This window comes from Roseovarius dicentrarchi (assembly GCF_003316635.1).
Classification (GTDB): Bacteria; Pseudomonadota; Alphaproteobacteria; order Rhodobacterales; family Rhodobacteraceae; genus Roseovarius; species Roseovarius dicentrarchi.
Window position 1 is genome coordinate 1 of the sequence record NZ_QNQP01000017.1, and the last position, 57,671, is coordinate 57,671.

General features: G+C 66.0%; 51 protein-coding genes (1 of these 51 running past the window's edge). 23 read left to right on the forward strand and 28 right to left on the reverse strand.

The window, feature by feature from the left end; genetic code table 11:
* From DQ230_RS12215 to DQ230_RS12255, 9 genes are all read right to left on the reverse strand, one after another.
* The coding region (locus DQ230_RS12215; RefSeq protein ID WP_113912911.1) for an MFS transporter at window positions 1-1,189 on the reverse strand (1,189 nt) is incomplete at its 3' end.
* 89 nt (window positions 1,190-1,278) lie between these two features.
* Window positions 1,279-1,668 carry a cytochrome C-552 gene (locus tag DQ230_RS12220; protein WP_238987515.1) on the reverse strand — a complete coding sequence of 130 codons (390 nt, stop codon included), beginning with the start codon at window positions 1,666-1,668 and terminating at the stop codon, window positions 1,279-1,281.
* A 60-nt stretch (window positions 1,669-1,728) separates the two neighbouring features.
* Window positions 1,729-2,994 carry a sulfite oxidase gene (locus DQ230_RS12225; protein WP_113912912.1) on the reverse strand — a complete coding sequence of 422 codons (1,266 nt, stop codon included), beginning with the start codon at window positions 2,992-2,994 and terminating at the stop codon, window positions 1,729-1,731.
* A gap of 104 nt (window positions 2,995-3,098) precedes the next feature.
* Entirely contained in the window at window positions 3,099-3,674 is a 576-nt protein-coding gene (locus tag DQ230_RS12230; RefSeq protein ID WP_113912913.1) for a HupE/UreJ family protein, read from the reverse strand.
* 115 nt (window positions 3,675-3,789) lie between these two features.
* On the reverse strand, window positions 3,790-4,512 hold the full coding sequence (gene ureG, locus DQ230_RS12235) for an urease accessory protein UreG (protein ID WP_113912914.1): 723 nt from the start codon (window positions 4,510-4,512) through the stop codon (window positions 3,790-3,792).
* The gene (locus tag DQ230_RS12240) at window positions 4,509-5,363 is read right to left on the reverse strand and encodes an urease accessory protein UreD (RefSeq protein ID WP_162497437.1); all 855 of its coding nucleotides are present in this window, start codon (window positions 5,361-5,363) and stop codon (window positions 4,509-4,511) included. Before DQ230_RS12240 ends, ureG begins: the two co-directional genes overlap by 4 nt.
* Window positions 5,341-6,027, reverse strand: coding sequence for an urease accessory protein UreF (locus DQ230_RS12245; RefSeq protein WP_113912916.1), 687 nt, complete (start codon window positions 6,025-6,027; stop codon window positions 5,341-5,343). Before DQ230_RS12245 ends, DQ230_RS12240 begins: the two co-directional genes overlap by 23 nt.
* Complete coding sequence (locus tag DQ230_RS12250; RefSeq protein WP_238987517.1) at window positions 6,028-7,740, reverse strand: urease subunit alpha; 1,713 nt, start codon at window positions 7,738-7,740, stop codon at window positions 6,028-6,030. It lies immediately after the preceding gene.
* Window positions 7,724-8,044 (reverse strand): urease subunit beta, encoded by a 321-nt coding sequence (locus DQ230_RS12255; protein WP_113912918.1) that lies wholly within the window; start codon window positions 8,042-8,044, stop codon window positions 7,724-7,726. Before DQ230_RS12255 ends, DQ230_RS12250 begins: the two co-directional genes overlap by 17 nt.
* On the opposite strand from DQ230_RS12255, the gene DQ230_RS12260 reads away from it, so the two are divergent.
* Window positions 8,001-8,189 (forward strand): hypothetical protein, encoded by a 189-nt coding sequence (locus tag DQ230_RS12260; protein WP_113912919.1) that lies wholly within the window; start codon window positions 8,001-8,003, stop codon window positions 8,187-8,189. The genes DQ230_RS12255 and DQ230_RS12260 overlap by 44 nt on opposite strands.
* A gap of 89 nt (window positions 8,190-8,278) precedes the next feature.
* Here DQ230_RS12260 and DQ230_RS12265 read toward each other — a convergent pair whose 3' ends face one another.
* Window positions 8,279-8,581, reverse strand: a complete 303-nt coding sequence (locus tag DQ230_RS12265) for an urease subunit gamma (protein ID WP_113912920.1) — start codon at window positions 8,579-8,581, stop codon at window positions 8,279-8,281.
* 139 nt (window positions 8,582-8,720) lie between these two features.
* A complete protein-coding gene (locus DQ230_RS12270; RefSeq protein ID WP_203228065.1) occupies window positions 8,721-9,458 on the reverse strand; it encodes an SDR family NAD(P)-dependent oxidoreductase in 738 nt (245 codons plus the stop codon).
* Between the two features lie 182 nt (window positions 9,459-9,640).
* Between DQ230_RS12270 and DQ230_RS12275 the strand changes: the two genes are divergently transcribed.
* Genes DQ230_RS12275 through DQ230_RS12285 form a run of 3 tightly spaced genes read left to right on the forward strand, consistent with a single transcriptional unit; the run spans window position 9,641 to window position 14,590 of the window.
* Window positions 9,641-10,726 (forward strand): HlyD family secretion protein, encoded by a 1,086-nt coding sequence (locus DQ230_RS12275; protein ID WP_238987516.1) that lies wholly within the window; start codon window positions 9,641-9,643, stop codon window positions 10,724-10,726.
* Window positions 10,723-13,473, forward strand: a complete 2,751-nt coding sequence (gene rbbA, locus DQ230_RS12280; RefSeq protein WP_113912921.1) for a ribosome-associated ATPase/putative transporter RbbA — start codon at window positions 10,723-10,725, stop codon at window positions 13,471-13,473. Before DQ230_RS12275 ends, rbbA begins: the two co-directional genes overlap by 4 nt.
* A 4-nt stretch (window positions 13,474-13,477) precedes the next feature.
* A complete protein-coding gene (locus tag DQ230_RS12285; RefSeq protein ID WP_113912922.1) occupies window positions 13,478-14,590 on the forward strand; it encodes an ABC transporter permease in 1,113 nt (370 codons plus the stop codon).
* Window positions 14,591-14,598: 8 nt separating this feature from the next.
* Here DQ230_RS12285 and gltS read toward each other — a convergent pair whose 3' ends face one another.
* The 11 genes from gltS to DQ230_RS12340 all read right to left on the reverse strand — a co-directional run bounded on the left by gltS (window position 14,599) and on the right by DQ230_RS12340 (window position 28,444).
* Entirely contained in the window at window positions 14,599-15,825 is a 1,227-nt protein-coding gene (gltS, locus tag DQ230_RS12290; protein WP_113912923.1) for a sodium/glutamate symporter, read from the reverse strand.
* 106 nt (window positions 15,826-15,931) lie between these two features.
* On the reverse strand, window positions 15,932-16,645 hold the full coding sequence (locus DQ230_RS12295) for a L,D-transpeptidase (protein WP_113912924.1): 714 nt from the start codon (window positions 16,643-16,645) through the stop codon (window positions 15,932-15,934).
* Between the two features lie 38 nt (window positions 16,646-16,683).
* Window positions 16,684-17,316 carry a DsbA family protein gene (locus DQ230_RS12300; RefSeq protein ID WP_113912925.1) on the reverse strand — a complete coding sequence of 211 codons (633 nt, stop codon included), beginning with the start codon at window positions 17,314-17,316 and terminating at the stop codon, window positions 16,684-16,686.
* A gap of 32 nt (window positions 17,317-17,348) precedes the next feature.
* Window positions 17,349-19,142, reverse strand: a complete 1,794-nt coding sequence (dsbD, locus tag DQ230_RS12305) for a protein-disulfide reductase DsbD (RefSeq protein WP_113912969.1) — start codon at window positions 19,140-19,142, stop codon at window positions 17,349-17,351.
* A 58-nt stretch (window positions 19,143-19,200) separates the two neighbouring features.
* A complete protein-coding gene (locus DQ230_RS12310) occupies window positions 19,201-19,716 on the reverse strand; it encodes a DUF421 domain-containing protein (protein WP_113912926.1) in 516 nt (171 codons plus the stop codon).
* 93 nt (window positions 19,717-19,809) lie between these two features.
* Window positions 19,810-22,908, reverse strand: coding sequence for an efflux RND transporter permease subunit (locus DQ230_RS12315; RefSeq protein ID WP_113912927.1), 3,099 nt, complete (start codon window positions 22,906-22,908; stop codon window positions 19,810-19,812).
* On the reverse strand, window positions 22,905-24,026 hold the full coding sequence (locus tag DQ230_RS12320) for an efflux RND transporter periplasmic adaptor subunit (protein ID WP_113912928.1): 1,122 nt from the start codon (window positions 24,024-24,026) through the stop codon (window positions 22,905-22,907). The genes DQ230_RS12315 and DQ230_RS12320 overlap by 4 nt, the downstream gene beginning before the upstream one ends.
* A 207-nt stretch (window positions 24,027-24,233) precedes the next feature.
* On the reverse strand, window positions 24,234-24,812 hold the full coding sequence (gene scpB / locus DQ230_RS12325) for an SMC-Scp complex subunit ScpB (RefSeq protein ID WP_113912929.1): 579 nt from the start codon (window positions 24,810-24,812) through the stop codon (window positions 24,234-24,236).
* Window positions 24,813-24,818: 6 nt separating this feature from the next.
* Window positions 24,819-25,757 (reverse strand): DUF1403 family protein, encoded by a 939-nt coding sequence (locus tag DQ230_RS12330; protein WP_113912930.1) that lies wholly within the window; start codon window positions 25,755-25,757, stop codon window positions 24,819-24,821.
* Between the two features lie 187 nt (window positions 25,758-25,944).
* Window positions 25,945-27,060, reverse strand: a complete 1,116-nt coding sequence (locus DQ230_RS12335; protein WP_113912931.1) for a ParB/RepB/Spo0J family partition protein — start codon at window positions 27,058-27,060, stop codon at window positions 25,945-25,947.
* Complete coding sequence (locus DQ230_RS12340; protein ID WP_113912932.1) at window positions 27,053-28,444, reverse strand: AAA family ATPase; 1,392 nt, start codon at window positions 28,442-28,444, stop codon at window positions 27,053-27,055. The genes DQ230_RS12335 and DQ230_RS12340 overlap by 8 nt, the downstream gene beginning before the upstream one ends.
* Window positions 28,445-28,969: 525 nt before the next feature.
* Here DQ230_RS12340 and DQ230_RS12345 point away from each other — a divergent pair.
* Window positions 28,970-30,151 (forward strand): replication initiation protein, encoded by a 1,182-nt coding sequence (locus tag DQ230_RS12345; protein ID WP_113912933.1) that lies wholly within the window; start codon window positions 28,970-28,972, stop codon window positions 30,149-30,151.
* Between the two features lie 4 nt (window positions 30,152-30,155).
* On the opposite strand, the gene DQ230_RS12350 is transcribed toward DQ230_RS12345, so the two are convergent.
* Window positions 30,156-30,833, reverse strand: coding sequence for a GntR family transcriptional regulator (locus DQ230_RS12350; protein ID WP_113912934.1), 678 nt, complete (start codon window positions 30,831-30,833; stop codon window positions 30,156-30,158).
* A complete protein-coding gene (locus tag DQ230_RS12355) occupies window positions 30,830-33,730 on the reverse strand; it encodes an FAD-binding and (Fe-S)-binding domain-containing protein (RefSeq protein ID WP_162497438.1) in 2,901 nt (966 codons plus the stop codon). The genes DQ230_RS12350 and DQ230_RS12355 overlap by 4 nt, the downstream gene beginning before the upstream one ends.
* Before the next feature lie 132 nt (window positions 33,731-33,862).
* Here DQ230_RS12355 and DQ230_RS12360 point away from each other — a divergent pair, with 132 nt between their 5' ends.
* The 7 genes from DQ230_RS12360 (at window position 33,863) to DQ230_RS12390 (ending at window position 40,442) form a co-directional block, all read left to right on the forward strand.
* Window positions 33,863-35,020: a pyridoxal-phosphate-dependent aminotransferase family protein gene (locus DQ230_RS12360; protein WP_113912971.1), complete on the forward strand. Its 1,158-nt coding sequence runs from the start codon at window positions 33,863-33,865 to the stop codon at window positions 35,018-35,020.
* A 58-nt stretch (window positions 35,021-35,078) separates the two neighbouring features.
* Window positions 35,079-36,059, forward strand: a complete 981-nt coding sequence (locus tag DQ230_RS12365; protein WP_113912935.1) for a TRAP transporter substrate-binding protein — start codon at window positions 35,079-35,081, stop codon at window positions 36,057-36,059.
* A gap of 118 nt (window positions 36,060-36,177) precedes the next feature.
* Window positions 36,178-36,744: a TRAP transporter small permease gene (locus DQ230_RS12370; protein WP_113912936.1), complete on the forward strand. Its 567-nt coding sequence runs from the start codon at window positions 36,178-36,180 to the stop codon at window positions 36,742-36,744.
* Window positions 36,744-38,024 carry a TRAP transporter large permease gene (locus tag DQ230_RS12375; RefSeq protein ID WP_113912937.1) on the forward strand — a complete coding sequence of 427 codons (1,281 nt, stop codon included), beginning with the start codon at window positions 36,744-36,746 and terminating at the stop codon, window positions 38,022-38,024. The genes DQ230_RS12370 and DQ230_RS12375 overlap by 1 nt, the downstream gene beginning before the upstream one ends.
* On the forward strand, window positions 38,021-38,803 hold the full coding sequence (locus DQ230_RS12380; protein WP_113912938.1) for an enoyl-CoA hydratase: 783 nt from the start codon (window positions 38,021-38,023) through the stop codon (window positions 38,801-38,803). The genes DQ230_RS12375 and DQ230_RS12380 overlap by 4 nt, the downstream gene beginning before the upstream one ends.
* Window positions 38,800-40,020: a CaiB/BaiF CoA transferase family protein gene (locus tag DQ230_RS12385; RefSeq protein WP_113912939.1), complete on the forward strand. Its 1,221-nt coding sequence runs from the start codon at window positions 38,800-38,802 to the stop codon at window positions 40,018-40,020. Before DQ230_RS12380 ends, DQ230_RS12385 begins: the two co-directional genes overlap by 4 nt.
* Window positions 40,017-40,442, forward strand: a complete 426-nt coding sequence (locus DQ230_RS12390) for a GlcG/HbpS family heme-binding protein (RefSeq protein ID WP_113912940.1) — start codon at window positions 40,017-40,019, stop codon at window positions 40,440-40,442. Before DQ230_RS12385 ends, DQ230_RS12390 begins: the two co-directional genes overlap by 4 nt.
* Here the strand turns inward: DQ230_RS12390 and DQ230_RS12395 are convergent.
* Entirely contained in the window at window positions 40,439-41,203 is a 765-nt protein-coding gene (locus DQ230_RS12395; RefSeq protein ID WP_113912941.1) for an IclR family transcriptional regulator, read from the reverse strand. The genes DQ230_RS12390 and DQ230_RS12395 overlap by 4 nt on opposite strands.
* A gap of 208 nt (window positions 41,204-41,411) precedes the next feature.
* Here DQ230_RS12395 and DQ230_RS12400 point away from each other — a divergent pair, with 208 nt between their 5' ends.
* From DQ230_RS12400 to DQ230_RS12440, 9 genes are all read left to right on the forward strand, one after another.
* Window positions 41,412-42,908, forward strand: a complete 1,497-nt coding sequence (locus DQ230_RS12400) for an ABC transporter substrate-binding protein (RefSeq protein ID WP_238987518.1) — start codon at window positions 41,412-41,414, stop codon at window positions 42,906-42,908.
* Between the two features lie 87 nt (window positions 42,909-42,995).
* Window positions 42,996-43,913 carry an ABC transporter permease gene (locus tag DQ230_RS12405; protein ID WP_113912943.1) on the forward strand — a complete coding sequence of 306 codons (918 nt, stop codon included), beginning with the start codon at window positions 42,996-42,998 and terminating at the stop codon, window positions 43,911-43,913.
* A 1-nt stretch (window position 43,914) separates the two neighbouring features.
* A complete protein-coding gene (locus DQ230_RS12410; RefSeq protein ID WP_113912944.1) occupies window positions 43,915-44,817 on the forward strand; it encodes an ABC transporter permease in 903 nt (300 codons plus the stop codon).
* A gap of 4 nt (window positions 44,818-44,821) precedes the next feature.
* Window positions 44,822-45,829, forward strand: a complete 1,008-nt coding sequence (locus DQ230_RS12415; protein WP_113912945.1) for an ABC transporter ATP-binding protein — start codon at window positions 44,822-44,824, stop codon at window positions 45,827-45,829.
* A complete protein-coding gene (locus tag DQ230_RS12420; RefSeq protein WP_113912946.1) occupies window positions 45,826-46,815 on the forward strand; it encodes an ABC transporter ATP-binding protein in 990 nt (329 codons plus the stop codon). The genes DQ230_RS12415 and DQ230_RS12420 overlap by 4 nt, the downstream gene beginning before the upstream one ends.
* Window positions 46,816-46,833: 18 nt before the next feature.
* Entirely contained in the window at window positions 46,834-48,396 is a 1,563-nt protein-coding gene (locus DQ230_RS12425) for a gamma-glutamyltransferase (protein WP_113912947.1), read from the forward strand.
* Window positions 48,397-48,399: 3 nt separating this feature from the next.
* Complete coding sequence (locus tag DQ230_RS12430) at window positions 48,400-49,785, forward strand: M20 family metallopeptidase (RefSeq protein WP_113912948.1); 1,386 nt, start codon at window positions 48,400-48,402, stop codon at window positions 49,783-49,785.
* A 118-nt stretch (window positions 49,786-49,903) separates the two neighbouring features.
* Window positions 49,904-50,194: a type II toxin-antitoxin system RelE/ParE family toxin gene (locus DQ230_RS12435; RefSeq protein ID WP_113912949.1), complete on the forward strand. Its 291-nt coding sequence runs from the start codon at window positions 49,904-49,906 to the stop codon at window positions 50,192-50,194.
* The gene (locus DQ230_RS12440; RefSeq protein WP_203228066.1) at window positions 50,184-50,486 is read left to right on the forward strand and encodes a HigA family addiction module antitoxin; all 303 of its coding nucleotides are present in this window, start codon (window positions 50,184-50,186) and stop codon (window positions 50,484-50,486) included. Before DQ230_RS12435 ends, DQ230_RS12440 begins: the two co-directional genes overlap by 11 nt.
* A gap of 17 nt (window positions 50,487-50,503) precedes the next feature.
* Here the strand turns inward: DQ230_RS12440 and DQ230_RS12445 are convergent, their stop codons facing one another.
* Window positions 50,504-51,598 carry a tyrosine-type recombinase/integrase gene (locus tag DQ230_RS12445; RefSeq protein WP_113912950.1) on the reverse strand — a complete coding sequence of 365 codons (1,095 nt, stop codon included), beginning with the start codon at window positions 51,596-51,598 and terminating at the stop codon, window positions 50,504-50,506.
* A 408-nt stretch (window positions 51,599-52,006) separates the two neighbouring features.
* On the opposite strand from DQ230_RS12445, the gene DQ230_RS12450 reads away from it, so the two are divergent.
* Together DQ230_RS12450 and DQ230_RS12455 are read left to right on the forward strand one after the other, a co-directional pair.
* Entirely contained in the window at window positions 52,007-53,311 is a 1,305-nt protein-coding gene (locus DQ230_RS12450; RefSeq protein WP_113912951.1) for an efflux RND transporter periplasmic adaptor subunit, read from the forward strand.
* The gene (locus DQ230_RS12455) at window positions 53,308-56,451 is read left to right on the forward strand and encodes an efflux RND transporter permease subunit (RefSeq protein WP_113912952.1); all 3,144 of its coding nucleotides are present in this window, start codon (window positions 53,308-53,310) and stop codon (window positions 56,449-56,451) included. Before DQ230_RS12450 ends, DQ230_RS12455 begins: the two co-directional genes overlap by 4 nt.
* Here DQ230_RS12455 and DQ230_RS12460 read toward each other — a convergent pair.
* Entirely contained in the window at window positions 56,445-57,089 is a 645-nt protein-coding gene (locus DQ230_RS12460; RefSeq protein ID WP_113912953.1) for a DUF924 family protein, read from the reverse strand. The two genes, DQ230_RS12455 and DQ230_RS12460, sit on opposite strands and share 7 nt — an antisense overlap.
* A 145-nt stretch (window positions 57,090-57,234) precedes the next feature.
* On the reverse strand, window positions 57,235-57,671 hold the 3' portion of the coding sequence (locus DQ230_RS12465; RefSeq protein WP_113912954.1) for an amidase. The gene runs 964 nt beyond the window's last position; only the last 437 of its 1,401 coding nucleotides appear in the window; its start codon lies off the right edge, out of view; it ends in the stop codon at window positions 57,235-57,237.

Below are 57,671 nucleotides of genomic sequence, written 5' to 3' on the forward strand. Positions count from 1 at the left end.
CCGCCAGCCCCGCCAGCGCGCCCAGCACCAGCAGCGCGGCGGCGCCCAGCATCGCCTGCCCGGCGCCGTGGCTTTCGGCCAGCGCGCCCCAGCCCCAGGCGCCCGCCGCCATGCCGCCGAAGACGCCGGTTTGATACAGCGCCAGCGCGCGCCCCACCACCCAGCGCGGGGTGGACAGCTGAACCGTCACGTTGAACAGCGACAGCGCCATCACCCACGCGCCCCCGGCCAGCAGCAGCGCGGCGCCGTGGATGATGTAGCTGCCGCTCAGCCCCAGCGCGCCACTGCTGAGCGCGAAGGCCAGAAACGCGCCGCGCGTGATCCGCTCGTTCAAAAACCGCGCCCGCAGCGGCCCGTTCAGCAGCGCGCCCATCACCGCGCCCGCGCCAAAGCAGCCCAGCAGCACGCCATAGGCAAACGCGCCGCCCGACAGGCTTTCGCGTACCAGCAGCGGCAGCAGCGCCAGCGTGGCGGTGGCGGCCAGCCCAAAGAGGAAGCCGCGCAGGATGACCTTCATCAGGTTGGGCGACATCGACACATAGCGCAGCCCGGCGGCAAAGGCGCGGCCCATCCCCTCGCGCGGCAGGCGCTTGGCCGGCAGGCCGGGCCGCCAGAACCACAGCGCGCCGATGATCGCCACATAACTCAGGGCGTTGATGGTAAAGGCGGCGGCAACCCCCGCAATCGCCACAATCGCGCCGCCCGCCGCAGGCCCGATGCTGCGCATCAGGTTGAAGCCCATGCTGTTCAGCGACACCGCCGCCGACAGATCGTCGCGCGGCACGATATCGCCCATCGACGCCTGCCATGACGGGTTGTGCAGCGCCGTGCCGCAGCCGATCAAAAAGGTGAAGCCCAGCAAGACCCAAGGCGTCAGCAGCCCCTCATAGGCCATGACCGCCAGCGCCACCGATATCGCCAGCATGAAGGTCTGCGCGATCAGCATCACCTTGCGGCGGTCGAAATTATCGGCAAACACGCCCGCCAACAGCGAAAATATCATCACCGGCAGCGTCACCGACGACTGCACCAGCGCGACCATGCTTTGCGAACTGGTCAGCGATGTCATCAGCCACGCCGCGCCCACCGCCTGCACCAGACCGCCGAAATTGGACGCCAGCGCCGCGATCCACAGATTGCGGAAGGTCGCATTTCTGAACAGCGTCAGCGTGGACCGGCTTTGCGGCATGGATCGCTCCGTTGGGTATTTGGGCGGCGGATTAAACCCGAAATGGCCCCGCCTGTGCGGGGCCATTGGCGGCAATCGGTGACGCTTTTCTAGCGCTCGGACGAGAAATGCGTTTTCAGATAGGTCAGGATGACCTCCTTGGTTTCCTCGTCCGGCTCGTACATGCCCTGATCCTCGACCATCCAAGTCCATAGATAATCCCAGCGGGCATCCGTCAGGCGCTGTTGCCGGATGATCGCGGTCGAATGGCAGGCGATGCACTGGTAATACGTGTCCTCCGCCCCCGGCCCGACCGGCAGGTTGCCCAGCTCGGGGTCCAGTTCGACCGCGGGCGCGCCTGCGTCCGGGCCGGGCATGGCGGGGGTCAGCGGATTGCCCGCAGGTCGCATCGGGTCATAGGCCTGCGCCAGCAAAGGCGCCGGGCCAAAGGCAAGGGCGGCGCAGAGCGCGGCGCGCGTGAATAGCAGCGGTGTGTTCATGCAGATGTCTTTCGGCTAAGGGCCGAAGCCGGGCCATAAAACCCGGCTTCACGATATGGATCAGGTCGCAATCATCGCGATGCGGTGCTGCATGTTGTTGCCATAGCCGCGCGGGTTCCAGCCCGGCACAACGGGGGGCTGCGCCACGCCGTTCTTGTCGGTGGCCCGCGCCCATACCTCGTAATATCCGGCCTCGGGCAGGGTCACATCGGCGCGGAAACGCTGCCATGCGAATTTGTTTTTCGCCGGCTCCAGCTTGGCCGGGGTCCATGTCGCGCCGAAATCGATCGACACGTCGACGGCGTCGATGTCGCCGCTGCCGGCCCAGGCGTGGCCGCGCACCTCGGTTGCCTCGCCCGAGGGTGTCTGGGTGCCCGATTGCGGATGGGTGATCAGCGATTTGACCGGCATTTCGGTCATCACCACCATATCCTCCTCCGGCACTTCGGTGCCGGGGGCGACGGGATAGGCGGGCAGGCGATAGGAATAGCCCGTCATCTTGGCGCCGTCATGTTCCTGATCGCGGATCCAGATCCGGGTCAGGAATTTCTGCGATGCCGAACCGGGATAGCCGGGAATGATGACGCGCAAGGGGAAGCCATGCACCGCCGGAATCGGCGCACCATTCATTTCCCATGCGATCATGCTGCCCTCGGCCAGCGCCTTTTCGATGGGCGCGCCGCGCGAAATGGCTTCCTTTTCCGGATCGCCCGACAGGTGGGGGTCATTGCTGTAATGGGCGGTATAAACGGCGCTGTCCTTGATGCCCGCCGCGTTCAGGACATCGCTCAGCCGCACGCCGGTCCAGTCGGCGCAGCCGACGGCGCCGGTGGTCCACTGGTTGCCCGATGCGCCGGGGGTGAAAAACGCCCGGCCATTGCCGCCACATTCCAGCACCAGCCGCTGGGTGATCACCTCGAACTTTTCCTTGAGATCGGCAAGGCTCAGCTCCAGCGGGGTGTCCACCTCGCCGTCGATTGTCAGGGTCCAGCCTTCGGCGTCCATGTCCAGCGCGGTGTCGGGAACCATGCCGTTGTTGCGCACAAAGAAATGCTCGTAAGGGGTGACGTCGTCATCCAGCAGATGCGCGGGCGTTTCGGCGTTCAGGGGCCGGTCGTTCATCAGGATCAGGCCCTCCTTGCCTGCCATGATGTCCGATTCGCTCATCCCCTGGGCCAGCGCCTTGAGGTTGTCACCAAAGGGGATGCTCATCCCCGCATAGGCGCCCACCGCCGTCAGGCCGGTGGTCGTCAGGAAGGCCCGGCGTCCGGGCTCACTGATGGTGTCGGTGGTGTTTACGTCGTTTTCTGAAGCCTTGTCAGCCATGTCTAAATTCCTCCCGTTAGACTATTCAGCGTAGCGGAAAGGATTTCGTTTTCAAGTGGCGCGGCATCCGGGCCATGTCCGGCCCGGACCCCGCGCCGCTGAAATCAGCCCGCGATCACCGCCCAGGCGCCAAAGGCGGCGGTTGCCCAGCCCAGCCCCTGAACCAGCTTCGATCCCGTCAGGGCGCGCCCGGCCGCCACGGCGATGGCCACCCCGGCGCCGTGCAGCAGCGCGGTGGATACGGCAAACCCGGCGCCGAATGTCAGCGCCGCCGCGGTGCCCAGTTCGCCGCCATGCGCGTGACCGTGAAACAGGGCAAACACGCCGACAATGCCCGCCGCCGCGCCGACCGGCAGGCGCAGCGACAGCGCCACCGCCAGACCCAGCGCCAGAACCGACAGCAGGACCACAGGCTCGACCATGGGCAGGGAAACGCCCAGCACGGCCAGCGCGAAACCGGCCACCATCACGCCGACAAACGACGCAGGCAGCGCCCAGATGGCCCGCCCGCCCAAGAGCGCCGCCCACAGCCCGACAGCAACCATGGCAAGGATATGGTCCAGCCCGAACACAGGATGCGACAGACCGGCGGCAAACGATCCGTGCTGCGCCGGATCAAGATGGGCCAGTGCCGGTGTGGCACCGAGCGAAAGGGTAGCAGCTGCGACAATCCGTTTCATTTTTCGGCTCCTGTCAGAGGTTGGTTTCAGGGTATCCTGAGGCAGTATTCGGTTTTTATCACTCGATATCAATGGCGCAGTTGCGCCGCTTGCGCGCGCCGGGGTACGCATACGATCAGTCATGCGAATGGCTGTGGCTGTGATCGTGGTCATCATGCGCATGGTGGTGCGGCGCCATCGGGCCGGGGTCCTTGGGCGTGTGGCCGCCGGCGGCGTAGGTGTGGTGCATGCCGCGCACCCAGTCGCACAGTTTTTCCACCGTCTCGGGACGCTTGCGCGACAGGGGCAGAACGGGGCCGCCGTCGCGCGCCTTTTCGGCGTCTGCGACCATCCGGTCGACATCGACATCCACATGTTCGCCCAGATCAATCTTGTTGATGACCAGCAGATCGGCGCCGCTGATGCCCGGCCCGCCCTTGCGGGCCACGTCGCCGCCGCCGGCCACGTCCAGCACGAACAGCTGCGCATCGACCAGCGCGGGCGAGAATGTGGCGGTCAGGTTGTCGCCGCCGCTTTCGACCAGCACGATGTCCAGCGGGGCAAAGTCGCGCTCCATATCCTCGACCGCGATCAGGTTCATGGTCACGTCGTCGCGGATCGCCGTATGCGGGCAGGACCCGGTTTCAACCGCGCGAATCCGCTCTTCGGGCAGGACGCCGACGGATTTCAGAAACCGGGCGTCTTCGTCGGTGTAGATGTCATTGGTGATGACACCGATCTGAAATTCATCGCGCATCCGGCGGCAGATCGCGGCAATGACCGAGCTTTTGCCAGTGCCGACAGGCCCGGCAACGCCCAAGCGCAGCGCGCGGGAATTAACATTCTTTTCATCGCTCATGTCGTAGTCTCCTTCGGGTCAGTCGCCCATGGCGGGCCGAGTGTGCGTAGCCCCTGCAACAGCAGGCGGCGCAAATGCAGGCTGTCGGGCGCCACCGCGCCAATCGCGGCGCCCGGTCCGGGCAGCGGCGTCAGCGCGGCGCATCTGTCATAGGGCAGCGCGGGGGGCGGCGCGTCCTGCCACGCAGGATCAACCGCGATGATCGACCCCACCGCGCGGTTTGTGTCCAGCACCGCCGCGCCGTTCCAGCCGGGCGCCGACGGGCCAAAGCCCAGCCGTTGGTCATATAGCGGCCTGCCGCCCTGCGTGATGCGCAGGCGGCTGGTGAAATCGCCCGGCACCTCGCCATGGCGGCCCAGCAGCATTTCCTCGCGCAGGACCAGACGCGCGCCGGGCGCCAGCGCGACGCGCACATCATGGCTGTGATGACAGCGATGCGCGGCGATGATCGGCTCGGCCCACCAGACAAAGGTTGCGCCCGCATCGACGGTCACATTCACCGTCATCTGTGACTGCCCGCCGCCGATACCCGGCAAAACCAGCATGGCCGACACTTCGGTCAGCACAAGGGTACTGCCCGCGCCGACATGCACATCCAGACTGTAGTGATCGCCGCCGATCGGCCCCGCCGTGCCCGCCGCCAGCGCCACCCGCGCCACATCGCGGCGGCCCTTGACCAGCGGCTCCGGCTCCTTGGGGTTGCACTGGCGCAGCACCAGCGGCCCGTCCGAGCGCAAGGTACTGACAACAGACCGCCGCCCGTCGCCCGACAGCTCGCTGGCGAGCGTGGCGCGCGCAAACATCGCGCCCGTGACCTTGGGTGATGCCTTAAGACGCAAAGAGCCGGACATCGGACCTCCGGTGATGTTCGGCCGCGATATCGGCCAGCGGGGCGCCGTGGCAGGGCAGATCGCAGGGCGCGCCATCGGCTGCCGCTGCTGCCACGCCTGCCAGCCGGTCCAGCTGCGCGGTCATACGGGCCAGAATGGCGTGGACGTGAAACGGATCGACGCGCATCACCTTGGCCGCCGCCGCCGCCGCGCCCGAATTGTTCTCGTGCAGGATCGCCAGCGCCGCGCCATGCGCATCAAGGCCGAGGGCCGCCGCCGCAACGCCCATCACCACGGGCTGATGCGGCGCGCGGCCCAACTCAGCATAATGCTCATGCGGATAAATCCCGGTCATGGCGCGGCGCAACTGCCGGCCCAGATCGCGCGACACCTTGCGCAGCTCGGGCGAGGGGATGCGCGCGTCCAGCTCGGCCTCCAGTTCGGGGATCTGGGAGAGATCCCCGCGCGCGGCCCGCACGCAGGCCGCCGCCGCAAACCCGGCGGCAACCAGCCCGGCCGTTTCGGCGCGGCCCACCAGAAACGCCTCAAGCCCCGCCATGTCCGACACGCGCCCCGCCGTCACCGCAGGTTCCAGCCCGCCGGAAGGGGCGTAGCCCCCGGCAGGCAGGCGCCCGTCCGCCAGCAGCAAAAGCGCCGCCTGTTGTCCCGCCCCGATGCTGGCCATTCAGAACAGGAAGTATCGCTGCGCCATCGGCACTTCGGTTGCAGGCTCGTGATCGGCAATCTCGCCGTCGATCTTGACCGAATAGGTGTCCGGGTCCACCTCGATATGCGGCAGGGCGGTGTTTTCCGGCATATCCTCCTTGCCGCGTCCGCGCGTGTTTTCGATGGCGACGAATTTGCGGCCGGTGTTGATCCGGTCGGCGATGCCGTCGTCGATTGCGGCCTGCGACACGAACGCCAGCGATGTCGCACCCGACGCGGGGCTGTTCACGTTGAACCCGGTCCGCTCCATCACCGGCTGGGGCGTGGGGATCGACGCGTTGGGATCGCCCAGTGCCGCCGTGGCCACCATGCCGCCGGTGAAGACCGTATGCGGGCGCACGCCGAACAGGGCCGGCTGCCACATCACGATATCGGCCTTCTTGCCCACTTCGATCGAGCCGATCTCGCGCTCCATCCCATGCGCGACCGCCGGGCAGATGGTGTATTTCGCCACGTAGCGCCGCGCGCGATGGTTGTCGGCGCGGTCATCGCCGGGGGCCGAGCCGCGCAGTTTCTTCATCTGGTGCGCGGTCTGCCATGTGCGCATCACCGTCTCGCCAATTCGGCCCATGGCCTGCGCATCCGAGGACATGATCGAAATCGCGCCCATATCCTGAAGGATATCCTCGGCGGCGATGGTGCCCGCGCGCACCCGGCTTTCGGCAAAGGCCAGATCGTTCGGCACCTGCGGGTTCAGGTGGTGGGCGACCATGACCATGTCCAGATGCTCGGCCACGGTATTGGTGGTAAAGGGGCGCGTGGGGTTGGTCGAGGCGGGCAGCACGTTGCGCTGGCCTGCGATGCTGATGATGTCGGGCGCATGACCGCCGCCCGCGCCCTCGGTATGGAACGCGTGGAAGGTGCGGCCCGCGACCGCCTTCAGCAGATCCTCGACAAAGCCGGCCTCGTTCAGCGTGTCGGAGTGGATCGCCACCTGAACGCCCGACTGTTCGGCGACGGACAGGCAGGCGTCGATCACCGCAGGGGTTGCGCCCCAATCCTCGTGCACCTTGAAGCCGCCGACGCCGCCGCGCAGCTGTTCCCACATCGCCTCCTTGGACATGGTGTTGCCGCGGCCCAGAAACAGCACGTTGACCGGCCAGGGGTCGAACCCCTCCAGCATCCGCTCCATCCACCAGGCGCCGGGGGTGGCGAGCGTGGCCTTCGACCCCTCGGTCGGGCCGGTGCCGCCGCCCGTGACGGTGGTCACGCCGGAGGCCAGCGCGATCTGCAACATCTGCGGGCCGACGAAATGCACGTGGGTATCAATCGCCCCCGCCGTGGCGATCAGGCCGTTGCCGGCCATGATCTCGGTCGAGGGGCCGATGACCAGCGCCGGATCGACGCCATCCATCGTATCGGGGTTGCCCGATTTGCCGATGCCCACGATGCGCCCGTCACGCACGCCGATATCGGCCTTGATGATGCCCCAGTGGTCCAGAATCACCGCGCCGGTGATGACCAGATCGGGGGTGCCTTGGGCGCGGGTGTGCGAGGACTGGCCCATCGACTCGCGGATGGATTTGCCCCCGCCAAAGACGGATTCGTCCCCCCCGCCCGAGCGGTCCTCTTCGACCTCGATGGTCAGGCAGGTATCGGCCAGGCGGATACGGTCGCCCTTGGTCGGACCGTAGGAGGCCACGTATTCACGGCGATCAATCTTTTGCATTATCAAGCCCCCCACCACACAGGCCGCGCAGGCCAAGCACGATGCGCTTGCCCTGGATCGGCACTAAATTCACTTCGGCCACCGCCCCCGGTTCAAACCGTTCGGCCCCGCCCGACAGCACGGCCAGCCGTTTGCCCCATGCCGCATCGCGGTCAAATTCAAGCGCCGCGTTCACCTCGGCAAAGTGAAAATGCGAGCCGATCTGGATGGGGCGGTCGGATGTATTGGCGACCCGGATGGTCGTCACGTCCAGCCCCTCGTTGATGACGATATCGCCCTCGCCATACAGGATTTCGCCGGGAACCAGCGGATCGCGCTGCTCGTCCAGCGCATCCTCGGACTGGCGGCGCGGCGCCTGCCGTGTGCCGCCGCCGGGGCGGCGCGGCGTGCTGGGCGAACTGGCGCCGGATGATTTGGTCTGCTCGGGCGCGTCCGAGCTGGTCTGGTCATAGTCGCGGCCCGGATCATTCGTACAGGTGCCGGGCCTTCGCGGCGTCCTTGTTGTCGGATACCAGCTGCGCGAACGGGTTGAGCTTCAGGGTCATCGGATCGGCTCCATCACTGTGACAAGTTTGGTGCCGTCGGGAAATGTCGCCTCGACCTGGATTTGCGCGATCATCTCGGGCACGCCTTCCATGACATCCTCGCGGCTCAGCACGTTGCGGCCCGATTCCATCAGGTCGGTGACGGTATTGCCGTCGCGCGCCCCCTCCAGCAGGTAGGATGTCAGCAGCGCCGTCGCCTCCGGCAGGTTCAGCTTCAGACCGCGCGCCTTGCGCTCCAGCGCCAGCTTGCCGGCCGTATAGACCATAAGCCGCTCTTGCTCGTGCATGCTCAGTAACATGGATACCCCCCTTGGGTGCGTGGAAAGCCAGTCAGGCCGGAAGGGTCGCAGATGAACGGCGCATTGTCACCAGAAAATTTGCGGGGCCCTTGTGGATTATCGAACCAATCCGGCATCATAGCGCCACGCGCGCCGGTCCCTAGCGCAGCATGTGACCGCCGCCGTCGGCCATCACCGTCTGGCCGGTCATATACTGGCTGTCCGCGCCCAGAAGGAACGCGACCACCGGCGCGACATCCTTTTGCGGATCGCCGAACCGGCCCAGCGGCACCTTGGCGGCGACCTCGTCATACTGGTCGGGATGGGCCTTTTTCCAGTTTGCCACACCGTCCGTCAGCGCCAGCGGGCAGACGATGTTGACCCGGATTCCGTCGCTGGCCCATTCATTGGCGGCCACCCGGCTGAGGCCGCGGATCGCCTCCTTGGCGGCGGCATAGCTGGCCTGGTTTTTCTGCCCGTCCAGCGCCGCGCCCGAGCCGAAATTGACAATCGCGCCGCCGGTCTTCACCAGCTCGGGATGCGCGGCCTGCATGAAGTTCAGCGTGCCATACAGCCCGGTATCGAACGACAGCGCCCAATCCTCGGGCGTGTGGTCCAGCAGCGGCTTTTGCCGCGAGGCGTGGGCGTTGTTGACCAGTCCGGTCAGCTTGCCGAACCGCTCCACCGCCAGCGCAACCGCGTCCCTGGCGATCTGGCCGTCCGAGATATCGCCCTTCAGGAAGGCGATCTGCTCGGGATGGGCGCCCGCCATGCCGGCCCCCGCCTCGCCGTCCAGATCGACGGCAACGACCTGCGCGCCGCGCCGGACCAGTTCGGCGGTGATCGCGCCGCCAATACCCGCCGCGCCGCCCGTCACGATGACAACCTGATGCTTCATTTGATAACTCCTGTCATTTCCTGCGGCCTTGCAGGGCGGCATCATGCCGCAACGCCTTAAATACACAATCTGTAGTGGCTACATTGTGACCATACGCGATTATATTGTGATCGCATCTTTCATTTACGACCCCCTCGGGCGATCATTGACCCGAACGCGCGCGCCGCAGGCCCTGCGCGACCATGACCGGAAAGCTGACCATGTCGAAAACCAATTTCAAGAAATTCGCGCCTGTGATTGCCCTGATCGCGGCGGTTGCGCTCTACCTTGGCTGGACGCAGTTGCAGGCGCCGGACCTGCCCGAAGGCTTCGCCGCCGCCAATGGCCGGATCGAGGCGACCGAGATTGACATCGCCGCCCTGACCGGCGGGCGCATCGCCGAAATCACCGCCGCCGAGGGGGATTTCGTCAGCCAGGGCGACGTGCTGGTGCAGATGGACGTGGTTCAGCTGAACGCGCAGCGCCGCCAGGCCGAAGCGCAGCTGCGCCGCGCCGAAATCGGCGTGCAGACCGCGCAGGCGCTGGTCGCGCAGGCCGAGGCGCAGCAGCGCGCCAGCGTTGCGGGCGTCGAGCAGGCGCAGGCGGTGGCGGATGCCGCCGCGCAGCGCTATGCGCGCTCCTCGCAGCTGCTGGAATCCAGCACCATTTCCCAGCAGGTGCTGGACGATGATCTGGCCCGCGACCGTCAGGCCAAGGCCGGCGTCGCCTCTGCCGAGGCGCAAAAGGCCGCAGCCGAGGCCGGGATCAGCAGCGCCAAGGCGCAGGTCGTCGATGCCGAAGCCGCCGTCGAGGCGGCCCGCGCGTCGATCGAGGTGATCACCTCGAACATCGACGATGCCACGCTTGCGGCGCCGCGCGACGGGCGCATCCAGTACCTGATCGCGCAGGAGGGCGAAATCGTCGGATCGGGCGGGCGCATCCTCAGCCTTGTGGATCTGGGCGATGTTTACATGACCGTGTTCCTGCCCACCGCGCAGGCCGGGCGCGTGCAGGTCGGCGGCGAGGTGCGGCTGGTGATGGACGCGGCGCCGGATTTTGTGATCCCGGCCACGGTGTCCTATGTTGCGGATGTGGCGCAATTCACGCCCAAGACGGTCGAGACGGCGGACGAGCGCGAAAAGCTGATGTTCCGCGTCCGCGCCCGGATCGAGCCGGACTTGCTGCGGCGCCATATCGAACAGGTCAAGACGGGCCTGCCCGGCATGGCCTATATCCGGCTGAATGCGGATGCCGAGTGGCCTGAATCGCTCGCCAATGTCGTAAAATGACCGCGCAGCAGATAGCCGGCGATCGCGCGCCGGTCGCCGGTGTGCGCGCCCTGACGCTGCGCTATGGCGACGTCACGGCGCTGGAGGATGTGACGCTGGACATTCCCGCCGGGCGCATGGTCGGGCTGATCGGCCCCGACGGGGTGGGCAAATCCAGCCTGCTGTCGCTGCTGGCCGGGGCGCGCGTCATTCAGGACGGCGACGTGCATGTGCTGGGCGGTGACATGCGCGATGCGGCGCACCGCCGCCGGGTTGGCCCGCGCATCGCCTACATGCCGCAGGGTCTGGGCCGCAACCTGTATCCAACGCTGTCGGTTCAGGAAAACCTTGATTTCTTCGGCAGCCTCTTTGGCCATGACAAGGCCGAGCGCGCCCGGCGCAGCGATGACCTGCTCGGCGCCACCGGCATGCTGCCCTTCCGCGACCGCCCCGCCGCCAAACTGTCGGGCGGGATGAAGCAGAAGCTGGGCCTGTGCTGCGCGCTGATCCACGACCCCGATTTCCTGATTCTGGACGAGCCGACAACCGGCGTCGATCCGCTGGCGCGGCGCCAGTTCTGGGATCTGATCGCCCGCATCAGCCGCGACCGCCCGCAGATGAGCGTGATCACCGCCACCGCCTATATGGAGGAGGCGGCGGGTTTCGACTGGCTGGTGGCGATGAACGCGGGCCGCGTCTTGGCCACCGGCACGCCCGCCGAATTGCTGGATCAGACCGGGGCAGGCACGCTGGACGATGCCTTTATCGCGCTGCTGCCGCAGGAGGATCGCGGCGCGGATTCCGCGCTGGTCATTCCGCCGTGGCAGGGCCGCGACGATGATTTCGCCATCGAGGCGGAGGGGCTGACCATGCGGTTCGGCGACTTCACCGCCGTTGACACCGTGTCGTTCCGCATCCGCCGGGGCGAGATTTTCGGCTTCCTCGGCTCGAACGGCTGCGGCAAGACGACGACGATGAAAATGCTGACCGGCCTGCTGGAGCCGTCCGAGGGCCGGGCCAAGCTGTTCGGCCACGAGGTGGACGCGCGCAACCTTGCCGTGCGGCGGCGCGTCGGCTTCATGTCGCAGGCCTTCTCGCTTTATTCCGAACTGACGGTGCGGCAAAACCTTGAGCTGCACGCGCGCCTTTTCTCGATGGAGGAGGGCGCGATCCCCGCCCGCGTGCAGGCGATGATCGACCGTTTCGGCCTGTCTGACGTCACCCACGCCATGCCCGAGGCGCTGCCCCTGGGGATGCGCCAGCGCCTGTCGCTGGCGGTGGCAATGATCCACGGCCCCGAAATCCTGATCCTGGACGAACCGACATCGGGCGTCGATCCGGTGGCGCGCAACGGGTTCTGGCGCATTCTGGCGGAACTGTCGCGGGATGACGGCGTGACGATCTTCGTCTCGACCCATTTCATGAACGAGGCCGAATGGTGCGACCGCATCAGCCTGATGCACGCGGGCAAGGTTCTGGTCAGCGACACCGCGCAGGCCATCGCCGAAAGCAAAGGCCACGACACGCTGGAGGATGCCTTTGTCGACTATCTGGAAGAAGCCATCGGCGAGGGCGAGCCGGCGCCACAGTCACAAGCGCCCGCCCCCGCCCCCACCGGAAACGCGCAAGGCACGCCCGCGCGGTTCAGCCTGCGCCGCCTGCTCAGCTATTCGCAGCTGGAATACCTGCAACTGCGCCGCGATCCCATCCGGCTGGCCATGGCGCTGATCGGCAGTCTGCTGCTGATGATCGTGATCGGCTACGGCATCAACATGGATGTGGAGGATCTGAGCTTTGCCGCGCTGGACCGCGACCACACCACCACCAGCCGCGACTATATCGAAAACATCGCCGGATCGCGCTATTTCATCGAACAGCCGCCGCTGTCGGGCTATGATGATCTGGACGCGCAGATGCGCGCGGGGCGCATCAGCCTTGCCATTGAAATCCCGCCCGGCTTTGCCTCCGATATCGCGCGGGGCCGCGATGTGGCGGTGGGCGCGTGGTATGACGGCGCGGCGCCCCAGCGCGCCACCACCGTTCAGGGCTATGTGCAGGGGATGCATGGCGACTGGATCCGGCGCCACATGCGCGAGGCGTTCGGCGCCGCCGCCATTGCGGGCGATTTCGAGCTGGTCACGCGCTATCGCTACAACCCCGATGTGCGGTCGGTCATCGCCATCGTGCCGGCGGTCATTCCCATCCTGCTGCTGATCATCCCGGCGATGCTGACCACGCTTTCGGTGGCGCGCGAACGCGAGCTGGGCTCGATCATCAATTTCTATGTCACCCCGGTCACGCGGTTTGAATTCCTGATCGGCAAACAGCTGCCTTATATCGCCATCGGCATGCTGAATTTCTTTCTGATGCTGGCCATGGCGCGCCTTCTGTTCGGGGTGCCGTTCAACGGCAGTCTGGCGGGCTTCACGCTGGCCGCGCTGGTCTATGTCACCGCCACCACGGCGCTGGGGTTTCTGGTGTCGGTCTTTATCGCCAGTCAGGTGGCGGCGCTGTTTGCCACCGCGCTGCTGACGCTGATCCCGGCAATATCATATTCCGGGCTGATTGATCCGGTGGCATCCTTGGCGGGGTTTGGCCAGGTTATCGGCACGATCTACCCCACCACATGGTTCGTCACCGTGGCGCGCGGCGCGTTCCTCAAGGCGTTTGGCCTGGCCGAGATGATTCCGCCGATGCTGGCGATGGGCCTTGCCGTGCCGGTCATTTTGATTGCGGCCATGTACTTTTTGAAAAAACAGGCGAGGTAGGGCCGTGAATTTCAAAAACATCTGGAATCTGGGCATCAAGGAATTGCGCGGCCTGCTGCGCGATCCGGTCATGCTGATCCTGATCGCCTATTCCTTCAGCCTGTCGATCTGGACCTCCTCCAACTCCGCGCCCGAGGCGCTGGCCAAGGCGACGATTTCCATCGTGGACGAGGACCGCTCGCACCTGTCCTCGCGCATCGCATCGGCCTTCTACCTGCCGTATTTCCTGCCGCCGAACATGATCACCACCGATGAGATGGACGCGCGCATGGATGCGGGCACCGACACGTTCGCGCTGACCATCCCGCCCGATTTCGCGCGCGACGTGCTGGCGGGCAAGGCGCCCGCGATGCAGCTGAACGTCGATGCCACACGGATGAGCCAGGCCTTCACCGGCAGCGGCTATATCCAGCAGATCGTCAATGCCGAGGTGGCCGAATATGTCGCAGGCCAGCGGGCCGAGGCGGCGCTGCCCGTCGGGCTGGCGCTGCGCGCGCGTTACAACCCGTCGCTGGATCCGGTGTGGTTCGGCGCGATCACCAGCGTGATGCAGTCGATCACCATGCTGTCGCTGGTGCTGACCGGCGCCGCGCTGATCCGCGAAAAGGAACATGGCACGGTCGAACACCTGCTGGTGATGCCGGTATCGGCGGGCGAGATCATGCTGTCGAAAATCTGGTCGATGGGCGGTGTCGTGCTGCTGGCGTCGGCGTTTTCGCTGGTGGTGGTGGTGCAGGGGGTGATGGCGGTCCCCATTGCCGGATCGCTGCCGCTGTTTCTGGCGGGTGCCGTGCTGATGCTGTTCGCCATGACGGCGATGGGCGTTTACATGGCGACCGTCGCGGGCACGATGCCGCAATTCGCGCTGCTGATGATGCTGGTCCTTTTGCCGCTGCAAGTGCTGTCGGGTGCGCTGACCCCGCGCGAATCCATGCCCGAGATCATCCAGACCCTGATGCTGGCCGCGCCGAACACGCATTTCGTGATGATGTCGCAAAGCATCCTGTTTCGCGGCGCCGGCATCGCCACGGTCTGGCCGCAGTTCCTGGCGCTGGCGCTGATCGGCACGGTGCTGTTCACGCTGGCGCTGCGCCGGTTCCGCACGTTCCTGCGCTAAGCGGCGGGCTACAGCCCCAGCACCAGCTGGATCAAAACCGCGTTGATCAGATCGACGAAAAAGGCCGACACCAGCGGCAGCACGATGAACGCCAGCGGCGCGGCGCCATAGCGCTGCGTGACGGCGGTCATGTTGGCGATGGCGGTGGGCGTCGCGCCCAGCGTGACCCCGGTAAAGCCCGAGCAGATCACGGCGGCAAAGTAATCCCGCCCCATCGCCCGGAACACCACAAAGACGATGAACAGCGTCGCCGCCGCCGCCTGCATCGCCACGGTGACGGCCAGCACGCCGGCATGGTCGGCCAGCGTCCACAGCTGCATCGACATCAGGGACATCGACAGGAACACCGACAGGCTGAATTCCTGTATCAGCCCCATTGCGGGGGTGCCGGATGGCCACTCGATCCGGCGGAATATCCTGGGGACGACGTTTGAAATCACGATGCCCGCGATCAGGCACGGCACGAAGAGCGGCAGCTTGACCCCCGCATCCTCCAGCGCCGCATGGGCCGACACGCCGATCGCCACGGCGATGTTCAGCCACAGGATACTGCGCAGCAGATCGCCGTTGCTGACCCGGCCCCCGGCGCGCGGATGCTCTTCCAACGCGGCGCCGCCATAGGATTCCTTGGGCGCGGCGGGCAGGGCGGGGGCGTGCCGCACGATCAGATATCTGGCGATGGGACCGCCCAGAAGGCTTGCCACGATCAGGCCCAGCGTCGCGGTGGCGATGCCCAGCTCGGCCGCGCCGGTGACGCCATGGGTATCGGCCACCACCGGACCCCACGCGATGGCGGTGCCATGCCCGCCGATCAGCGCGGCGGTGCCCATCATCACGCCCGCCTGCGATGGCAGGCCGAACAGCGCCGCCCCCAGCAGGCCGATCCCGGCCTGCACGATCATGAACCCCGCCGTCAGCACCAGCAGCAGCGCCAGCATCCGGCCCCCCTTGACCAGATCGGCGATGCGCGCGGACATGCCGACAGTGGTGAAGAAATACACCAGCAACAGATCGCGCACGCCCAGATCGAACTCCACCGCCCTGCCGGTGATCGCCACCACGCCCCACGCGATCAGCGCCGCCGCGATGCCGCCCGACACAGGCTCGGGGATCGAATAGGTGCGCAGGAACGCGATCCGCGTGGTCAGGTGGACCCCGGCAAAATAGACGATGATCGCAATGGTGAACGCCGCAAAGCCGTCAATCCGGATCGCGGGCAGCGGCGGCAAATCCATGGTGGCATCCTCTGGCAGGCAGGTTTCAACGGCGGCTGCGCCGCAGCGGCCAAAGCCACGTCAATAGCGCCCGGCACCGATGGGCGCAAACGAAACCCGCACCGCCTCAGGCCGCGCTGCCCGGCCGGCCCGACGGCAGCACGATGACAGCGGCGCCGTGAACGGCCCGGTCGTGCAGGTCGATCACGTCCTGATTGAGCATGCGGATACAGCCCGCCGACACGCCCTTGCCCAGCTCCTGCCCCGTGGCGCTGCCATGCACACGGTACAGCGTATCCTTGCCATTGCGGAACAGATACAGCGCCCGCGCGCCCATCGGGTTATCCGGGCCAGGGTCCATCCCGCCATTGGCCACCGAATAGGGCGCCAGGTTCGGCTGCCGCTTGATCATGCTGGCGGGCACCTTCCAGCGGGGCCATTTGCGGCAGAACTGTAGCCGCGCCGTGCCCTCCCATACGAAGGCGGCGGCGCCGACGCTGCACCCATAGCGCATCGCCCGTTCGGGGCTTTCGACGAAATGCAGCAGCGTGGCCTCGGGATCGATCACGATGGTGCCGCGCGGGCGGTCGGGGAACGGGTTTGCCACCTCCTGCCGCCACAGGCGCGGCGCAATGATGCCCTCGGGAACCGCCGGGATCGGATAGGGCTCGGTCGTGATCGCGCCATAGAAATCGGGCAGCGGCGGATAGGCCGGCGGCGGCGCGGCGGGGGCCGCAGGGGCAGGCACCACAGGCGGCGCGGGGGACGGCGCGGGGGGCCGCGCACAGGCGGACACGCCGCCCGCAGCGGCCATCGCGACAAAGCTTCGTCTGGTCAACATGATGTATTCCTTTGGGTTTCCGGCAGAGGCGCGCGCCGTCAGGCGCGGGCGTTTGCAACCGCCTTCAGCAGCGCCTTGCGGTCCATCGCGCCGGGGTAGATGGTCTGCCCGATGATGAAGGCCGGCGTGCCTTGCAGGCCCAGCTGCGCCGCCTGCGCGCTGTTGCGCGACAGCAGCCCGTCCCATTTGGCCCGGTTCGCCCGATAGGCCGCGTCCAGCCGGTCCACTGGCAGGCCCGCGGCCTGCAAGGCGCCGGTCACCGCATCCTCGGACAGGCGCCCCTGGGTCTGCATCAGCGCCTCCATGGCCGCCTCATACGCGCCGGTATCAGCCGCACCCAGCACCAGCTGGCTGGCGCGGATCGACGGCGCGCCGAAGATCGGGAAATCCTTCATCACAAGGCGGATATTGCCATCCTCGGCGACAACGCGGGTCAGATCGGGGTGGTTCGCCTTGCAATAGGGGCATTGGTAGTCGAAAAACTCGGCGATGGTGACATCTCCATCGGGGTTGCCCAGCACCGGGCTATCGGGGTCAAACAGCACGTCCTGAACGGTCAGCGCCTGCGCCTCGGCCCGGCGCGCGGGCGGGATCATCGCCGCGCCAATCGCGCCCGCAGTGCCAGCCGCCAGCCCGCCGATCAGCAGAGTTCGCCGTGTGAAAATGGTCATTCCAACTCTCCTTTATGGTCCAGGCGGCGGCGTCATTGCACCGCCTCCGCCGCGCGGCGCACGGCGCCGGGGCGGGTGCTGCCGATGATGCGCGTGCCGTCCTTTTCGGTCTTGGTGCGGTCCAGAAACACCATCGTCGGCGGCCCCGCCGCGCCCAGCCGGGCCAGCATGGCCTGCGACGCGTCGCCCGGATCTGACACATCGACGGCGATCGCGTTCATGCCCGCCAGCGCCGCCCGCACGCCGGGGTCGGGCCAGACGCTGCGTTCGATCGCGCGGCACGTCACGCACCAATCGGCGGTGACATAGATCAGCGCGGGCGTGTCTGCCTGCGCCGCCAGCGCCGCATCCAGCTGGCCGGGCGCGGTCACGGTGGTAAACGGCACCGCATCGCCCGCCGCCCCGGCACCGCCGCCGCGCAGCCCCGCCAGCGGGCGCAGCGGATCATCGCCGCCCAGGGCCGCACCCACCGCCATCAGCACCCCGGCCAGCATCGACAGGATTCCGGCCGTCTTGGCCCCCCGCTGCGCGGGGCCGGCCCCCTGCGGCAGCAGATCCAGCGCGCCCGTAAACACACCCGCCCCGATCAGCAGCGCCGCCCATAGCGCAAGGATCACAGGCCCGCCCACCAGCCGCCCGATCAGCCAGATCGCCATGCCCAGAAAGACGAACCCGAACAGCCGCTTGACCCCGTCCATCCAGCCGCCCGCGCGCGGCAACACCTGCGCGCCCAGCGTCCCGGCAATCAGCAGCGGCACGCCCTGCCCCAGCCCCAGCGCAAACAGCGCCCCGGCGCCCAGGGCCACGTCCCCCGTCCCGGCAATATAGAGCAGCGCACCCGCCAGCGGCGCGGTCACGCACGGCCCGACAATCAGCGCCGAGGTAAAGCCCAGCGTCGCCGCCCCGCCCAGGCTGCTGCCCTGCCTGCCGCCCTGCCCGGCCCCCGCCCGCGACAGGCGGCGCGTCCAGCTGGCCGGCAGCTGCAATTCATAAAGGCCGAACATCGACAGCGACAGCAGCGCGAAAATCGCCGCAACGCCGTAGATCGCCGCGGGGGATTGCATCACCATCTGAAGGTTCTGCCCCGACCACGCCGCGGCCACCCCCAGCAGCCCAAAGGCAGACGCCATCGCCAGAACATAGACGCCCGACAGCACGGCGCCGCGCCGCATGGTCAGATCGCCGCCCTGCCCGGTCAGGATACCGGCCAGAATGGGAAACATCGGAAACACGCATGGCGTAAACGCCAGCAGCAGGCCAAAGCCAAAGAACCCCGCCAGCACCAGCACCGCGCCGCCACGGGATCGCAGCGCCTCCAGCACGCCGGTATCGCGGGCCAGCACAACGCCCGTATCGGGCGGCGGCGCCGCCGCGCTGGCGGGGCTGGCGGGGCTGGCGGCCAGTGTCTTCTGGATCGGCGGGTAGCAGATGCCGCCATCCTGGCAGCCCTGCCATGTCACCGTCACAGGCCCGGCCACGGGCGCCAGCACCGCCTCGGCGCTGCCGAAATACACCTCGACCGCGCCGAATGTCGGATCGTCCATGGCCGTGCCCGGCGGCGTTTCCAGGGCAATCGGCGCGCCGTCCTGCGTCTCTGCCGCCAGATGATCGCGGTAAAGGTAATACCCGTCCGCCACGCTCCACGACAGCACCCGCGCGCCATCCGCGCGGGGTGTCACGCTCAACCGGAACGCGTCGCTGGCGGGCATGGGCGCCCCGGCGGAGGATGAAAACAGCTGCGCCGCCGCAGGCAGCGCAAGCAGCAGTGTCAGCGCAAAGGCCAGCAGGCCGGCCGCGCGGCGGAGTGGGTTCAGGGCACGTGTCATATGCCCCTGATCGCCCGCGCAGCTTAAGCCAGGCTTAAGGCCGCCGCCCGTGCCTGCCTCATGCCGGCCCAACGCCCTTGAACAGCACCTCATCCACCCGGTCGCCATGCAGCACCGAAATATCGCCGGTGGTCTCCAGCACCACCGCGCGCACATCCGATATGTCCAGCGCGTTCGCCTCGCGCAATTTGGCGATCAGATCCTCCTCGGCCACGCGCGTCTTGCGCAAGGCATCGTGCAGGATGACGCCATCCTTCATCAGCAAGGTCGGCGTGTTCTGCACCAGCGCATTCAGCCGCGAGGACCATTGCCGCAAGCGCGACACGGCATATTGCACCGCAAACAGGCAGGCCATCGCCGTCACCGTTTGCAAGGTTCCGGTCCACTCCTGCGATTGCGCCACCCCCGCCAGAAGCGAGCCCATGGCGACGGTCATCACAAAATCGAAATTGGTCATTTTTGAAAATGACCGCAGCCCGACAATGCGCACCAGAAAGATGACCCAGAACAGCCCGAACGCACTCAGCACTGCGCCCCTGGCCAGCGCGTCAAGTATCGGTCCGTCAAATAACATCGTCATCCCCCTTGGGCCAAGGCATATGGCCTGCACCCGTGGTAGACGCTTTGCCGCCGCAACCCTACGAAAATCGACCGGCGCAACGCGCGCCTACGCCCCGGCGGGCCGCGCCGCCGCGTTTTCACGCCGCAGCCGCTGCGCCGCCATGCCCGGATCGGCGCCCCAGACCGCGATCCAGCGGTAGAAAACCGGGGTCAGGAACAGGGTAAACACGGTGGCAAATCCCAGACCGCCGACAATGACCCAGCCCACGGCAATCCGCGCCTCGGCGCCCGCGCCAGCGGTCAGGATCAGCGGCATCGCGCCGAACACGGTCGAGACCATCGTCATCATCACGGGCCGGATGCGCAGGCGCAGCGCATCGCGAATGGCGCTGTCGATATCCTGCCCCCGCTCGCGCAGCTGGTTGGCGAATTCGACGATCAGGATGCCATTCTTGGCCATGATCCCGATCAGCATCACCAGCCCGATTTCGCTGTAATAGTTCAGCGATCCGCCCGTCAGCGAAATCGCCATCAGCGCGGCGGCCAGCCCGAAGGGCACGGTCAGCATGATCACCACGGCGCTGGCGAAACTCTCGAACTGCGCCGCCAGCACCAGCAGGACCACGGCAAAGGCCACGCCAAAGACGATGATCATGCCCAGCTGGCTTTCCGACAGGCTGGCCGCCTCGCCGGTGAATGTGATGCCCATGCCGCCGGGCAGCGTCTCTGCCGCGATCGCGGACAGCCGGGTCATCGCGGCGCCGAGGCTGGCACCCTCGCCCAGATTGGCGCGCACCGACACGGCCAGCGATCCGCCCTGCCGCTCGATCTCGGACCGGCCGACGACCTGCTCCATCGTCGCGGCAGAGGACAGCGGCACGAAACTGCCCCCCGGCAGGCGCAGATAGATGGATTCAAGGTCGGACGGATCGTTGATCGGCGGGCCGCCCGGCACCACATTCACGTCCGTTTCGGTGTCATCCTCGAACACGGTGACGGCGATGTTGCCGCGCACCATCGCGGCGATCGTGCGAGTGATCTCCGCCTGTGTCAAACCGAACACACTGGCCATATCCGAATCGACGCTCACCTCCAGCTGGACCTGCACCGCATCGCCCGACAGCTGCGGATTGACGAACATCGCCTCCTGCGCCATCTCGGCCACCAGATCCTCGGCGGCGGCGGTGATCGCGTCCACGTTATTGCCGGTCACGGCAAAGCTCAGCCCCTGCCCCGCGCCCCGGATATTCAGGCTGTTGCCCGACCGCACGCTGACCTGCACCCCCGGCACCGTATCCAGCCGGTCACCGATGCTGGCAATGATCTGCGCCTGCGTTCTGTCGCGCGCCGCCCAATCGGACAGCCGCACGATGATGAACGCGCTGGTGCCGCCGCCGATGCCGATGATGCTCTGAACGGCGGTGACTTCGCCGCTGTCGCGATAGGGGTCCAGGATATCCTCGATCTGGGTCACTTGGGTGTCCAGATATTCAACCGTGGTGTCGGACGCGCCGCGCGCCATGATCATGAAGAATCCCCGATCCTCGTCCGGCGTGATGCTGGAGGTCAGCGTACTGGCCGCGCCCGCCGCGATAATGGCAAAGCCGCCCGCGATGGCGATCACGATCAGCGGCGTGCGGATCGCGTAATCCATCACCGCATCGAACCCGCGCACCGCCCAGCCCGGCGCGTCCGGCGCGCGGCTTTGCTGGCCCGGTTTGCCGGGGTCAAGGAAGGCCGCCATCACCGGCACCAGCGTCAGCGCCGTGACCGAGGAGATCGCCACCGCATAGGCCAGCACATAGCCAAATTCGCTGAACACCCCGCCCGCCTGTCCGGGCAAAAACGAGATCGGGATAAACACCGCCGCCAGAGTCGCGGTGGTCGAAATCACCGCAAAGAATACCTCATTCGCGCCGGCCGCAGCGGCGGCAAACGCGCCCATCCCCTCGCGGCGCTTGCGCATGATGTTCTCGATCACGACGATGGCATCATCCACCACCATCCCGGTGGCCAGCACCAGCGCCAGCAGGCTGATCGTGTTGACCGAAAACCCGGTCAGCCAGATCGCCGCAACGGTCCCGATCAGCGCAACCGGGATGCTGACCGCCGGGATCACCGTCGCGCGGGGCGAGCGCAGGAAGACAAAGATTACCGCAACCACGATCACGGCGGCCAGACCGATGGATTTGACCCCCTCGTCAATCGACCCTTCGATGAACACGCCATCATCCGAGGTGATGATCAGATCCACACCGTCGGGCAGGGACGGGCGCAATTCTTCGACCGCGCGGCGCACCTCGCGCGAGATGGTCAGCGTGTTGCCGACCGATTGCCGGGTGATATCCAGACTGACCGCCGCTTGCCCGTTGACGCGCGCCGTCACGGTGCTGTCCTCTGGAATCAGGCGGACGAATGCCACATCGGCCACCCGCGTATTGGCGTTGATCGGGATCTGGCCGACGCTTTCGACCGTGACATCCGCATTGGCCACGCTCAGCGCCAGCGTTTGCGTCCGCGTCTCCAACTGGCCCAGCGGCGTGTCATCGCGCAGGGCGGTCAGCGCGTTCGATACGTCAAAGATGGTCAGTCCCCGGCTGAGCAATACCGGCATATCCAGCCGGACGCGGAATTCGTTGGACCGGTTGCCGCGCACCGTGACTTCGGCCACGCCGTCAATGGTGGTCAGCCGGTCATAAATCGGCCCCTCAGCCAGAGTGGTCAGCTCGTCAAATGTCGCGTCGCCCAGAATCGCCAGACGGATGATCGCATCGGCGTTGCTGTCGCTTTTGGTGACGACCGGGTCATCCTCCAGATCGTCGGGCAGCCGGCGCAGCGTGGCCGAAACGATTTCACGCGCCTCGTTGGCGGCAACGTCCACATCGGTGCCCTCGGACAGGTCAATGGTGATCCGGCTCTGCCCGGTGGAGGAGCGCGATTCGATATAGGACAGCCCGTCCAGCGCGCTCAGCGCGTCCTCCAGAACCTGCGTCACCTCGCTGTCCACCGTCGCGGGAACGGCGCCCTCGTAAGTGGTGCGCACCGACAGAACGGGCCGGTCCACATCCGGCATTTCGCGCACATCCACCGCGACCAAGGCCGCCAGCCCCGCAATCAGGATCAGCAGGTTGATGACCAGCGCAAAGATCGGCCGGCCCACGAACAGCCCCGCCATCCCGGCCCCGGCGGGATCAGGCGCGCTCATGCCGGATCTCCGCCAGCCACCGGCAGGGCAATCCGCGCGCCGCTGCGCAGCTTCTGCGCGCCTTCAGTCACAACCATCGTGCCCGCCTCGATTTCCGCGTCGATCCACACCGTATCATTGCGCCGGAACAGCAGCGTGACGGGCAGCCGCTGCGCGGTGCCATCCACATCAATGTAGATCCCCGACCCCTCGCGCGACCATGTGATCGCCGTTGCCGGCAGCGACGGCAGCGGCGCGCTTTGCTGCGTCAGGCGCACGGAAAATGTCATGCCCGGCCACAGGATGCCGTCCGAGTTGTCAATCCGCGCCTTCACCGTCACGCTGCGCGTGATGCTGTCGATGCGGCTGTCGAACGAGGTGATTTCCCCCCGGAACACCCGCCCCCGAAAGGTCGGCGTGCTGGCCAGCACCTCGCGCGCGCCTGCCAGCAGGCCAATCGTCCGCTCGGGCAGCTCGAATTCGACCACCAGCGTTTCGGACTGGTCAATGGTCGCAATCACGCTGTCATTGGCCAGCACATCGCCGACGCCGATATCGCTCAGCCCCAGCTGGCCGGATATGGGCGCGCGAATGGTGCGATCCTCCAGATCCACCTGCGCCAGACCTACCGCCGCCTCGGCCAGACGAACCGCCACGCGGGCATCGGTCAGGGTGACATCCGTGACCGTGGAATTGTTGCTGGCGCTCAGCCGCTCGTAGCGCGACAGCGTATCGCGCGCCTGATCCAGATTGGCCTGCGCAATCTCAAGGTTGAACGCCTCCGTGCGCGCGTCAAAGCGCAGCAGAACCTCGCCCGCCTCGACGGCGCGGTTGGCGGCCAGGTTCGCCTCCGTCACCGTGCCGGCTGTATTGGACACCACATCGACGCTGCGCAGGGCCGACGCGGTGCCGATGGCGTTCAACACGCTGGTATAGGGCCGAAACTCCAGCGGCGCGGTCACCACGCTGGTCGCGGGCGCGCGTGCGCTGCGGCCTGCGGCGCCCGGTGCGGTGGGGGCCGGCGCGCCCTCCTCTGCCGCAGGGACCAGCCCGGCAATCGGGGCCGGCACGCCGAAAGTCACCAGATACGCCGCCAAAAGAATCAGCGCGCTGATCGCCAGCATCACAAATCTGCGCATCCCGATAACCCCTTTCGCGGTGTTGGTCGCCCTGCCGCATCATGCGGCGCGCCGCGCGCCCGCGCCAGCCCTTGCGCCCGCGGTCCCCCGACCTTGTGCCACTTATGTTGCGCCCACGCAGCCGCGTTATTGTCGCAACCTGTCGCGCCTATCGGGCCTGTTACATCTTGCGACATTTCAAATCCGCCCGCGCGGACCTGCCGGCCGCTATCCGGCCTCCTCCGCGCTCTGCGGCAGGTTGCGCAGGCTGTCCAGATCGAAGGTCAGCAGAAACTCCGGCGTGGTGACAAAGGTATGCGGCGCGCCGGGTCCGGGGCTTTTCGGCCCGTTTGCGATCAGCCCCCTGTAGCGCAGTCGGCCCAGCAGATCCCTGCTGATCTGCCTGCCGAATATATCGGCCAGCCCGGCCCTGTCGATCGGCTGGTGATAGGCGACGGCGCACAGCACGGCCAGCTCCTCCTCGGTAAAGCCGTGCGCGTCACCGCCGAGATCGGCGGCCGCCCGGATCGCAGACGCGTATCGCGGGCGCGTGCGAAATATCCAGCCGCCGGCCACCGCCGCAACCTCGTAGGGCTTGCCGGCCAGCCCGGCCTGAATATCCGCAATCAGCAAATCGAGATTTGCACCCTGCCCCACCACCCGTTGCAGCGCCTGCCGGTCCACCGGGCGGCTGCTGGCAAAAATCACCGCCTCGATGCGGTTCATCCACTCGCGCCAGCGCGGGCCGGGTTGCAGATCGGCCAGCTCGCGATCCAGCGGCTCAGTGTCTGTTTTCATCCGCACCATCCGGCTCTAACCCAGCCCATAGAGTCGAAATGTCGCCCGCCCCGTCAATTCGCGCACCACCCCCAATGCTACCAGCCGGTCGCACAGGCGGCGCGCCGACCGGTCCGTCATGGCAATGTCGGTGCCGCGAATGATCGGCGACAGCATGGCGGACGGCAGAACCGCGTCCTCGGAAAGGAAAACGCCAATCGCCGCCGCCGCCCCTTTGGAACGGAGCCTTGGCGCCACCGCCCGCAGCCGCGCCGCCCGCCGCGCCAGATCATGCGCCGCGCGGATCGCGTCCTGCGCCGCGCGGGCAACCGCGATATGGCACTCAAGGCCGATATCCGCGCCATCGCTGGCCGCGCGAAGCGTCCTGCGGCTGACATGCGCCGCCAGCAGCGGCAGCGGCGCGCCCCACCCCAGGGACCGCGCCAGCATGACATCCGCACAGAGCAGCGCCGCCGCCTCTGCCCGTGGAAAGGCGCCCAAGATACTGCCCAGCAGCGCCGCGGCGCGGGCCACCGGGCTGCCCGCCGCCTCTGCATGTGCGATCCAGCCGGGCAAAGGCGCCTGCAATTCCGCGGCCAGCAGCGCCCGCAGCCGCCCCTGCCAGCCCGCCCGGCGCAGATGCAGCGCCGCGCCCGCGCGCCAGAAGGCCAGCATATCGCCGTCCGGACCCATCGCATCGCCGGGCATGGTCAGATAATAAGCGTCGCGCAGCGCGGCGCCTGCCACGCCCCTGCCCTCGATCTTGCAGCACTGTCCGGCAGCGCGCAGCGCCAGCCGCGCGCGCAGCACCCCATCCGGCACACTCAAACCCGGATCATGCAGCGCCCCATGCAACAGCGCCAGCGCCGCACCGCTGGCAAATGCCGCCTCGTCGACGCTGCCGGGCGCCCGCGCGTCAAACATCCAGGGCGGCAGGACGGGCGCGGGTGTATCATCTGTGGCCGGGTGTTTCATGGCGGGCAGCGTAGCCGCGAACGGCGCTTTGTGCCAGCATTAATCGCCGTAACCGCCGCGCCCTGCCGGCCTCAACAATGTCCAATAAGTTTGCCTTATCGGACGCAATCAAAAGCCCGGCGCCGCTGGCCCATCGGGCTGAAAACAGCCCGGCCCGGCGCCGAGGTTTCGCCACGAAACCTGCGCGCTACTTCTCCAGTAGCGCGCGGATTTCGTTCAGCAGATGCTCCATCACGGCGGCGTCCATGCCCTTGCCCTCAAAGCGCAGGATGTGTCCCTTGCTGTCTTGCTGGTGGCGGATGGTGATGCCCGCCGAAGTGTGCAGCGTCTCGGCCCCCTGCCAGCCGGATGTGCGCGGCGCCGCCTTTGGCCGTCCGCCCCGCCGCTTGTCCGGCGCGGGCGCCTCCAGCGCGTCGATCACCGATTCGATGCGGGTCCATTCCGCCTCTGCGTCGGCGGGGGGATGATCGCCCAAGGCGTCGCGCAGCCCGGCCTCGGCCCCGCTGCGCAGCGCTTGGGCCAGCCGCAGACCCCGCTTTTCGCTGAGCGCCTCGGGGAAGGTCAGCATATCGCCCAGCTCCTCGAATATCATCGCAAAGGAGCGGACCTTGGACCTCTTGGCCTTGGACCCGGTGGCGTAAAGGCGGTTCACCGCCTCCTCGACATTGACGAACGCGCCCTGCTGCGCGGCGATCACGGCGATGCGGCCCCGCTCGAACTGGCTGAGGTCCGAGCGGACCTCGTTCTCCTCGACCATGGACACGAACGCCTGATCGGCCTCGGCCGGCGGGCGGATCACGGCGCGGATGGTGCTGTATTTCGCCGCCTCGGTCAGATCCAGCAGCGCCTGCACCGCCATGTAGCGCCGATAGCCCGACACCAGCGCGTAATGCGGCGCGCCCTCCTGCGGATCGGGCAGCGCGAACACCTCGATCGGCAGCCGCAGGCCGCTGGCGGCGATGGACTGGCGCAGCTCGGTCATGTCGGCCTCGTCCAGGTCGATCCGGTCGCGGATCATCGCGTGCGGGTCGATCTGGTCCAGCGGCAGATCGGCCATCAGCCGCCCGTCCCCTTGCGCATCGCGCAGCCGCTGCGCATCGGCGGCGTTGCGCGCGTTTGCGGCGCGCGCATCCGGGCTGCCCAGCTGGGCCTGCGCCGCCGCCTCGCCCGCGACCTGCGCGATGGGCGCCACCGCGCTGCCCGCGCCAAAGCCCGCGCGCCCCGAGGTTTCGCGGCGAAACTCATCCTCGATCCGGCCCAGATCCTCGGCACTGGGCGCCTCCAGCTTTCTGCGTTTAGCCATTGTCTGTCTCCTCCTGCGGGGATGTCTGAAGATCGCGATACCATGTGCCCAGGATCAGCTCTTTCACCTCGGCCCATGTGCGATCGAACGTCTCGCGGCCGCGCACATAGGTGTCGCGGTTGAATTCGCGGTAATCGGCCTCGTAGATGCCATTCACCTGCTCGCCCGCCTGGCCCACCATCGCCGTCAGCTCCTGCCGGTAGGTGGTCATGAAATCGCCGAAATAGGCCTGAATGACATTGGCCAGATCGGTCTGCTGGCCCGCATCGAACCGGGTGATCAGGGCGCGCACGGCGTCCCATTCGAATTTGACCTCCGGCAGGCCATCGGCGCGGCGGACGGCGTTTTCACCCTCCTCGATGCTGGCGAAGGTGGAGTAGAGCATATCGAAAAACCGCCCCGTCGAGTCGAATTCCAGAAACGACGCCCCCAGCGGCACCAGCAGGATATCGGCCGCCGCCAGCGCGTTGATCGTCAGGTAGCCAAGCGCGGGCGGAGTATCCAGAAAGATGATGTCGTAATCGTCAAGGATGCGTTCGCCGCTGAGCGCGTTCGACAGCGCATCCCACAGCGACCAGCTGCGCAGGCCCATGCGCCAGACCGGGATCTGGAATTCGGCCCAGTAAAGATTCAGCTGCGCACCCATCAGGTCGATATTGGGCCAGTGGGTGGGCTGGATGATGTCGCGGGCGCGCGTATTCAGCGCCTCGGTCAGCGTCTCGTCAAAGGGCAGAGGCGGCAGATCGGCGGCGGCGCGCACGGTGTTTTCGCCCTGCACCGCCTGCGCGTAATCCTTGGCCAGCAGCGGAAAGGCGGTGGACCATTCATCGGGCACGTCGCCGCCCATGATCGAGGTGAGCGAGCCTTGGGAATCCAGATCGATCACCAGCACCTTGTAGCCGTCCAGCGCGGCGGACATGGCCAGATGCGCGGTCGTCGTGGTCTTGGACGTGCCGCCCTTGAAATTGGACACGGCGACGATTTTGGCAGGCAGCCCCTTGGGCCGCCATGGCAGATATTCGCGGTCTGCCGCGCCCTCGGCGGCGAAATGCTGGCGCAGGCGCAGCACCTCCTCCAGAGTGAACCACTTGGAATTGCCCTCGCCCACGCCCTGCGGCAGGTCGGGGTATTTTTTCAGCACCCGGCGGAAATGGGCCGGGGCGACGGGGATCAGGTATTTGCAGATCTCCCATGTGGAGAACCGGCGCAGGCGTTTCTTGCCGTCGGGGGCATAGCCGCGCTTGGCCAGATCCTGCCGGCCTTTCGCGGCGAAAGCGGCGGCTTTGGCGAATCGCGCGGTCGAGATAGGCTCGGACAACCGGGCTGCGGCCTTGGCCGGATCAATGTTGAAATAGGGGGGGATGGGATCCTTGCCTGCGGTCATCCGGTTTCCTTTGTGATGTGCGCTGTCTTATGCGTTTTTTAACAATCTATGGCACATCGCACCGGCCAAGTGAATCGCCAAGGCAGGCTTTGCCCCTTAAATGCAGAGTATTGACGCAAGGAAGCAGCCACAAAGTTGAAGAATCTTTAAGAACTTTAGAATCTTTGGCCCTGATAATCCTATTATTTCCAGCAGGTTACACCTGTTTGGGCGCCCGGATACAGGCCCAAGGGCACCCGGATGCGGGATGAAGGGGACCGCAAAGCAGGGGCAGGGGCGCCGATTCGCGGGATAAGGGGCACCCGGCCCGTATTAGAGCCTGTTATCGCCGAATCGGGCCATCTTTCCGCCGTATCCGCGCAAGGCCATCCTGTAAACGGGTCCGCTTGGCGGCCGCTGCGCCCTGCGCCCGGTGCATTAAGAACCCGTTTACGGGACCGGGTCCAAGCTGGCAAAGGCACCCGGCAAGGGATTGAAGCGGGGTCCCTGCGCAGGCATACTGGACCAAAAGCGAGAGGCAAGGCGATGGACGACATTCCACGCGACAAGTTGAGCGGCGCATTGCGGCGCGGCGCGGTCAAGAAACACGTGGCGGCGATCCATGTGTCGGGCAAGCTGACGCTGCTTCAGCGCAAGCTGTCCAACGTGCTGCTGCTGAACGCCTATGACACCCTGACCAGTCAGAGCCATCACCAGATCGACGCGCGCACGCTGTGCCTGATGATCGGGTATAATTCCAACGACCTGCAAACGCTGAAACAGTCTCTGCGCGGCCTTGCAGAGACTGTGGCCGAATGGGATATGCTGGACGCGCAAGGGCAGCAGGAATGGGGCGTGTCCAGCCTGCTGAGCTATGCCAAGCTGAAGGGCGGCGTGTGCGAATACGCCTATTCCCCGGCGCTGGCGGAAAAGCTGCACGACCCCAAGGTGTTTGCCCTGATCAACCTGAACATTCAGCGCAAGTTCACCAGCGGCCATGCGCTGGCGCTGTACGAAAACTGCTACCGCTTTGTGCGCACGGGCAGCACCGGCTGGTGGACGATGGACCTGTTCCGCCGCCTGATGGGGCTGGACGGGTCGGCCTATTACGAGAGCTACAAGCACCTGAACGCCAAGGTGATCAAACCCGCCGTGGCCGAGGTGAACCAGACCAGCAACATCGTCATCACGCCCGAAATCCGCAAGCGCGGGCGCACGGTGTCCGAGCTGCGCTTTGTCATCAAGGAGAACCCGCAGCTGGCGATACTGGATCTGGACGACGGCGCAGGGGTGCGGCACGGGCAGGTTTATGCCCGGCTGCGCGATCTGGGGGTCAGCGACCGTCTGGCGCGCCAATGGCTGTCCACCCACGGCGAAGAGCAGGTCGCGGCCAAGATCGACTATGTCGGCAAGCGCAAGAATGTCGATAGCATGGTCGGCTATCTCAGCGCGGCGCTGGCGGGCAATTACGGCGCGGAGGCCGCGCCCGAGGCCAAGCCGCAATCGCCCCGCGCCGAACGTCTGAAGCGCCTGCTGGAGGCGGTGGCCGCCCGCAGCCCGACGCAGCGCGACGCTGACAAGCGATTGTTCCTGAACCAGATCACCGAGCCGGCCAAGCGGCATGATTTCGAGCGGTTCGGCTGGATGTCGGCGCTGAACGTGGCCGAAATCTGTGCCTTTTGGGAGGAGTTCAATCCGGGCCTGTTCGATGGGCTGGAGCCGGTCTAGCGGATCAGGCGGCGCCGGGTTCCTGCGTTTGCAGCCATTGGATCACCGATGCGCGCTTGGCCTCCATGTGGCGCAGCAGGGTCTGCCCCAGCGCCGCGCCGTCGCGGGCCGACAGGTGGGTGATGATATCCTCATGCTCGGCCACCGCCTGCGCCCAGCGGCCTTCGGTCATGTTGGCCAGATAGCGCGCGCGCTGCATCCGCAGCGACAGCGCAAGGCAGGAGGCGGTCAGCGTATTGTTGCGCGCGGCCAGCAGGATCGCGCGGTGGATCTGCTGGTTCAGCGCGAAATATGACTTCAGATCGCGCGCGGCATAGCTGCGCATCATCTGGTCATGCAGATCGCGCACGGCGGTGATTTCGCCGTCCGTCATCGCCCGGCAGGCCAATTCGCCCGACAGCGCCTCCAGCGCGCCAAGGACGGGGAACACCTCGTCCACCTCGGCCACGGTGACGGGGGTGACCCATGCGCCGCGGTTCGGCTCCAGCCGGACCAGACCGTCCGAGGCCAGCACCTTCAGCGCCTCGCGCAGCGGGGTGCGCGAGACGTCGAATTGCGCGCACAGATCCTTTTCCGGCACCTTGGCGCCCGGCGCCAGATCGCCGTTGATGATCAGCTGTTGCAGGCGGCTGACCAGCTGCTGATGCAGGGAGGTGCGTTTGATCGGCTGGGCGGCGTTCATGCGGTATCAGATATCTTTTTCAGGGCCATTTCAAGGACGCGCGCCACGTGGATCGGTTTGCGCCCGGCGGTATCTGATATCTGATGGCGGCAGGATGTGCCATCGGCAACGATCAATGTGGTGTCGTCGGCGGCGCGTACCGCCGGGGCCAGATCCAGCTCGGCCATCTTGCGCGATACCTCGTGCGTGTCCGTGGCATAGCCGAACGATCCGGCCATGCCGCAGCAGCTGGTTTCGACCGTTTCGATTTCGGTATCGGGCAGGCGGGCGAGCGTTTTCTGAATGGCCGACATCACGCCCATCGCCTTTTGGTGGCAATGGCCGTGCAGCAGGATCTTGGGCGCGGGCGATTGCAGCGGCAGTTTTAAATCGGGGTTATCCTGCTGATCGGCGATATATTCCTCCAGCATCCGGGCCTGCCGGGCCAGCAGGGCGGTATCGTCGCCCGGCAGCAGGGCGGGGATTTCGTCGCGCAGGGTCAGAAGGCAGCTTGGCTCCAGCCCGATGATGGGCAGGCCCTGCCGGGCGGCGGGCAGCAGCGCATCGACCAGGCGTTGCGCCTCGGCCTTGGCCTGATCCACCAGACCGGCGGACAGGAACGTGCGCCCACAGCAGAGCGGGCGCTGGCCCTTTGGTGCGGCGACGACCTGAACGGGGATCCGGGCGGCGTCCAGCACAGTGCAGGCGGCGCGCAGATTCTCCGGCTCGAAATAACGGTTGAAGCAGTCGGCAAAGAGGATCGCCTGCGGGGCATCTGCGGCGGCCTCCGCATCGCGGAAGGGTCGCGCGCTCCATTTCGGCAGGTCGCGGGTGGCGGTAAAGCCGGTCAGACGCTCGGTCAGGCGGGCCATACCCGGCAGGCTGTTGCGCAGGTTCGCCAGCGCCGGGGCGCGCGCGGCCCATGGCGCATAGCGCGGCAGGTAGCCGACCAGCCGGTCGTGCAGGCTGAGGCCGCGCGCGCGGACGCGGGCGGCCTGCACCTCGATCTTCATGCGGGCCATGTCAACGCCGGTGGGACATTCGCGCTTGCACCCCTTGCAGGAGACGCACAGCTTCATCGTGTCGGCCATGGCATCGGAGGTCAGCGCATCCGGGCCAAGCTGCCCGGTGATTGCCAGCCGCAGGGTATTGGCGCGGCCGCGGGTCAGATCCTGCTCCTTGCGGGTGACGCGGAAGGACGGGCACATCACGCCGCCCTTCAGCTTGCGGCAGGCGCCGTTGTTGTTGCACATCTCGATCGCGCCCTGAAACCCGCCGCCGCTGCCCGTCCAGTCGGACCAGTCCAGCGCGGTCTGCATTTCGGGGGCGGCATAATCGGGGCCATAGCGGAACAGGCGCCGGTCATCCATTTTCGGCGCATCGACGATCTTGCCGGGGTTCATGAGATTATCGGGGTCAAAGCGCGCTTTGACTTCGGCGAAATTGGCCACCATGCGGGGGCCGAACATCTTCTCATGAAATTCGGACCGCACGATGCCGTCGCCATGTTCGCCCGAATGCGACCCCTTGTAGCGCGCGACCAGATCGAAACATTCCTCGGCAATCGCGCGCATGGTGGCGGCGTCCTTGTCCAGTTTCAGGTTCAGCACCGGGCGCACATGCAGGCAGCCCACGGATGCGTGGGCATACCATGTGCCGCGCGTGCCGTGCCGCTCGAAAATCTCGGTCAGGCCGGCGGTGTAGGCGGCCAGATCGGGCAGGGCGACGGCGCAATCCTCGACAAAGGACACCGGCTTGCCGTCCTCCTTCATCGACATCATGATGTTCAGGCCCGAACTGCGCAGGTCGGCGATGCGGCCCTGCATGGCGGCATCCGTGACATGGGTCACGCCGCCCCATGCGGGGCCGGCGCCGGTCCAGGAATAGCCCAGATCGCCCATCATTTCGTCCAGCGCGCGCAGCTTGGCGGGGTGGCGGCTGGCATCCTCTTCGGCGAATTCGACCAGCAGCAGCGCGGCGGGGGTGCCGGTCACGACCTCCTCGATGGTCGCGCGGAACATCGGAATGTCGCGGGCCAGCGCGATCATGGTGGCATCGACCAGCTCCACCCCTTGCGGGTTCAGCGTGACCAGATGCTGCGCCGCCTCCATCGCCTGACGGAAGGTGGCGAAATGGCAGATGCCCAGCACCTTTTGCGTCAGGATCGGCCACAGCTTCAGCTCGATCGCGGTGGAATAGGCCAGCGTCCCTTCGGAGCCGACCAGCAGATGCGCAAGGTTATTGGGCGCCTGCGCGGGCGTCAGCGCGTCGATATTATAGCCGCCGACGCGGCGCATCACATCGGGAAAGCGGGCGGCGATTTCATCCGCCTCGCGCGCGCCAAGGCGCAGCATGTCACCCCGCAGATCGGTCAGGCCGGGCGACGGGTCGGGGCCGAAATGGTGATGACTGCCGTCGGCCAGAAACCCGTCAATCGACAGCACATTGTCGCGCATCATGCCATAGCGCAGCGATTTGCCGCCGCAGGAATTGTTGCCGGTCATGCCGCCGATGGTGGCGCGCGACGCGGTGGACACGTCCACCGGAAACCACAGGCCATGCGGCTTCAGCGCGCGGTTCAATTCGTCCAGAACGATGCCGGGACGCACGACGCAGCGCATCCCCTCAACATCCAGTTCCAGAATGTCGTTGAAATACTGCGTGTTATCCAGAACCAGCGCCTCGTTCACCGTCTGCCCGCATTGCGAGGTGCCGCCGCCGCGCGGCAGGATCGGCACGCCCTGATCGCGGGCAATATCCAGCGCGGCGCGGATGTCATCGACTGATTTCGGCGACAGCACCCCCAGCGGCATCATCTGATAAAGCGACGCATCGGTGGCGTAGCGCCCGCGCGAGAAGCGGTCGAACATCACGTCGCCTTCGACGCGGGATTTCAGAAGGTCGGCAAGCTGGGGCATGGGGCGTTGTTTCCTCGGGCGCGACATTTTCATTGACATAATTTTGAATTCAAAATTAAGTTTAAGCAACACGAAATGCAGGCACCACTGCCGCCCGCGTCAATTTTTACCAATGCTTCGGGGTCCATCGCCATGAGAAAAGCCGGTCGTCACTTCTTGCAGATACCGGGGCCAAGCGCGGTTCCCGACCGGATCCTGAGCGCGATTGCGCAGCAGACCATCGACCACCGCGGCCCGGCCTTTGCCGCCGTGGGGCAAAAGGCGCTGGACGGGCTGAAGACGATCTTCAAGACGGACGAATCGGTGTTCATCTACCCCGCCTCCGGCACCGGCGCGTGGGAGGCGGCGCTGGTCAACACCCTGTCGCCCGGCGATCATGTGCTGATGTTCGAGACGGGCCATTTCGCCAGCCTGTGGAAAAAGCTGGCCGAAAAGCTGGGCCTGAATGCCGAATTCATCGCGGGTGACTGGCGCAGCGGCGCCGACCCCGACCAGATCGAGGCGCATCTGGCCGAGGATAAAGACCACCGGATCAAGGCGGTCTGCATCGTGCATAACGAGACGTCCACCGGGTCGGTATCGCCCGTCGCCGCCGTGCGCGCGGCGATTGACGCGGCGGGCCATCCCGCGCTGCTGATGGTCGATACCATTTCGGGGCTGGGATCGCTGGACTACCGGCACGATGAATGGGGCGTCGATGTGACAGTCTCCGGCTCGCAAAAGGGCCTGATGCTGCCGCCGGGCCTGTCGTTCAATGCCGCAAGTGCCAAGGCGCTGGCCGCGAACAAGACCGCCAAACTGGCCCGCTCCTACTGGGACTGGGGCGAAATGCAGGGGCCGAACGGGACGGGGTATTTCCCCTACACGCCCGCCACCAACCTGCTCTATGGCCTGAACGTCGCCATTGACATGCTGCATGAGGAAGGGCTTGAGAATGTCTTTGCCCGTCACGCCCGCCACGGCGCGGCGACCCGCGCGGCGGTGCGGCATTGGGGGCTGGAGGTTCTGTGCAGCGCGCAGGGGCAGGAAAGCGGCGTTCTGACCGCCGTGATGATGCCCGAGGGCCACAGCGCTGACGCCTTCCGCGCCAGCACGCTGGCCCATTACGACATATCGCTGGGCAATGGCCTGTCCAAGGTCGCGGACCGGGTGTTCCGCATCGGGCACTTGGGCGATTTCAACGATCTGATGCTGGTCGCCACGCTGGGCGGCATCGAAATGGGACTGAAAAAGGCGGAGGTGCCCCATAACGCTGGCGGGGTGCAAGCCGCGATGCAGCTGCTGTCCTGAGGGGGGCCAATAGCTGCGATCTGGCCGAAAGAGCCGCAATCTCTGGGAGGAGAAAACCATGAAGACGATGACAAACCTACTGGCCGCCACCGCGCTTGCGGGTATGGCCACCACCGCCGCAGCGGCGGATATGACGATGAAATTCGGCCATGTCGGCGCGCCCGGATCGCTGTTCGAGGCGACGGCGAACAACTTTGCCGAATGTGTGAACACCGCCATGCCGGACAAGGTCGAGGTGCAGACCTTCGGGTCGTCCCAGCTGGGCAATGACAAGGAGATGCTGCAAAAGCTGAAGCTGGCGCAGATCGATTTCTCGCTGCCCTCGTCGATCATGTCGTCGGTCGATGACCGTTTCGGCATTTTCGAGATGCCCTATATCATCACCAGCCGCGACCACATGCGCCGCGTGCAGGGCGAAATGATGGATGTGTTCCAGACGGCGGCGAATGAAAACGGCTATCACATCGTCGGACTGGCCGAAAACGGGTTCCGCCACATCACCAACAATGTGCGCCCCATCAATGTGCCCGCCGATCTGGAGGGGGTCAAGCTGCGCACGCCCAACGGTGTCTGGCGCCTGAAGATGTTTCAGGAATATGGCGCGAACCCCACGCCAATGGCGTTTTCGGACGTGTTCACCGCGCTGCAAACCGGCGTGATCGACGGGCAGGAAAACCCCTATGCACAGATCGCATCGGCCAAGTTTCAGGAAGTGCAGAAGTATCTGTCGATCACCGGCCACGTCTATACGCCGGGCTATATCCTGGCTTCCAAGAAGAAATTCGATGCCCTGCCCGAGGATATCCGCGCGGGCCTGACCGACTGCGCGAACCAGACTCAGGATTTCACCTACCAGACGGCGGCTGAAATGGAAGAAACCCTGCTCAAGGAAATCGAGGATGCGGGCGTGGAGGTGAACACCGCCGACAAGGCCGCGTTCATCGAGGCGTCCAAGCCGATCTATGCGCAATTCGCTGCCGAAGTGGACGGCGCGCAGGACATGATCGACACCGTCCTCGGCCTTGGCGACGGGCAGTAACCTTTGGCCGGGCGGCGGGGTGATCCTGCGGCCCGGCGTTTTTCCCGAAAACGCAACATGCGCACCGCGCTGCCCGCCCGCTCCGGCGCGGCGGCGGGTGATGTAGAGCAGGCTCTTAATGCAACATCCCTCATACCCTGCGCTGTCGCGCATCAACCGGCGGGTCAGCCAGATCCTGGAATGGATCACCATCGGCCTGATGGTGCTGCTGACGGTCATGGTCAGTCTGGCGGTGATCGCGCGGCTGATGGGCAACAGCTTCTCCTGGTATGACGAGGTGGCGGCGATCATGCTGGCGTGGATCACCTATTACGGCAGCGCGCTGGCCGCGCTGCACCGGCGCCATATCGGGTTTGACACCGTGCTGCTGGCCATGCCGCGGGGCTTGCGCATCGCCGCGCTGCTGCTGGGCGAGGTGATCGTGCTGACATTCTTTGTGCTGATGGCGCGCGCGGGCCTTCAGGTGCTGGAGGTGCTGGAGGGTGACACGCTGGTATCGCTGACATGGGTGCCGGTGCAGTTCACGCAATCGGTCATCCCCATCGGCGCGGCGCTCTTTATCCTTGGCCAGTTGCTGAGCCTGCCGGGTTATCTGCGGCTGACAGCGTCCGGAATATCACTGGAACACGCCGAAATCGAAGAAGAGGTCGAGGCCGAGCTCGACAAGAACAAGGATCGCAGCTGATGCTGATAGGCGCCATTTTCATCGCGATGCTGGTCATGATCTGCATCAACATCCCCATCGCCGTGGCGCTGGCCATGTGCGGGGTGCTGGGCCTTTTGGCGACCGAAGGCACCGGCAGCCTCGTGACCATCGCGCTGGACATGTATGACGGATCGACCAAGTTTTCGCTGATCGCCATCCCCATGTTCGTGCTGGCCGGGGCCATAATGAACGCGGGCGGGATCACCGACCGGCTGATCAATTTCGTGTCGGCGATTGTCGGGTTCATCCGGGGTGGCCTTGCCATGGTGAATATCGGCGTGTCGCTGTTTTTCGCCGAAATCTCCGGCTCGGCGGTGGCGGATGTGGCGGCGATGGGGTCCATCCTGATCCCGCAGATGAAAAAACGCGGCTATACCAAGGAATTCTCGGCGGCTGTCACATCGTCGTCGGCGTCACTGGCGATCATCATCCCGCCGTCGATCCCGATGATCCTTTATGCGGCATCGGCCAACACCTCTGTCGAGCAGCTATTCGTTGCCGGCCTTGTTCCGGGGCTGCTGGGGGCGGCGGGGCTGATGGGCGTGGCCTACCTCTTTGCCAAGCGCTACAACTTTCCGACCGAGGCGGCGTTCAACCTTTGCCGTTTGCGCGCGACCTTCATTGATGCGCTGCCCGCCTTCACGCTGCCGGTGATCATTCTGGGCGGCATTTTCGGCGGCTATGTCACCGCGACCGAGGCGGCGGGATTGGCCGTGATCGCGTCGCTGGCGGTGTCGGCGTGGTATGGCAATCTGGACATTCGCCACCTGCGCCGGGCGATGCTGGACGGCGGCATGCAGACCGCCGTTGTCATGCTGCTGGTGGCGGCATCGGTGCTGATGGGCGGGTTTCTGACCCGCGCGCAGATCCCGCAGGAACTGGCCCAAGGCATCCTGTCGATCACCACGCAGCAATGGGCGATCCTGCTGATCCTGAACTTCTTCTTCCTGATCATCGGATTTTTTCTGCATTCGGCGGCGGCGATCATTCTGGTCATTCCCATCGTGATCCCGCTGATCACCGCCGCCGGGATCGACCCGGTGCATTTCGGTCTGGTCGTGACGCTGAATCTGGCGATCGGGCAACAGACGCCGCCCGTCGCCTCGGTGCTGATCACCGCCTGTTCGGTGGCGCGCGCCAATATCTGGGAGGTGTCCAAGGTCAATATCTGGTTCGTCGGCGTGCTGCTGGCGGTGCTGATGATCTGCACCTACGTGCCTGCCGTCCCGATGTTTCTGGTGGAGTATTTCTATAGATGACCCAAACCCCTGACCTGAGCGAAGAGGTGCGCGGCGGCGTTCTGTACGCCACCTTCAACCGGCCCGCATCGCGCAATGCGCTGACCTTTGAGATGTATCTGCGGCTGGCGGCGCTCTGCGCCGATATGCCCAGCGATGGCTCCATCCGCGCGGTCGTGATCAGCGGCGCGGGGGGCAAGGCGTTTGCCGCCGGCACCGACATGACCCAATTCCGCAGCTTTGAGACGGCGCAGGATGCGCTGGATTACGAGGCGCGCATCGCCGCCGTGCTGGACGCGGTCGAGCGGTGCCCGGTGCCGACGATTGCCGCGATCAACGGCGCCTGCACCGGGGGCGGCGCGGCGATTGCGGCGGCCTGCGATCTGCGCATCGCCTCGGCCAGCCTGAAATTCGGCTTTCCCATCGCGCGCACGCTGGGCAACTGTCTGGCGGCGGATAATCTGGCGCGGCTGTCGGACCTGATGGGCGCCGGGCGCGTGCGCGAGATGATCTTTACCGCCCGCCTGATCGGCGCGGAGGAGGCGCAGAACATTGGCCTGATTACCGAAACCCTGCCGGACGAGGATGCGCTGATGGCCCGCGCATCTGCGCTGGCGGGTCATGTCGGCGCCATGGCCCCGCTGACCTTGCGCGCCACCAAGGAGGCGATGCGCCGCACCCGCGCCGCCGTCGCGGTGGATGATGCCGACCTGATCACCTCCTGCTACATGAGCCGCGATTTCCGCGCCGGAATGGAGGCATTTCTGGCCAAGCGCACCCCCGAATGGAGCGGCACATGACCAAATCAACCGGGCCGCTGGCCGGAATGCGCGTGATCGAGCTGGCCCATATCATGGCCGGGCCGGTCTGCGGTCTGATGCTGGCCGATATGGGGGCCGATGTCATCAAGGTCGAAAAACCCGGCGGCGACGATACCCGCCGGTTCGTTCCCCCCGAGATCGAGGGCGAGGCGGCGGCCTATATGATGATGAACCGCAACAAGCGCGGCATCGCGCTGAACCTGAAAGACCCCGCCGCGCTGGACATTCTGAAACGGCTGCTGGCCGATGCCGATGTGGTGATCGAAAACTACCGCAAGGGCACGATGGCGAAACTGGGCCTGTCCTACGAGGATCTGGCAGAGGTCAATCCGCGCCTGATTTACTGCGAAATTTCCGGCTTTGGCCGCACGGGGCCTTATGCCGACCGGGGCGGGTTCGATCTGATCGCCCAAGGCATGTCCGGCCTGATGTCGATCACCGGCGAGGGGCCGAACCGCCCGCCGGTCAAGGTGGCGGCGCCGATTTCCGACATCAATGCCGGCATTCTGGCGGCGATGGGGATCAGCGCGGCCTATGCCAATGCGCAGCGGACGGGGCAGGGGCAGAAGGTGGATACGTCGCTATTCGAGGCGGCGATCGTGCAGACCTATTGGCAATCAGCCATCGCCTTTGCCACGGGGGACAAGCCCGCGCCGCTGGGGTCGGCGCACCCGCTGAACGCGCCCTATCAGTCGTTCCAGACCAGCGATGGCTGGATCAATGTGGGCGCGGCCAATCAGGCCAACTGGCTGCGGTTTCTGGACGTGATCGGCGCGCCCGAGCTGGACGAGGATGCGCGGTTTTCCTCCAACGCCGCCCGCATCCGCAACCTGCCCGCGCTGGTGGAAATTCTGAACGGCTACCTTGCGCAGGAAACCACCGCCGTCTGGCTGGAGCGGATGGACCGCGCCAATCTGCCCGCCGGGCCGGTCAACGACATCCTGCAAATGCACGCCGATCCGCAGGTCGCCGCGCGCGATATGATCGTCGCCGTGGATCACCCCAATGCGGGGCGGGTGCAGACCATCGGCCACCCGGTGAAATACAGCCGCACCCCCGCCAGCATCCATCGCCCGGCGCCGCTGCTGGGCCAGCACACGCGCCAGGTTCTGGCCGACCTGGGTTGCGATGCGGCGCAGATCGCGGCACTGATTGCCGAAGGCGCGGTGATCGCGGCAGAGGAGGGGGCGACATGACACTTGATCTGAATACGGCGCAGGCCATCATCGCGGACTGCCTGACATGGCGCCGCGAAAACGGGCTGAAGCCGCTGACGGTGGCGGTTCTGGACAGCGGCGGCTACCTGATCGCGCTGGCGCGCGAGGACGGCACCAGCAACCTGCGCCCCGACATCGCGCAGGGCAAGGCGCGCGGCGCCGTGGCGATGGGGCTGGGATCGCGGGCGCTGTATGAGCGCGCGCAGACCGAGCCGTTTTTCATTCAGGCGATGAACGGGCTGGCGCAGGGGTCACTTGTGCCGGTCGCGGGCGGCGTTTTGATCCGGCAAGGCGGCGCCATTCTGGGCGCGGTCGGCATCACCGGCGACAGCTCGGCCAATGACGAGGCCTGCGCGATTGCCGCGATTGAAAAGGCGGGGTTCACTGCCGACGGCGGCTAGGGCGAAATGGAATTGGCGGTGTCCTGCAACCACGGCAGAATATCGGCGCGGATGCGCGCCGCGTCCCAGTGATGGCCCGAAACCGAGCAATGCACCGCCGCCGCCGCGCGCCCGTCCGGGCCGCGAATGGCGCAGGCAATGCCCACCTCGCTGAGGATGATCTGGTCCTGCGTCACCGCATAGCCCCGGCTGGCGGCCAGATCGATCTGCCCGGCAATCGCGGCGCGGTCGGTGAGGGTGCGGGGCGTGTAGGCCTGCACATGCCAGTCCGCAATCGCCGCCGCCCGTTCGGGTGCGGGAAACGTGGCCAGTATCGCCTGCCCGCCCGAGGTATGCAGCGCCGGCACCGTGCGCCCCGGCACCGACGCGCCGAACACCGTGCGCGTGCAGGGCAGGCGCACCGCATATAGAATGTCCTGCCCCGATAGCTGCGCCAGATTGACCGTCTCGCCCAGACGCTGCGACAGATCGATCAGTTTCGGCATTGCCCGCGCGACCAGCGGATCGGACCAGTAATAGGCATAGGCCATGCGCAGCCACGCATGCGAGGGGCGGTAGCGGCGCGTGACCGGATCCTTGTCCAGCATCCCCTCGATATGCAGGGTGTTGGCCAGCCGTTGCACCGCGCTTTTGTCCAGCCCGGTGATATCGGCCAGCGCGCCCAGCGACAATTCGGTGTGCGATTCGTCAAAGGCGCGCAGCACGCGCAGCCCCTTGGCCAGCGCGCCGACGAACAGGGTGTTTTGCTTTGCTTTGGTCATCGGCGCCTGCGTTTTGAAAAGGAATGCTAAAAACTTCGGGTTTGGGGTTGATTTTGGCGGTGCGTGAGGGTTCTAATAATCATATGACGATGTAGCGTATCATATTATGATATACCCGCTGTCGTAAACAGGAAAACAGCAAAAGCCCGCAGCGCGACTGCGGCAGGGAGGATACCAGATGAAAGCCGTATTTCTGAAATCAACCGCGATGGCGCTGGCCATGTCGGTCGCCGCCACCGGCGCCGCGCTGGCGGACAAGGCCAATGACACGCTCAGCGTTGCCTTCACCAAGGAGCTGGAGAATGTCGACAGCTTCTTCAACTCCTCCCGCGAGGGGGTGGTGATGCAGCGCGCGGTCTGGGATGGCCTGATCTACCGCGACCCGATCACCAACGAATACACCGGCAACCTTGCCACCGAGTGGGAATGGATCGACGACAAGACGCTGGAATTGAAGCTGCGCGAGGGCGTTAAATTCCACAACGGCGCCGATTTCACCGCCGATGACGTGGTTGCCACCGTCAATTTCGTCGCCAAGGAAGAAAACGGCGTCAAGACGCAGCGCAACGTCAACTGGATGGAGAAGGCCGAGAAGATCGACGATTTCACCGTCCGCATCACCACCAAGGACGTGTTCCCGGCGGCGATCGAATTCCTGTCCGGCCCGGTGTCGATCTACCCGGCCGACTATTACGCCGAGGTCGGCCCATCCGGCATGGGCCTGAAACCCGTCGGAACCGGCCCCTACAAGGTGGTCGAGGTGGTCCCCGGCCAGCATTTCGTATTGGAGAAATACGAAGGCTACCATGACAGCCCCAAGGGCCAGCCGACGATCCAGAATATCGACATCCGCACCATCCCCGACGTCAACACCCAGCTGGCCGAGCTGTTTTCCGGCACGCTGGACATGATCTGGCAGGTGCCCTCCGATCAGGCCGAGAAAATGGCGGCGATGGGCGACCGGTTCACCGTGCTGAACGAATCCACCATGCGCGTCGGCTATCTGTCGATGGATGCGGCGGGCCGGTCGGGCATGGACCCGAACCCCTTTACCGACGTCAAGGTGCGCCGCGCCGTCAACCACGCGATTGACCGTCAGGCGCTGGTCGATAACCTGCTCAAGGGCAAATCCCAGGTCGTGTCGACCGCGTGCTTCCCCAGCCAGTTCGGCTGCGCGCAGGATGTGACCAGCTATGAATACGACCCCGAAAAGGCCAAGGCCCTGCTGGCCGAGGCAGGCTATCCCGACGGCTTCTCGACCGAGCTTTACGCCTACCGCGACCGCGAATATGCCGAGGCGGTCAGCAGCTACCTGAACGCGGTCGGCATCCAGACCGATTTCAAACTGCTGCAATATTCGGCCCTGCGGGAGCTGAACATGAAGGGCGAAGTGCCGCTGGCCTTCCTGACATGGGGCAGCTTTTCGGTGAATGACGCCTCCGCCATGGTCAGCCAGTTCTTCAAGCATGGCAGCCTGGACGACGCGCAGGACGACCAGACCAAGGAATTCCTGGACATCGCCGACAGTTCGACCGATCCCGACACGCGGATCGAAAATTATCGCAAGGCGCTTCAGCGCATCGCCGATCAGGCATACTGGGCGCCGATGTTCAGCTACAACACCAACTACGTCATGACCAAGGAGGTGGACTATACCCCGACGGCGGACGAGGTGCTGCGCTTTACCAACATGAGCTGGAACTGATCCATTGATCCCCGGCCCGGCGGCCCCGATGGGGTGCGCCGCGCCATTTCCCGACATTCGCCAGACCCGTAGGGGGGACAGCCCAAGATGCTGCCATTCATACTCAAGCGGCTGGGCCTTGCCCTGCTGGTGGCCTTCACGGTCAGCTTTATCAGTTTTTCGCTGCTGTTCCTGTCTGGCGATCCCGCCGCGGCGCTGGCCGGGGAAACCGCCAGTGGCGAGGATATCGACGCGCTGCGCCGCCTTTACGGCTTTGACCGGCCCATGCTGGTGCAATACGGCGAATGGCTGTGGAACGCGCTGCGCGGCGATTTCGGCGAAAGCTATTATTTCAAACTGCCGGTCGCGTCGCTGATCGGGGACCGCCTGTCCGTCACGATGACGCTGGGCGTCTGCGGCATCACCTTTGCGCTGCTGACGGCCGTTCCCCTGGGCGTGGTTGCCGCGATCCGGCCCAATTCGATCATCGACCGCATCGCGCTGTTTTTGTCGGTCGCCGGGCAGGCGATGCCCAGCTTCTGGTTCGGCCTGATCCTGATCGTGGTGTTTGGCATCCAGCTGGGCTGGTTGCCGCCCTCGGGCGCATCGACATGGCGGCATTTCATCATGCCGACCATCGTGCTGGGCTATTACGCCATGCCCGCCATCATGCGCCTGACGCGGGCGGGCATGCTGGAGGTGCTGAATTCGGATTATATCCGCACCGCACGGGCCAAGGGCGCGGGCGAGGGGCGCGTTTTGTTCAAGCACGCGCTGCGCAATGCGATCATCCCGGTGGTCAGCCTTGCGGCGGTGCAGATGGGCTTCATGCTGGGCGGCTCGATAGTGGTCGAGTCGGTCTTTGCGCTGCACGGCGCGGGCTATCTGGCGTGGGAAAGCATCGCGCGCAACGATCTGCCGACGGTGCAGGCGCTGATCCTGATCTTTTCGATGTTCTACATCATCTTCACCTTTCTGGCGGACGTGCTGAACGCCTGGCTTGACCCCCGCATGAGGAGTTCCTGATATGGCCGCACCGCAGACAACCGACCCCCTGCTGGAGGAAATCAGCGGCCCCACCCCCCGCCAGATCCTGCGCAAGCGCGTGCGCGGCCATACCGGCCTGCTGTTCGGCCTCGGCGTGGTTCTGCTGCTGGTGATCGTCGCCATCCTTGCGCCCGTGCTGGCGCCCCATGACCCCTATGTGCAGGATCTGACCAAACGCATGGTCAAGCCCGTCTTCATGGGCGGCACGTGGGAACACCCCCTTGGCACCGATCATCTGGGCCGCGATTACCTGTCGCGCCTGATTTACGGCGCGCGGGTGTCGCTGCTGATCGGCGCGGTTGCGGCGCTGATTTCGGGCATCATCGGCACCGCGATGGGCGTCGCCGCCGGGTATTTCGGCGGCAAGGTGGATGCGGTGGTGACGTTCCTCATCAACGTGCGCCTTGCCATGCCGGTCGTGCTGGTCGCGCTGGCGGTGGTCGCCATCCTTGGCGGATCGCTGGAGGTGGTGATCGGCGTGCTGGGCCTCTTGCTATGGGACCGCTTCGCCGTGGTCATGCGCGCCTCGACCTTGCAAGTGCGCAGGCGCGAATATGTCGCCGCCGCGCAGGCCATCGGCGCGTCCACCCCCCGCGTGATCCTGTCGGAAATCATGCCCAACATCGTCAACAACCTGATCGTCATCGTCACGCTGGAAATGGCCCACGCGATCCTGCTGGAGGCGGCGCTGTCCTTCCTTGGCCTTGGGGTGCAGCCGCCCACGCCCAGCTGGGGCCTGATGGTGTCCGAGGGCAAGAACATGATGCTGTTCGAGCCGTGGCTGGTGCTGATCCCCGGCGTGGTCCTCTTCATCCTCGTGCTGGCGATCAACCTGATGGGCGACGGCCTGCGCGACGTCACCGCCCCCGAAAACCGGAGCTGAAGCCATGAGCGATCAAAACGAAAAACCGCTTTTGTCCGTGCGCGGTCTGACGCTGGACATCCCGCTGGCCAGCGGCATGCTGCACGCGGTGCGCGGCATTGACTTCGACCTGCACCGGGGCGAAACGCTGTGCATTGTCGGCGAATCCGGGTCGGGCAAATCGCTGACCTCGCTGGCGGTGATGGGCCTCTTGGACAAGAATATCCGCCGCAGCGCCGCGCGGATGGATTTCGACGGGACCGAGCTGACCACCGCCAGCCGCCGCCAGATGCGCGCCCTGCGCGGCGACCGTATCGCCATGATCTTTCAGGAGCCGATGACGTCGCTCAACCCCGCCTATACCATCGGCGACCAGCTGATCGAGGCGCTTCAACTGCACCGTTCGGTCAGCCGCGACACGGCCCGCAAACGCGCGGTGGAATTGCTGGAAAAGGTCGGCATCACGGCCGCCGCCAGCCGCCTGAGCCAGTACCCGCACCAGCTGTCGGGGGGTCTGCGCCAGCGCGTGGTGATCGCCATGGCCCTGATGTGCGAGCCGGAACTCATTATCGCGGACGAGCCGACGACGGCGCTGGACGTGACCATTCAGGCGCAGATCCTGCGCCTGTTGGTGGATCTGACCAAGGAAATGAACGTTGCGATGATCCTGATCACCCACGATCTGGGCGTCGTGGCGCGCGTCGCGGACAAGGTCGGCGTGATGTACGCGGGCGAATTGGTGGAAACCGGCCCGGCCAGCGATGTGTTCGGCACGCCGATGCACCCCTATACGCGCGGGTTGCTGCGCTGCATCCCGCAACCGGGCAAGACCGAGCGGGGCGCGCCGCTTGGCACCATCCCCGGCATCGTGCCGTCGCTGGTGGGCGATGTGCAGGGCTGCGCCTTTCGCACCCGCTGCCCGCACGCGGTGGACGCCTGCCGCGCGGCGATCCCCGAACGCGGCGCGCCGCCCCATGAATTTCTGTGCGTGCATCCCGATGGCGCCCGCGCCGCCGAAGGAGTGCCCGCATGACCGCCCCCGTTCTGGAATTGAAAAACGTCGCCAAGACCTACCGCGTCAAGCAGGGCCTTTTCGGCAAGCCAAAGCCGCTGACGGCGGTCAACGACGTGTCCCTGACGCTGGGCCGGGGCGAGGTGCTGGGGCTGGTGGGCGAATCCGGCTGCGGCAAATCCACACTGGCCAAGATCCTCCTGGGCCTTGAGGCGCCCACATCGGGGCAGGTTCTGGTCGATGGCGAGGAGATTGCCGGGCAGGACCGCCTTGCGCTGGCGCGGCGGATTCAGCCGATCTTTCAGGATCCCTATTCGTCGCTGAACCCGCGCAAGACGATTGCCGATATCGTGTCGCTGCCCCTTCGGGTGCATGGCATCGGCGACAGCGCCAGCCGCGCCAAATCGGTGCGCGAGACGCTGGATCTGGTCGGCCTGCCCGCGCGCGTGCTGAACACCTATCCCAGCCAGATGTCCGGCGGCCAGCGCCAGCGCGTCGCCATTGCCCGCGCGCTGATCATGCGCCCCGAAATCGTCATTTGTGACGAGCCGACATCGGCGCTGGACGTCTCGGTGCAAAGCCAGATCCTGAACCTTCTGAACGAGCTGCGCGAGGAGTTCGGGCTGACCTACCTTTTCATCAGCCACGATCTGGCGGTGGTCGAGCATCTGGCGACGCGCGTCGCCGTCATGTACCTGGGCCGCATCGTGGAGGAGGCGCCGGTTGCCGCGCTGTTCGACGCGCCGCGCCACCCCTATGCGCGCGCGCTGCTCAATTCGGTGCTGACGCCGGACCCCGCGCAGGGCGTGCCGGATACGCAGCTGGGCGCGGCCTATCCCAACCCGATCGCGCCGCCGCCGGGCTGTCATTTCCACCCGCGCTGCCCCTTTGCGCAGGACCACTGCAAGGCCGCCGCACCCCGGTCGGTGCCCGTGGGGCAGGGCCATGTGAAGTGCCACCTGCACGATCCCGATACCCCGATGTACCGCCCGGATTTCACCGTTTAACCCAAAAGGAGCGCTGGAATGGCATCCTCCCTGTCGCGCACGATGCAGACCCGAAAGACCGTGATAGAGACGAATGGCGGCGTTGTCGCGTCGCAGCACCGCCTTGCGGCGGAGGCCGGCGCCGAGGTGCTGCGCGCGGGCGGCGATGCGGTGGATGCCGCCGTCGCCACGTCCTTTGTCGTCGGCGTGCTGGAGCCGTGGATGAGCGGCCCGGCCGGCGGCGGCGCCATGATGCTGTGGCGCGCGGGCGCGGAAAAGGCGGTCGCGGTCAACCACGGCATGCGCTCGCCCAAGGGTCTGCGCATCGACGATTTCCCGCTATCGGGGCGCGGCGTGGCCGGCGATCTGTTCCCGTGGGAGCATGTCACCGGCGACGTCAACGTGCAGGGCGCCAAGGCGATTGCGGTGCCGGGTGTCGTTGACGGTCTGGGGCAGGTCCATGCCGAATATGGCCGCATGCCATGGGCCGATCTGCTGGCCCCCGCGATTGCCCATGCGCGGCAGGGGATGCTGGTGGATTGGTACGCGGCGCTGGTCATTGCCTCCAGCACCCGCGCGCTGGCGGAGGACGCGGATGCCGCGGCGCTTTTCCTTGAGGACGGGCAATGGCCGACCATCTCGGGCTGGACCGCGCTGGCCGAAAAACGGCTGGATCAGAGCCGCATGGCGGACAGTCTGGCGATACTGGCCGAGGACGGCGCCCGCGCGCTTTATGATGGCGATCTGGGCGCGGCGATGGCGCGCGATGTTCAGGACAAGGGTGGGTATCTGAGCCATGATGACCTGCGCAGCTACCGCGCGCAGATGCAGACCCCGCTGAGTATGACATACCGCGACGCGCGGTTTCATCTGGTGGACGGACTGACCGCCGGGCCGACCTTTGCCCATGCCATGGGCGATCTGGAAAGCCGCGATTTGGCCACCAAGCCCGAGGCGTTCGCCGCCTATGCGGAGGCGCTGAACGGCGCCTATGCCGCGCGGCTGGGGCGGATGGGCGACACGGGCGAATCCCCCGATGCGCCCGGATGCACCACGCATTTTTCGGTGGTGGACCGGGACGGCAACATGGCCTGTCAGACGCAAACCCTGCTGTCGATCTTTGGCAGCCGGGTGGTGTCGCCCTCCACCGGGTTCCTGATGAATAACGGCATCATGTGGTTCGACCCGGTGCAGGGGCGCCCCAATTCGCTGGGGCCGGGTAAACGCTGCCTGATGAATGTCTGCCCGATGATCGGGCAGCAGGGCGAGCGCCGCTTTGCCTTTGGCGCATCGGGCGGGCGCAAGATCGTGTCGGCGATGGTGCAGATGTCCTCCTTCGTCACCGATTTCGGCATGGATATCGAGGCGGCGTTTCACCATCCCCGCATTGACGTATCGGGCGGCCCTCAGGTGGTCGCGGATGAGGCGCACGAGGCGGACGTGCTGGAGCGCCTGCGCGAGGGTCACACCGTCGCCACCGCGCCGCGCACCGTCTTTCCCTTTGCCTTCGCCTGCCCTGCCGGGGTGATGCGCGCGGGCAACATCAACACCGGATGCACCGAAATCATGTCGCCCTGGGGCGACGCCGCGACAGAGGATTAAGCCATGAGCCGCGATGCCGCAATCGACACTGTTACTGCCTATTTCGACACTGGCACCTTCCAATCCGAACTGGCCGATCTGGTCAGCTACCCGACCGAGAGCCAGAAGGAAGGCACCGGCCCCGAACTGACCCGCTATCTGACGGACGCCATGCAGCCCCGGCTGGAGCGGATGGGCTTTACCTGCGAGATCATTGCCAACCCAGACCCCGCCGGCGGCCCCCTTCTGATCGCCGAGCGGCGCGAGGGGGACGCATTGCCGACGGTGCTGACCTACGGCCACGGCGACGTGATCCGCGCGCAGGAGGGTATGTGGCGCGAGGGGCTGGCGCCGTTTGAGCTGGTCGAGGAGGGCGACCGCCTCTATGGCCGCGGCACTGCCGACAACAAGGGCCAGCACCTGATCAACATCGCCGCGCTTGAGGCGGTGCTGAAGGTGCGCGGCGCTCTGGGCTTCAACATCCGCATGGTTCTGGAAATGAGCGAGGAGGTCGGATCGAGCGGGCTGGCGGAGGTATTCCGCACCCACAAGGACCGGCTGACGGCCGATGTGCTGATTGCCTCTGACGGGCCGCGCCTGCAACCCGAGGTGCCGACCGTCTTCATGGGCTCGCGCGGCGGCGTCACGTTTGATCTGGAGCTGACGCTGCGCGAGGGCGCGCATCATTCGGGCAACTGGGGCGGCCTTCTGGCCGATCCGGCGATGATCCTGGCGCATGCGCTGGCGTCGATCACCGATGCGCGCGGGCAGATCCAGATCCCCGAATGGCGACCGGATAGCCTGACGGACGCGGTGCGCGCGGCGCTCGATGGCCTGCCGATCACCGGCGGCGACGGGCCGGAGGTGGACGCCGATTGGGGCGAGGAAACCCTGACCCCGGCCGAGCGCGCCTATGGCTGGAACAGCTTTGCCGTGCTGGCAATGACCAGCGGCGTGCCCGATGCGCCGGTCAACGCCATTTCCGCCAGCGCGCGCGCGACCTGCCAGCTGCGCTATGTCGTCGGCACCGACCCGGACGATATCCTGCCCGCCCTGCGCCGCCATCTGGACGCCGCCGGGTTCGGGGCGGTGCGCATCAAACCGCATGACCGGGGCATCTTTGCCGCCACGCGGCTGGACCCGTCGCACCCGTGGGTGACGTTTGTGACCGATTCAATCGAGCGGACAGCAGGCCAGCCGCCCCATGTGCTGCCCAATCTGGCCGGATCGCTGCCCAATGACAGCTTTGCGGATATTCTGGGCCTGCCCACCGTCTGGGTGCCACATTCCTATCGCGGCTGCTCGCAACACGCGCCGAACGAGCATGTGCTGAAACCGGTCTGCCGCGATGCGCTGCGCGTGATGGCGGGCGTGTTCTGGGACGTGGGCGCAGGCGGCACGCCGGCCTGACCCGGTGCCTGAGATGGCCCCGTATAGACGGGGCCACCTGGCAAAGGACTGAAACAGGCGGCGTGACGTGTGTAACGTGACGCTTGACATTCAGGCTGCCAGTCGATAAGTATCAGCCATGAAAATTGAGAGTATCGGCCACAAGGGCCTGAGGCGGTTCTTCGAGACCGGCAACCCCAGGGGGCTGGTGGGTGATACGGGCAGGCTTCGCAAGATGCTGGCATTCATCGGTGCCGCGTCCGATTTGGAAGAGCTGGCCACGCCGCCCAATTATGGCCTTCACCCGTTGACGGGGGACCGCAAAGGAGTCTGGTCGATGACGGTGACACGAAACTGGCGGCTGACCTTTCGGGTGAACGAAGACGGTGCTCTCACGGATATGGAACTGGAGGATTATCATGGCGCTTGAAATGCATCCGTCCCTGACGGTTCATGTCGGTGACTGGCTCAAGACCGAGATTGTCGAGCCTGCGTCGATCAGCGTAAAGGATCTGGCCGATCATTTCGGCGTGTCCCGGCAGGCGATGAGCAGTCTGCTGAATGGGCATTCGGGCTTGTCTGCCGAGATGGCGATCCGGTTCGAGAAGGCCTTTGGCATCAAGGCCGATACGCTCTTGCGCATGCAGTCAGGTTACGAGCTTGCCCAGGCCCGGCTGCATGAGGATGACATCAAGGTGCAAAAACTTCGGGCGGTGGCATAACCCGGCAGGGCAGGGGCCTACAGCCCCGCCGCCTTGGTCAGGTTCACGCGGAACCGGTCGCGGCGACGCTGATAGCGGCGCGTCATTTCGACGGACGCGTGGCCGAGATGTTTCTGAACATGGCGCTCGTCCACCTCGGCGCTGCTGGCCAGACCCGCGCGCAAGCTGTGGCCGGAAAACAGCGTCAGGCGGTCCTTTTCAGGCAGATCCGCCCGGATGCCGGCGGCCAGCACGCATCGCTTGATCAGGCGCGCGATGTGCTTGTCCGACAGCCGCGCCTCCAGCGCCCGTGTGCCATCGCGCGCCGTGCGCGTGAACACCGGCCCAAAGTCGATCCTGGCAAAATGCAGCCATTGCTCCAGCGCATGTACCGGGCAGGTCCGGTCGCTGGACCCGCGGCCGATCTCGACCTCGCGCCAGCCGGTTTTTGCATTCAGCGTCAGCAGGGCGCCCTGTTCCATGATCTGGATCCAGCCGCCCGAATCCGGCGTGTCGTCCTTGTGCATGTCGAGGCTGACGATCTCGGACCGGCGCAGGCCGCCCGCATAACCCAGCAGCAGGATCGCCCGGTCGCGCAGCCCGCGCAGATCAAAGGGCAGGGTGGCCACCATGGCGAGGATGTCCTCGCGCAGGATCGCCTCTTTTTGCACGGGCGGCCGGGCATGTTTGCGTTTGATCCCGGCCAGCACTGTGGCGATGTGCCGATCCTTGCGATCAAGGGTGAAGCCCCGCTGCGCATAGTTCCACCCGAGGCCGGACAAGCGGCGCTCTATGGTTGACGCGGACAGCGGGGCGATCTTTGTCCGAGGCGCGGCCATGTCCGCAAGGTAAAGCCCGATCATCTGGGGCGCGGGGGGCAGGGGCTCTGTCCCTTTCAGCCGGCACCAGCGGGAAAAATGCGCCCAGTCCCTTGCGTAGGCTTTCAACGTGTTCTCGGACGCCGCCGCCCGCGCATAATCCCGCGCCGTGTCAACAAGCCGGTCAAGGGTGCCGGACCCTGCGACATGCGCGGGCAGGGCGATGCCATCGTCTTTGGCGTGATCTTTGTCGTTGTCGGCAGCAGGAAACCTGCCAGAGTGCGATGGCGTCAATGTCTCGTCCTCTGCGGCCATTTTTCCCCCGGAAAATTCCTGCGCCTTGCGCCCTATCCTCAGCCTAGCCGATCATGTCCGATACTGCAAAATCGGCAATCCCCGCAAAAAGCGCCGCTGTTCAGAAGTAGCGCTTTCCCGGCAAGATGTTTCAGAAAAATTCCGAAAGGGAAGGGACGATACAGCGCCGCGCAGTTTGGCGGCGTGTCTGCCGGGATCAGCGCTGCGGCGTTGTGCCGCGCGGTCCAGATTATCGCCCGCGCGGTTGTGGACATATGGCGACGCCCGACCCAATATGCGGACAGGCGGCCCGACACCCGCTGTGGAACTGAAAACAGCCGCGTGAATTCTACGGCTCGGCCCCATCGAAAACGGGGGAATTGCCGCCGCAGATCCGCTGTTTCAGCTGACAAAAAGAAGGGGCATGACGTGAGGATTGGCCGTGTTCTGGGGTTGCTTGCGCCTGTCGCGCTTGGTGGTGTCATTGCCGTCTGGCTGATTTCCACGTCCGAACCTCCTGCCCGTGTCGAGAGCCGCGAACGCAGCGTCGTTGCGCACACCGTCATGGCCCAAGCGGGGCCTGTTCGCGCGGTTGTGCGCGGATTTGGCAATGTTCAGGCCGCGCGCAGCTGGGAGGCGATCTCCGAAGTGTCCGGCGCGATCATCTGGCGCCATCCCGATCTGGACACCGGCAATCTGCTGCGCGAAGGCACCAAGGTTCTGAAAATCGATCCGACCGCCTATGAGCTTCAGGTCGCGCAGGCCGAGGCGGATCTGGCCGCGCTGGACGCAGAAGCCGCGCAGCTCGACATCGACGCGACCAACACAGAGCGGCTGCTGGCGCTGGAGCAGGACCGCCTTGATCTGGCCGAAACCGAACTGGCACGGGTGCGCGATCTGGTCGAACGCGGCGTTTCGTCCCAGTCCGGTCTGGACGGGCAGGAACGTGCCACGTTGCAGGTCCGCCGCACCACGGTCGAGTTGCAGAACGCCCTCGATCTGATCCCGACCCGGCGCAAGAAGCTTGATGCGCAGATGGCCCGCACCACGGCAATTCTGGCCCGCGCAAGGCGTGATCTGGGAAAAACCGACATTGTGGTGCCTGTCGATCTGCGGGTCGGCACGGTGCATGTCGAGCAGCACCAGTTTGTCACGGCGGGGCAGCCGCTGGTGACGGCGGATGACGTCTCGCAGGCCCAGATCACGGCGCAGATTCCGCTGATGTCGTTCCGGCGCCTGATGGGTGGCGGCGGCGCGGGCAGCGCCCTGTCACTGGGCGACATGCCCACGCGTTTCAACGGGATATCGGCCGAGGTGCGGCTTGTCTCGGACCCGTCCCAGACATGGACCGGCCGGCTGGTGCGGGTGGAAAGCGCGCTGGATCCGCAGGCCCGTTCGGCGCCCGCCGTCATCGTCGTGGACGACCCATACGCCAACACCAACCCGCCGCTGCACCTGCCGCTGGTCCCGAACATGTATGCGGAGGTCATTCTGACCGGTCCGGTCATATCGACCAGCGTGAAGGTTCCCGGCAGCGCGGTTCACGGCGGCGATCTTGTCTATCTGCGCGACGCGGATGGCCGGCTTGAGCTGCGCGAGGTGTCCGTCGCCTGGCGTCAGGACGGCCAGGCGGTGCTGTCGGGCGGCATCGCGCCGGGCGAGGAGGTGATTCTGGGCGATCTGGTGCCTGCCATTCCCGGCATGATCGTGACCCCGGCGGAGCGCCCCGAATGATCCGCTGGTTCACCGCGCATCCCACCGCGTCCAACCTGCTGCTGGTCCTGATCCTTGCCGCCGGGGCGATGGCGATCCCCACGCTCAAGCGCGAAACCTTTCCCGATTTCAGGCCGGTGGAGGCGGAGATCAGCGTCGAATATCGCGGCGCCACCGCCGAGGAGGTGGAGGATGCGATTTGCCGCCGCGTCTGGGATGCGGTCGAAGGTGTCGAGGGGCTGGACGAGCTGACCTGCACCGCGCAGGGCAATATCGCCCGCGCCGTTGCCAGGATGGACGCCAGCGGTGACAGCGCCCGTTTCGTCAACGACCTGCGCACCGAGGTCACGGCGGTCGATGATTTCCCGGACGCGGCCGAACCTGCCATCGTGCGCGAATTGCACCGCACCGATCCCGTCACCTCGGTGGCCGTGGCGGGCGATCTGCCCCCCGCCCAGCTGGAGCGCTACGGCGCGGAGTTGCAGGACCGCCTGTCGGCGCTGCCCGGCGTGGCCAGGGTCACGATGTCGGGCTTTGGCAAGCGACAGTTCCGCATCACCGTGCCCCGCGCGGTGATGGAGCAGCACGGGCTGACGGTGTCCGCCCTTGCCGCACAGATCGACGCGCAAAGCGTCGACCGCCCGCTTGGCAGTCTGGAGACGCAAACCCGCGATATCAGCCTGCGCTTCACCGACGAGCGCCGCGATGTGGCCGGGCTGGCCGATCTGGTGGTGTTGTCAAACCCCGATGGTGCGCAGCTGACGCTGGGCCAGATCGCGACCATAACGGAAACCTATACGCCCGAGGAGGAACGCGCGTTCCTCGATGGCCAGCGGGCCGTGTTCCTGCAAGTCGACAAGGCGCTGAACGCCGATGCGCTGCGGGTGTTCGATCGCATCGAAACTCTGGTTGCCGGTGAGCGGGCGGTATTGCCGGACACGCTGCGTCTGGAGATCGTCAACGACAGGACCAGCATCGTGCGCGACCGGCTACAGATGCTGGTCGAGAACGGCGTGATGGGGCTGATACTGGTCATCGCGGTGCTGGCGCTGTTCTTTCGGCCCGGTTTTGCGATCTGGGCGGCGATGGGGCTGCCGGTGGCCTTCCTCGGGGCGTTCGCGGCGATGGCCTTGCAGGGGCTGTCGCTGAACATGATGACGCTGGTTGCATTGCTGATGGCGATCGGGATCGTGATGGACGATTCCATCGTCATCACCGATTCAATCGCGCAGGCGTCGGCGCGCGGTGCATCGCGCGTGGAGGCCGCCGTTCAGGGTGCGCGTGCCGTGACGCCGGGGGTGCTGTCGTCCTTTGCCACGACCATCGCGGTCTTCGCCCCGCTTGCCTTTCTGGTTGGCGAGCTGGGCGCGGTGCTGGAGGTGGTGCCGCTGGTCCTGATCGCGGCGCTGGCCGCCAGTCTGGCGCAGGCGCTCTGGGTTCTGCCGCATCATCTGAGCCACGGGTTGAAAGGCGCGGACAAACCGCCCTCGCGGTTTCGCGCGGGCTTTGACAGCCGGTTCGAGCGGTTCCGCGAAAGGTGGATCGGCGGCATGGCCGATCTGGCCATCCGGCGGCGCTATCTGGTCACCGGCCTCACGGTTGCGACGCTGATCGTGACCGTGGGCTTGATGGGCGGCGGGTATCTGAAGCGCGAGGCGATCCCGGCCATGGACGGCGATGTTCTGGAGGCGCGCATCCTGATGGCGCAAGGCACCCCGCAGGCCCGCACCGAGCAGGTGGTGGACCGGATAACGGCGGCGCTGACCCGCGTTGATGCCGCCTTTGCGCCGGGTCAACCGGAGGGCGCGGCATTGGTCAAATCCGTGCAGGTGCGGTTCAACCACAACGCCACCGCAGGCGAATCCGGCCCGCATGTGGCCACCATCGCCGCCGACCTGCTGGGCGCCGAAATCAGAACCGTGACGCTGGATGAAATCGTCACGCTCTGGCGCCGCGAAATCGGCGATGTGCCCGGCGCGCTGGCCATCCTGCTGACCGAACCGGGCATCGGCCCGCAGGGCATCGCCATCGAAATCCGCCTGTCCGCGCCGGATCTGGAGGTGCTGGCGCGGGCCGCCGACGCGCTGCAATCGGAAACCGAATCCTATGCCGGGGTGTTCAACGCGATCCATGATCTGCGCCCCGGCAAGCCCGAATTGCGCCTGCACCTTGACCCCCATGCGACGTCATTGGGGCTGACAGCGCGCAGTGTCGCCGATCAGCTTGGCGCGGCGTTTCTGGGGCGGGTCATCACCACGGTGCAGACCGGCGACATCAGCCACGAGATCGAGTTGAAGCAATCGCCGCAGGACCGCGATTCGCGCGACGACCTGCGCGATTTCACCGTCACGCTGCCCGATGGCAAGGCGGTGCCGCTGTCGACCGTGGCCCGCATGGAGGACGCGCGCGGCTGGTCCAGCATCACCCATGTGAACGGGCGGCGCACCGTGACCGTGCAGGCCGATGTCGATACCCGCATCGGCAATGCCGACGCGATCGTTGCCGAGCTGGAAAACGGGTTCCTGCCCCGGCTGGCCGGCCAGATACCCGGCCTCGGCTTCGAGATTGGCGGGCAAACCGCGAATTCCGCCGAAACCGTGGCGTCGATCCTGCGCGGCTTTTTGCTGGGTCTGGTCGGGATCTATGTCATCCTGTCGTTCCAGTTCCGCAGCTATGTGGAGCCGCTGATCGTGATGGTGTCGATCCCGCTGGCGTTTATCGGCGTCATTCTGGGCCATCTGGTCATGGGCTATAATATCTCGATGCCGTCGCTGATCGGTGCCGCGTCGCTGGCCGGGATCGTGGTCAACAACGCCATCCTGCTGGTCGAGGTGATCAAGCAGCGCGCGGGCGAGGGCATGGATCTGGCCCGCGCCGCGGGGCAGGCCAGCCGCGAGCGGTTCCGCTCGATCCTGATGGCATCCTCCACCACCATCATCGGCCTTGTGCCGCTTTTGCTGGAAACCAGCACGCAGTCGCAATCCATGAAGCCGCTGGTGATCTCGGTCGTCTTCGGTCTGCTGACCTCAACCCTTTTCGTGCTGGCCGTTCTGCCCGCCTTCTACGCGATCCTCGGCGATCTGGGGCTGGCGCGCGCCCGCCAGCAGACACAGCCCGACGAGGCGGGCGCAACCCCCAGCGCCCGGCGCGACCCCTACTGAAACGCCTTGTTATGGGGGAACTGACCTTCGGCGATATACCTCTGCTCCGCGCCGGTCGATGTGCGGTTCAGTATGGCATTGCGATGCGGATGCCTGCCGAACGCGGCAATGACCTTGCGAACGTCGCGGGCCTGGCTGACGAGCGATGCGTAGATGTCCCGCAGGGGCGGCGGCGCGGCGGCGGCAATGTCCTGTCGCAGGCCGATCAACCGATCAAGGCGCTGCAAATGGTCCGGCCCTTCGCAATGGCCCAGTGGCAGGCCGCAGACAACCCGGAACCACGGCGTGCGAAGCGCATCATAGTGCCCGTTCGCCAAACCGCCCGTTGTCAGGGCCAGCGCATGCGGATCCTGCGCAAAGGCGCGCGGATCATCGCGCCAGACCGAGCGGGAGAACTGATCCAGCACGACAATCAGCGCCAGCCGGCCATGCGGGTCCTGCGCCCAGTGATCCAGATCGCCCCGCGCCGCCCGTTCGGTCAGATCCGAAAACCGCGCCACGATCGCGGCATCCGCGCCGCCCTGCATCCGCCAGCGCCAATGCGCATGATGCGCCTGCGCGTCGATGCCCAGCGAGCGCCCCTCGGGAAACCAGAAGTCGAGAATGTCGTCCCATTCCCGGCGGTCTTGGATAGCCATAACGTCCCCTTTCATTCTGAAGTCCCGGCACCGGGCCTTATAGCTGCAAAATAGCCGCAAACAGAACCGCGATAACAAGGGTCTGGCGCATGTGGGCCAGCGGGGCGGGCAGGTGGCGATCACCCATGATCTGGCGGCCGGCGGATCAGCGTTGATGCGCGGCCAGATCGAACGCGAACAGCTGTTCGGCCATCGCCGCGCAATCCAGCAGGAAATCCTCCTGATACCACGCGGCCGTCATGTGAAACCCCACCGGCAGGCGGCGGCTGTCCCATCCGCACGGGACCGAGATCGAGGGATGCCCGGTCAGGTTCGTGGCAATGGTATAGGGATACCAGACCGCCCGCACCCGCCCCGACGGCACGCCGTTGATCGGCACCGATCCGTGCGGGTCCATGTCATGCGGCAAGGGCGGCGCCGACAAGGTGGGCGATGCGATGATGTCAAACCGGCTCAGCACGTCCTGAACCTGCTGAAACGCGCGGCTGCGCGCCGCGTTTGCGGCGGCCAGCGCCAGTGCCGTGTGGCTGCGGCCATTTTCGACGTGAACCATCAAGGTGGGGTCGATCAGGTCCAGATCAG

Bases quoted from the DNA above. Each gene is read 5' to 3' on its own strand.
- DQ230_RS12220 (WP_238987515.1), bottom strand. From the start codon at position 1,668: ATGAACACACCGCTGCTATTCACGCGCGCCGCGCTCTGCGCCGCCCTT.
- DQ230_RS12225 (WP_113912912.1), bottom strand. From the start codon at position 2,994: ATGGCTGACAAGGCTTCAGAAAACGACGTAAACACCACCGACACCATC.
- DQ230_RS12230 (WP_113912913.1), bottom strand. From the start codon at position 3,674: ATGAAACGGATTGTCGCAGCTGCTACCCTTTCGCTCGGTGCCACACCG.
- ureG (WP_113912914.1), bottom strand. From the start codon at position 4,512: ATGAGCGATGAAAAGAATGTTAATTCCCGCGCGCTGCGCTTGGGCGTT.
- DQ230_RS12240 (WP_162497437.1), bottom strand. From the start codon at position 5,363: ATGTCCGGCTCTTTGCGTCTTAAGGCATCACCCAAGGTCACGGGCGCG.
- DQ230_RS12245 (WP_113912916.1), bottom strand. From the start codon at position 6,027: ATGGCCAGCATCGGGGCGGGACAACAGGCGGCGCTTTTGCTGCTGGCG.
- DQ230_RS12260 (WP_113912919.1), top strand. From the start codon at position 8,001: ATGACGATATCGCCCTCGCCATACAGGATTTCGCCGGGAACCAGCGGA.
- DQ230_RS12265 (WP_113912920.1), bottom strand. From the start codon at position 8,581: ATGTTACTGAGCATGCACGAGCAAGAGCGGCTTATGGTCTATACGGCC.
- DQ230_RS12270 (WP_203228065.1), bottom strand. From the start codon at position 9,458: ATGAAGCATCAGGTTGTCATCGTGACGGGCGGCGCGGCGGGTATTGGC.
- DQ230_RS12275 (WP_238987516.1), top strand. From the start codon at position 9,641: ATGACCGGAAAGCTGACCATGTCGAAAACCAATTTCAAGAAATTCGCG.
- rbbA (WP_113912921.1), top strand. From the start codon at position 10,723: ATGACCGCGCAGCAGATAGCCGGCGATCGCGCGCCGGTCGCCGGTGTG.
- gltS (WP_113912923.1), bottom strand. From the start codon at position 15,825: ATGGATTTGCCGCCGCTGCCCGCGATCCGGATTGACGGCTTTGCGGCG.
- DQ230_RS12295 (WP_113912924.1), bottom strand. From the start codon at position 16,645: ATGTTGACCAGACGAAGCTTTGTCGCGATGGCCGCTGCGGGCGGCGTG.
- DQ230_RS12300 (WP_113912925.1), bottom strand. From the start codon at position 17,316: ATGACCATTTTCACACGGCGAACTCTGCTGATCGGCGGGCTGGCGGCT.
- dsbD (WP_113912969.1), bottom strand. From the start codon at position 19,142: ATGACACGTGCCCTGAACCCACTCCGCCGCGCGGCCGGCCTGCTGGCC.
- DQ230_RS12310 (WP_113912926.1), bottom strand. From the start codon at position 19,716: ATGTTATTTGACGGACCGATACTTGACGCGCTGGCCAGGGGCGCAGTG.
- DQ230_RS12315 (WP_113912927.1), bottom strand. From the start codon at position 22,908: ATGAGCGCGCCTGATCCCGCCGGGGCCGGGATGGCGGGGCTGTTCGTG.
- DQ230_RS12320 (WP_113912928.1), bottom strand. From the start codon at position 24,026: ATGCGCAGATTTGTGATGCTGGCGATCAGCGCGCTGATTCTTTTGGCG.
- scpB (WP_113912929.1), bottom strand. From the start codon at position 24,812: ATGGTGCGGATGAAAACAGACACTGAGCCGCTGGATCGCGAGCTGGCC.
- DQ230_RS12330 (WP_113912930.1), bottom strand. From the start codon at position 25,757: ATGAAACACCCGGCCACAGATGATACACCCGCGCCCGTCCTGCCGCCC.
- DQ230_RS12335 (WP_113912931.1), bottom strand. From the start codon at position 27,060: ATGGCTAAACGCAGAAAGCTGGAGGCGCCCAGTGCCGAGGATCTGGGC.
- DQ230_RS12340 (WP_113912932.1), bottom strand. From the start codon at position 28,444: ATGACCGCAGGCAAGGATCCCATCCCCCCCTATTTCAACATTGATCCG.
- DQ230_RS12345 (WP_113912933.1), top strand. From the start codon at position 28,970: ATGGACGACATTCCACGCGACAAGTTGAGCGGCGCATTGCGGCGCGGC.
- DQ230_RS12350 (WP_113912934.1), bottom strand. From the start codon at position 30,833: ATGAACGCCGCCCAGCCGATCAAACGCACCTCCCTGCATCAGCAGCTG.
- DQ230_RS12355 (WP_162497438.1), bottom strand. From the start codon at position 33,730: ATGCCCCAGCTTGCCGACCTTCTGAAATCCCGCGTCGAAGGCGACGTG.
- DQ230_RS12360 (WP_113912971.1), top strand. From the start codon at position 33,863: ATGAGAAAAGCCGGTCGTCACTTCTTGCAGATACCGGGGCCAAGCGCG.
- DQ230_RS12365 (WP_113912935.1), top strand. From the start codon at position 35,079: ATGAAGACGATGACAAACCTACTGGCCGCCACCGCGCTTGCGGGTATG.
- DQ230_RS12370 (WP_113912936.1), top strand. From the start codon at position 36,178: ATGCAACATCCCTCATACCCTGCGCTGTCGCGCATCAACCGGCGGGTC.
- DQ230_RS12375 (WP_113912937.1), top strand. From the start codon at position 36,744: ATGCTGATAGGCGCCATTTTCATCGCGATGCTGGTCATGATCTGCATC.
- DQ230_RS12380 (WP_113912938.1), top strand. From the start codon at position 38,021: ATGACCCAAACCCCTGACCTGAGCGAAGAGGTGCGCGGCGGCGTTCTG.
- DQ230_RS12385 (WP_113912939.1), top strand. From the start codon at position 38,800: ATGACCAAATCAACCGGGCCGCTGGCCGGAATGCGCGTGATCGAGCTG.
- DQ230_RS12390 (WP_113912940.1), top strand. From the start codon at position 40,017: ATGACACTTGATCTGAATACGGCGCAGGCCATCATCGCGGACTGCCTG.
- DQ230_RS12395 (WP_113912941.1), bottom strand. From the start codon at position 41,203: ATGACCAAAGCAAAGCAAAACACCCTGTTCGTCGGCGCGCTGGCCAAG.
- DQ230_RS12400 (WP_238987518.1), top strand. From the start codon at position 41,412: ATGGCGCTGGCCATGTCGGTCGCCGCCACCGGCGCCGCGCTGGCGGAC.
- DQ230_RS12405 (WP_113912943.1), top strand. From the start codon at position 42,996: ATGCTGCCATTCATACTCAAGCGGCTGGGCCTTGCCCTGCTGGTGGCC.
- DQ230_RS12410 (WP_113912944.1), top strand. From the start codon at position 43,915: ATGGCCGCACCGCAGACAACCGACCCCCTGCTGGAGGAAATCAGCGGC.
- DQ230_RS12415 (WP_113912945.1), top strand. From the start codon at position 44,822: ATGAGCGATCAAAACGAAAAACCGCTTTTGTCCGTGCGCGGTCTGACG.
- DQ230_RS12420 (WP_113912946.1), top strand. From the start codon at position 45,826: ATGACCGCCCCCGTTCTGGAATTGAAAAACGTCGCCAAGACCTACCGC.
- DQ230_RS12425 (WP_113912947.1), top strand. From the start codon at position 46,834: ATGGCATCCTCCCTGTCGCGCACGATGCAGACCCGAAAGACCGTGATA.
- DQ230_RS12430 (WP_113912948.1), top strand. From the start codon at position 48,400: ATGAGCCGCGATGCCGCAATCGACACTGTTACTGCCTATTTCGACACT.
- DQ230_RS12435 (WP_113912949.1), top strand. From the start codon at position 49,904: ATGAAAATTGAGAGTATCGGCCACAAGGGCCTGAGGCGGTTCTTCGAG.
- DQ230_RS12440 (WP_203228066.1), top strand. From the start codon at position 50,184: ATGGCGCTTGAAATGCATCCGTCCCTGACGGTTCATGTCGGTGACTGG.
- DQ230_RS12445 (WP_113912950.1), bottom strand. From the start codon at position 51,598: ATGGCCGCAGAGGACGAGACATTGACGCCATCGCACTCTGGCAGGTTT.
- DQ230_RS12455 (WP_113912952.1), top strand. From the start codon at position 53,308: ATGATCCGCTGGTTCACCGCGCATCCCACCGCGTCCAACCTGCTGCTG.
- DQ230_RS12460 (WP_113912953.1), bottom strand. From the start codon at position 57,089: ATGGCTATCCAAGACCGCCGGGAATGGGACGACATTCTCGACTTCTGG.